Source organism: Lapidilactobacillus salsurivasis, from assembly GCF_054785215.1.
In genome coordinates this window covers 346,030-403,700 of the sequence record NZ_BAAABI010000001.1, presented here as the reverse complement: position 1 = coordinate 403,700, position 57,671 = coordinate 346,030, and the positions used below count along the sequence as shown (strand labels likewise).

General features: G+C 49.0%; 57 protein-coding genes, 1 tRNA gene and 1 other annotated feature (2 of these 59 only partly in view). Of the genes, 40 read left to right on the top strand and 18 right to left on the bottom strand.

Going from position 1 to position 57,671, the window contains the following annotated elements; translation table 11 throughout:
• Both ACYVSB_RS01900 and efp read left to right on the top strand, forming a co-directional pair.
• Positions 1-222, top strand: partial view of a hypothetical protein gene (locus ACYVSB_RS01900; RefSeq protein ID WP_461218205.1) — the 3' portion only. 150 nt of this gene lie to the left of the window's left edge; the window shows 222 of its 372 coding nt (coding positions 151-372); its start codon lies beyond the left edge, outside the window; it ends in the stop codon at positions 220-222.
• 136 nt (positions 223-358) lie between these two features.
• Complete coding sequence (efp, locus tag ACYVSB_RS01895) at positions 359-922, top strand: elongation factor P (protein ID WP_125601285.1); 564 nt, start codon at positions 359-361, stop codon at positions 920-922.
• Positions 923-1,083: 161 nt separating this feature from the next.
• Here efp and lepB read toward each other — a convergent pair whose 3' ends face one another.
• The gene (gene lepB, locus ACYVSB_RS01890) at positions 1,084-1,662 is read right to left on the bottom strand and encodes a signal peptidase I (RefSeq protein ID WP_125601288.1); all 579 of its coding nucleotides are present in this window, start codon (positions 1,660-1,662) and stop codon (positions 1,084-1,086) included.
• Positions 1,663-1,948: 286 nt separating this feature from the next.
• Here lepB and ACYVSB_RS01885 point away from each other — a divergent pair, with 286 nt between their 5' ends.
• Positions 1,949-2,923: a ribose-phosphate diphosphokinase gene (locus ACYVSB_RS01885; protein WP_125601291.1), complete on the top strand. Its 975-nt coding sequence runs from the start codon at positions 1,949-1,951 to the stop codon at positions 2,921-2,923.
• 219 nt (positions 2,924-3,142) lie between these two features.
• Here the strand turns inward: ACYVSB_RS01885 and ACYVSB_RS01880 are convergent, their stop codons facing one another.
• Complete coding sequence (locus ACYVSB_RS01880; RefSeq protein ID WP_125601294.1) at positions 3,143-3,775, bottom strand: NAD(P)-dependent oxidoreductase; 633 nt, start codon at positions 3,773-3,775, stop codon at positions 3,143-3,145.
• 209 nt (positions 3,776-3,984) lie between these two features.
• On the opposite strand from ACYVSB_RS01880, the gene ACYVSB_RS01875 reads away from it, so the two are divergent.
• Positions 3,985-4,527: a GNAT family N-acetyltransferase gene (locus ACYVSB_RS01875; protein ID WP_125601296.1), complete on the top strand. Its 543-nt coding sequence runs from the start codon at positions 3,985-3,987 to the stop codon at positions 4,525-4,527.
• Here ACYVSB_RS01875 and ACYVSB_RS01870 read toward each other — a convergent pair.
• Positions 4,508-4,804, bottom strand: coding sequence for a hypothetical protein (locus ACYVSB_RS01870; RefSeq protein WP_461218204.1), 297 nt, complete (start codon positions 4,802-4,804; stop codon positions 4,508-4,510). The two genes, ACYVSB_RS01875 and ACYVSB_RS01870, sit on opposite strands and share 20 nt — an antisense overlap.
• A gap of 159 nt (positions 4,805-4,963) precedes the next feature.
• Here ACYVSB_RS01870 and ACYVSB_RS01865 point away from each other — a divergent pair, with 159 nt between their 5' ends.
• The 7 genes from ACYVSB_RS01865 (at position 4,964) to ACYVSB_RS01835 (ending at position 10,861) form a co-directional block, all read left to right on the top strand.
• Positions 4,964-5,221, top strand: a complete 258-nt coding sequence (locus ACYVSB_RS01865) for a hypothetical protein (protein ID WP_125601302.1) — start codon at positions 4,964-4,966, stop codon at positions 5,219-5,221.
• A 199-nt stretch (positions 5,222-5,420) separates the two neighbouring features.
• On the top strand, positions 5,421-5,711 hold the full coding sequence (locus ACYVSB_RS01860; protein ID WP_125601305.1) for a hypothetical protein: 291 nt from the start codon (positions 5,421-5,423) through the stop codon (positions 5,709-5,711).
• Positions 5,712-5,728: 17 nt separating this feature from the next.
• Entirely contained in the window at positions 5,729-6,385 is a 657-nt protein-coding gene (locus tag ACYVSB_RS01855) for a GntR family transcriptional regulator (protein ID WP_125601308.1), read from the top strand.
• Between the two features lie 53 nt (positions 6,386-6,438).
• The gene (locus ACYVSB_RS01850; RefSeq protein ID WP_125601311.1) at positions 6,439-6,900 is read left to right on the top strand and encodes an 8-oxo-dGTP diphosphatase; all 462 of its coding nucleotides are present in this window, start codon (positions 6,439-6,441) and stop codon (positions 6,898-6,900) included.
• A gap of 370 nt (positions 6,901-7,270) precedes the next feature.
• Positions 7,271-8,494 (top strand): quaternary amine ABC transporter ATP-binding protein, encoded by a 1,224-nt coding sequence (locus tag ACYVSB_RS01845; protein WP_461218219.1) that lies wholly within the window; start codon positions 7,271-7,273, stop codon positions 8,492-8,494.
• A gap of 3 nt (positions 8,495-8,497) precedes the next feature.
• Positions 8,498-10,240 (top strand): ABC transporter permease/substrate binding protein, encoded by a 1,743-nt coding sequence (locus ACYVSB_RS01840; RefSeq protein ID WP_461218203.1) that lies wholly within the window; start codon positions 8,498-8,500, stop codon positions 10,238-10,240.
• Positions 10,241-10,456: 216 nt separating this feature from the next.
• On the top strand, positions 10,457-10,861 hold the full coding sequence (locus ACYVSB_RS01835) for a hypothetical protein (protein WP_125601316.1): 405 nt from the start codon (positions 10,457-10,459) through the stop codon (positions 10,859-10,861).
• Here ACYVSB_RS01835 and ACYVSB_RS01830 read toward each other — a convergent pair.
• Complete coding sequence (locus tag ACYVSB_RS01830) at positions 10,844-12,151, bottom strand: dihydrolipoyl dehydrogenase family protein (RefSeq protein WP_461218202.1); 1,308 nt, start codon at positions 12,149-12,151, stop codon at positions 10,844-10,846. The genes ACYVSB_RS01835 and ACYVSB_RS01830 overlap by 18 nt on opposite strands.
• A gap of 409 nt (positions 12,152-12,560) precedes the next feature.
• Between ACYVSB_RS01830 and ACYVSB_RS01825 the strand changes: the two genes are divergently transcribed.
• From ACYVSB_RS01825 to ACYVSB_RS01805, 5 genes are all read left to right on the top strand, one after another.
• Entirely contained in the window at positions 12,561-14,276 is a 1,716-nt protein-coding gene (locus tag ACYVSB_RS01825) for an ABC transporter ATP-binding protein (RefSeq protein WP_461218201.1), read from the top strand.
• 1 nt (position 14,277) lies between these two features.
• Positions 14,278-16,059 (top strand): ABC transporter ATP-binding protein, encoded by a 1,782-nt coding sequence (locus ACYVSB_RS01820; protein ID WP_461218200.1) that lies wholly within the window; start codon positions 14,278-14,280, stop codon positions 16,057-16,059.
• Between the two features lie 329 nt (positions 16,060-16,388).
• Positions 16,389-16,949, top strand: coding sequence for a TetR/AcrR family transcriptional regulator (locus tag ACYVSB_RS01815; RefSeq protein ID WP_461218199.1), 561 nt, complete (start codon positions 16,389-16,391; stop codon positions 16,947-16,949).
• 260 nt (positions 16,950-17,209) lie between these two features.
• On the top strand, positions 17,210-18,838 hold the full coding sequence (locus ACYVSB_RS01810) for an aryl-sulfate sulfotransferase (protein WP_461218198.1): 1,629 nt from the start codon (positions 17,210-17,212) through the stop codon (positions 18,836-18,838).
• A gap of 244 nt (positions 18,839-19,082) precedes the next feature.
• On the top strand, positions 19,083-20,210 hold the full coding sequence (locus ACYVSB_RS01805; RefSeq protein WP_461218197.1) for a hypothetical protein: 1,128 nt from the start codon (positions 19,083-19,085) through the stop codon (positions 20,208-20,210).
• 136 nt (positions 20,211-20,346) lie between these two features.
• Here the strand turns inward: ACYVSB_RS01805 and ACYVSB_RS01800 are convergent, their stop codons facing one another.
• The 3 genes from ACYVSB_RS01800 to ACYVSB_RS01790 are packed head-to-tail and all read right to left on the bottom strand — an operon-like array spanning position 20,347 to position 22,602.
• A complete protein-coding gene (locus ACYVSB_RS01800; protein WP_461218196.1) occupies positions 20,347-21,342 on the bottom strand; it encodes a hypothetical protein in 996 nt (331 codons plus the stop codon).
• Positions 21,339-22,235 carry an ATP-binding cassette domain-containing protein gene (locus tag ACYVSB_RS01795; protein WP_461218195.1) on the bottom strand — a complete coding sequence of 299 codons (897 nt, stop codon included), beginning with the start codon at positions 22,233-22,235 and terminating at the stop codon, positions 21,339-21,341. The genes ACYVSB_RS01800 and ACYVSB_RS01795 overlap by 4 nt, the downstream gene beginning before the upstream one ends.
• A complete protein-coding gene (locus tag ACYVSB_RS01790; RefSeq protein ID WP_125601340.1) occupies positions 22,225-22,602 on the bottom strand; it encodes a GntR family transcriptional regulator in 378 nt (125 codons plus the stop codon). Before ACYVSB_RS01790 ends, ACYVSB_RS01795 begins: the two co-directional genes overlap by 11 nt.
• Before the next feature lie 992 nt (positions 22,603-23,594).
• On the opposite strand from ACYVSB_RS01790, the gene ACYVSB_RS01785 reads away from it, so the two are divergent.
• Entirely contained in the window at positions 23,595-23,948 is a 354-nt protein-coding gene (locus ACYVSB_RS01785; protein WP_461218194.1) for a hypothetical protein, read from the top strand.
• Between the two features lie 105 nt (positions 23,949-24,053).
• Here the strand turns inward: ACYVSB_RS01785 and ACYVSB_RS01780 are convergent, their stop codons facing one another.
• Positions 24,054-25,304 (bottom strand): MFS transporter, encoded by a 1,251-nt coding sequence (locus tag ACYVSB_RS01780; RefSeq protein WP_461218193.1) that lies wholly within the window; start codon positions 25,302-25,304, stop codon positions 24,054-24,056.
• Between the two features lie 217 nt (positions 25,305-25,521).
• Between ACYVSB_RS01780 and ACYVSB_RS01775 the strand changes: the two genes are divergently transcribed.
• Positions 25,522-25,788: a hypothetical protein gene (locus tag ACYVSB_RS01775; protein ID WP_461218192.1), complete on the top strand. Its 267-nt coding sequence runs from the start codon at positions 25,522-25,524 to the stop codon at positions 25,786-25,788.
• A 23-nt stretch (positions 25,789-25,811) separates the two neighbouring features.
• Here ACYVSB_RS01775 and ACYVSB_RS01770 read toward each other — a convergent pair whose 3' ends face one another.
• The 3 genes from ACYVSB_RS01770 to ACYVSB_RS01760 all read right to left on the bottom strand — a co-directional run bounded on the left by ACYVSB_RS01770 (position 25,812) and on the right by ACYVSB_RS01760 (position 29,282).
• Positions 25,812-27,080, bottom strand: a complete 1,269-nt coding sequence (locus tag ACYVSB_RS01770) for an alkaline phosphatase family protein (protein WP_461218218.1) — start codon at positions 27,078-27,080, stop codon at positions 25,812-25,814.
• A 142-nt stretch (positions 27,081-27,222) separates the two neighbouring features.
• A complete protein-coding gene (locus ACYVSB_RS01765) occupies positions 27,223-27,990 on the bottom strand; it encodes a response regulator (protein WP_461218191.1) in 768 nt (255 codons plus the stop codon).
• Positions 27,987-29,282 (bottom strand): sensor histidine kinase, encoded by a 1,296-nt coding sequence (locus ACYVSB_RS01760; RefSeq protein ID WP_461218190.1) that lies wholly within the window; start codon positions 29,280-29,282, stop codon positions 27,987-27,989. The genes ACYVSB_RS01765 and ACYVSB_RS01760 overlap by 4 nt, the downstream gene beginning before the upstream one ends.
• Positions 29,283-29,589: 307 nt before the next feature.
• Between ACYVSB_RS01760 and ACYVSB_RS01755 the strand changes: the two genes are divergently transcribed.
• Positions 29,590-30,237, top strand: coding sequence for a hypothetical protein (locus ACYVSB_RS01755; RefSeq protein ID WP_461218189.1), 648 nt, complete (start codon positions 29,590-29,592; stop codon positions 30,235-30,237).
• 19 nt (positions 30,238-30,256) lie between these two features.
• A complete protein-coding gene (locus ACYVSB_RS01750) occupies positions 30,257-30,760 on the top strand; it encodes a hypothetical protein (protein WP_461218188.1) in 504 nt (167 codons plus the stop codon).
• A 165-nt stretch (positions 30,761-30,925) separates the two neighbouring features.
• Here ACYVSB_RS01750 and ACYVSB_RS01745 read toward each other — a convergent pair whose 3' ends face one another.
• Positions 30,926-31,387: a GtrA family protein gene (locus ACYVSB_RS01745; RefSeq protein WP_461218187.1), complete on the bottom strand. Its 462-nt coding sequence runs from the start codon at positions 31,385-31,387 to the stop codon at positions 30,926-30,928.
• A 351-nt stretch (positions 31,388-31,738) separates the two neighbouring features.
• On the opposite strand from ACYVSB_RS01745, the gene ACYVSB_RS01740 reads away from it, so the two are divergent.
• From ACYVSB_RS01740 to ACYVSB_RS01700, 9 genes are all read left to right on the top strand, one after another.
• Positions 31,739-32,509, top strand: a complete 771-nt coding sequence (locus ACYVSB_RS01740; protein ID WP_461218186.1) for an NUDIX hydrolase — start codon at positions 31,739-31,741, stop codon at positions 32,507-32,509.
• Between the two features lie 164 nt (positions 32,510-32,673).
• Positions 32,674-34,245 carry an L-aspartate oxidase gene (gene nadB / locus ACYVSB_RS01735; RefSeq protein WP_461218185.1) on the top strand — a complete coding sequence of 524 codons (1,572 nt, stop codon included), beginning with the start codon at positions 32,674-32,676 and terminating at the stop codon, positions 34,243-34,245.
• Complete coding sequence (gene nadC, locus ACYVSB_RS01730) at positions 34,226-35,068, top strand: carboxylating nicotinate-nucleotide diphosphorylase (protein WP_461218184.1); 843 nt, start codon at positions 34,226-34,228, stop codon at positions 35,066-35,068. The genes nadB and nadC overlap by 20 nt, the downstream gene beginning before the upstream one ends.
• Positions 35,065-36,162 carry a quinolinate synthase NadA gene (gene nadA / locus ACYVSB_RS01725; RefSeq protein ID WP_461218183.1) on the top strand — a complete coding sequence of 366 codons (1,098 nt, stop codon included), beginning with the start codon at positions 35,065-35,067 and terminating at the stop codon, positions 36,160-36,162. The genes nadC and nadA overlap by 4 nt, the downstream gene beginning before the upstream one ends.
• Positions 36,163-36,173: 11 nt before the next feature.
• Entirely contained in the window at positions 36,174-37,274 is a 1,101-nt protein-coding gene (locus ACYVSB_RS01720; RefSeq protein ID WP_461218182.1) for a cysteine desulfurase family protein, read from the top strand.
• A gap of 310 nt (positions 37,275-37,584) precedes the next feature.
• Positions 37,585-37,835: a binding site (T-box leader), on the top strand.
• A 120-nt stretch (positions 37,836-37,955) separates the two neighbouring features.
• On the top strand, positions 37,956-38,801 hold the full coding sequence (locus ACYVSB_RS01715) for an SAM hydrolase/SAM-dependent halogenase family protein (protein WP_461218181.1): 846 nt from the start codon (positions 37,956-37,958) through the stop codon (positions 38,799-38,801).
• Between the two features lie 82 nt (positions 38,802-38,883).
• The gene (locus ACYVSB_RS01710; protein ID WP_461218180.1) at positions 38,884-39,435 is read left to right on the top strand and encodes an ECF-type riboflavin transporter substrate-binding protein; all 552 of its coding nucleotides are present in this window, start codon (positions 38,884-38,886) and stop codon (positions 39,433-39,435) included.
• 15 nt (positions 39,436-39,450) lie between these two features.
• Complete coding sequence (locus ACYVSB_RS01705; RefSeq protein ID WP_461218217.1) at positions 39,451-41,148, top strand: ABC transporter ATP-binding protein; 1,698 nt, start codon at positions 39,451-39,453, stop codon at positions 41,146-41,148.
• On the top strand, positions 41,135-41,968 hold the full coding sequence (locus ACYVSB_RS01700) for an energy-coupling factor transporter transmembrane component T family protein (RefSeq protein WP_461218179.1): 834 nt from the start codon (positions 41,135-41,137) through the stop codon (positions 41,966-41,968). The genes ACYVSB_RS01705 and ACYVSB_RS01700 overlap by 14 nt, the downstream gene beginning before the upstream one ends.
• Before the next feature lie 61 nt (positions 41,969-42,029).
• Here the strand turns inward: ACYVSB_RS01700 and ACYVSB_RS01695 are convergent.
• Together ACYVSB_RS01695 and ACYVSB_RS01690 are read right to left on the bottom strand one after the other, a co-directional pair.
• Positions 42,030-42,102 (bottom strand) — tRNA-Ala (locus ACYVSB_RS01695).
• Between the two features lie 173 nt (positions 42,103-42,275).
• Positions 42,276-42,491: a hypothetical protein gene (locus ACYVSB_RS01690; RefSeq protein WP_461218178.1), complete on the bottom strand. Its 216-nt coding sequence runs from the start codon at positions 42,489-42,491 to the stop codon at positions 42,276-42,278.
• Positions 42,492-42,789: 298 nt separating this feature from the next.
• Here ACYVSB_RS01690 and ACYVSB_RS01685 point away from each other — a divergent pair, with 298 nt between their 5' ends.
• Complete coding sequence (locus ACYVSB_RS01685; protein WP_461218177.1) at positions 42,790-42,957, top strand: hypothetical protein; 168 nt, start codon at positions 42,790-42,792, stop codon at positions 42,955-42,957.
• Positions 42,958-43,116: 159 nt separating this feature from the next.
• Positions 43,117-43,746: a TMEM175 family protein gene (locus ACYVSB_RS01680; protein ID WP_461218176.1), complete on the top strand. Its 630-nt coding sequence runs from the start codon at positions 43,117-43,119 to the stop codon at positions 43,744-43,746.
• Here ACYVSB_RS01680 and ACYVSB_RS01675 read toward each other — a convergent pair.
• Entirely contained in the window at positions 43,743-45,152 is a 1,410-nt protein-coding gene (locus ACYVSB_RS01675; RefSeq protein WP_461218175.1) for a hemolysin family protein, read from the bottom strand. The genes ACYVSB_RS01680 and ACYVSB_RS01675 overlap by 4 nt on opposite strands.
• A gap of 336 nt (positions 45,153-45,488) precedes the next feature.
• Between ACYVSB_RS01675 and ACYVSB_RS01670 the strand changes: the two genes are divergently transcribed.
• The 3 genes from ACYVSB_RS01670 (at position 45,489) to ACYVSB_RS01660 (ending at position 48,045) form a co-directional block, all read left to right on the top strand.
• The gene (locus ACYVSB_RS01670) at positions 45,489-46,349 is read left to right on the top strand and encodes a MerR family transcriptional regulator (protein ID WP_461218174.1); all 861 of its coding nucleotides are present in this window, start codon (positions 45,489-45,491) and stop codon (positions 46,347-46,349) included.
• Between the two features lie 103 nt (positions 46,350-46,452).
• The gene (locus ACYVSB_RS01665; RefSeq protein WP_461218173.1) at positions 46,453-47,214 is read left to right on the top strand and encodes a type I 3-dehydroquinate dehydratase; all 762 of its coding nucleotides are present in this window, start codon (positions 46,453-46,455) and stop codon (positions 47,212-47,214) included.
• 3 nt (positions 47,215-47,217) lie between these two features.
• Complete coding sequence (locus tag ACYVSB_RS01660) at positions 47,218-48,045, top strand: hypothetical protein (protein WP_461218172.1); 828 nt, start codon at positions 47,218-47,220, stop codon at positions 48,043-48,045.
• Positions 48,046-48,081: 36 nt separating this feature from the next.
• Here the strand turns inward: ACYVSB_RS01660 and queG are convergent, their stop codons facing one another.
• From queG to ACYVSB_RS01645, 3 genes are all read right to left on the bottom strand, one after another.
• The gene (gene queG, locus ACYVSB_RS01655) at positions 48,082-49,260 is read right to left on the bottom strand and encodes a tRNA epoxyqueuosine(34) reductase QueG (protein ID WP_125602318.1); all 1,179 of its coding nucleotides are present in this window, start codon (positions 49,258-49,260) and stop codon (positions 48,082-48,084) included.
• Positions 49,261-49,276: 16 nt separating this feature from the next.
• On the bottom strand, positions 49,277-49,810 hold the full coding sequence (locus ACYVSB_RS01650; protein WP_125602321.1) for a hypothetical protein: 534 nt from the start codon (positions 49,808-49,810) through the stop codon (positions 49,277-49,279).
• Positions 49,811-50,640: 830 nt separating this feature from the next.
• Positions 50,641-51,435, bottom strand: coding sequence for a tyrosine-protein phosphatase (locus tag ACYVSB_RS01645; protein ID WP_461218171.1), 795 nt, complete (start codon positions 51,433-51,435; stop codon positions 50,641-50,643).
• A 127-nt stretch (positions 51,436-51,562) separates the two neighbouring features.
• On the opposite strand from ACYVSB_RS01645, the gene ACYVSB_RS01640 reads away from it, so the two are divergent.
• The 6 genes from ACYVSB_RS01640 to ACYVSB_RS01615 all read left to right on the top strand — a co-directional run.
• Complete coding sequence (locus ACYVSB_RS01640; RefSeq protein ID WP_461218170.1) at positions 51,563-52,717, top strand: glycerate kinase; 1,155 nt, start codon at positions 51,563-51,565, stop codon at positions 52,715-52,717.
• A 101-nt stretch (positions 52,718-52,818) separates the two neighbouring features.
• Positions 52,819-53,307 carry a universal stress protein gene (locus ACYVSB_RS01635; RefSeq protein WP_125599708.1) on the top strand — a complete coding sequence of 163 codons (489 nt, stop codon included), beginning with the start codon at positions 52,819-52,821 and terminating at the stop codon, positions 53,305-53,307.
• A gap of 106 nt (positions 53,308-53,413) precedes the next feature.
• Complete coding sequence (locus ACYVSB_RS01630; protein ID WP_461218169.1) at positions 53,414-53,977, top strand: DNA-3-methyladenine glycosylase I; 564 nt, start codon at positions 53,414-53,416, stop codon at positions 53,975-53,977.
• A 369-nt stretch (positions 53,978-54,346) separates the two neighbouring features.
• Positions 54,347-55,510 (top strand): GGDEF domain-containing protein, encoded by a 1,164-nt coding sequence (locus ACYVSB_RS01625; RefSeq protein ID WP_461218168.1) that lies wholly within the window; start codon positions 54,347-54,349, stop codon positions 55,508-55,510.
• 37 nt (positions 55,511-55,547) lie between these two features.
• The gene (locus ACYVSB_RS01620) at positions 55,548-56,822 is read left to right on the top strand and encodes a GGDEF domain-containing protein (RefSeq protein WP_125599716.1); all 1,275 of its coding nucleotides are present in this window, start codon (positions 55,548-55,550) and stop codon (positions 56,820-56,822) included.
• Positions 56,823-57,054: 232 nt separating this feature from the next.
• Positions 57,055-57,671, top strand: the 5' portion of a protein-coding gene (locus ACYVSB_RS01615) for a cation diffusion facilitator family transporter (protein ID WP_125599719.1). 571 nt of this gene lie beyond the right edge of the window; the window shows 617 of its 1,188 coding nt (coding positions 1-617); its start codon is at positions 57,055-57,057; its stop codon lies beyond the right edge, outside the window.

The window sequence follows — 57,671 nt, the reverse complement described above, 5'->3', positions numbered from 1 at the left end:
ATTGGCGTGAGCGCTCAAACGGCTGTTAAAACGTTGAGCGGCTGGAGCGGAGAAATTCGGGGTGAGATCGCCGTGAAATTGTCCTTGGCGGCTTCGCCGCTTAGGACAAGGCCTGATTTTGAGACAAGCCGCGCACTTTGCGGATTGGCTCAAAACAGCGCCCACAGCGAGCTCACCCCGAATTTCGCAGCGCAAGCTGCGGCCAACCTACTTTTTGCTTAACGGGCTAACCCAGGGTACAAATCTGCGCATCGCCCATTGCGACCTTCTATGGTATAATAAAACTTGCTATGTGCTTTTAGAGGGTGCATGGGTTCAGCCCAGGCTGATAATTCGCGAAAAGGACGAGGACGAAAAGATGACAGAAGCAATCGATTTACGCGCGGGAATGACCTTTGTCAAAGATGGCAAATTGATCAAAGTAATTGAAAGCAACCACCACAAGCCTGGTAAAGGGAACACGGTGATGCAAGTCAAATTATATGATGTTCGTGGCGGTGGGACTGTTCAAACGACCATGCGCCCCAACGAAAAGATCGAACTGGCCATGATGGAGAACAAAGAAGCTCAATATTTGTATACCCAAGATACCGTGGCGTATTTCATGGATATGACGACTTATGAACAATATGAAATTCCAACTGCTTCAATCGAGCATGAATTGAGCTACTTGTTGGAAAATGCCACCGTTCAGATCGAATTCTACGGTAGTGAAATCATTGGGATCACCTTACCAGGTACGGTTGATTTGAAAGTGACCGAGACCCAACCTTCAATCAAGGGTGGCTCTGTGACTGGTAGTGGGAAACCTGCAACTTTGGAGACGGGATTGATCGTCAATGTGCCTGATTTCATTTCTGCAGGCGATGTGATCACCGTTAACACAGATACAAGTACGTATAAAGGCCGGGCCGCTAAATAGTTGGTTGGGCTACAGGCAACTAAAAAACTCGTGCGACATTAATTTGTCGGACGAGTTTTTGTTTGCGATTTATTGGTGTTGGGGCCGCGCTACCACGTGGCTGCCTACGTGTTGGCAGCTGGGAGCGGTCATGATTTGGGCGGTGGGAGCTAGCGTTAGCCTCAGAAGAACTTAAGCCGGCTCAGTGGCCAGTACCTAAGTTTAACGACACCGTTGATCGCCGATTTCTTGATGAAACCGATCCGGCGACTGTCTTTGGAAATCGGCCGATTATCCCCCATCACAAAGTAGCTATTCGCTGGCACCGTTTTCCGCCCGAGCTTTTGTTGTAGGGTGAAATCTTCTTGGAAGGGCAAGCCGTTGCCGGGATCGTATTCTTTCAGGTAAGGCTCGCTCAGTCGCTTCCCGTTGACATAAACGTGGCCACCTTTGGCCGTTACTGTATCCCCAGGTAGGCCGATCACGCGCTTGATATAGAGACTGCCCGGTTCATCTGGTGCCTCTAACACGACGACATCGCCACGTTTGATTTTGCTCAGACGTGAGGTGATCAAGCGGTCGCCATCATAGAAAGTTGGTTGCATCGAGGGTCCGGAAACGACATCCTTGGCCAAGACATGAGTGAACAATAATTGGACCCCAGTAAAAATCACCGCGGCCAGTATAATGACCTCTAATAACCATTTCCAAAAGCTTTCTTGCTTTTCTTCGGGTTGTTGCCGTTTTGCCTGTTCACCCATGAGTTTCCGCCCCTAAATAGTTTTTCCACCAAATTGCTATTACTTACTATACACTCTATTGTCTAATTTTAAGCGACTAAATGCAAATATTTAGACAAAACTTAGTGGTTTATCTGTAACGACGGATAAACGTGCCCTGTTAAGTGAGTGGGCCCTCCCATTGCCGCCGCTTTTCTAGGAAAAATCCCAGTGAATTTAGGATATTTCTAGTCATTACGGCCGGTTTCAACTATAATAGGAGTGTTGAAACCATTTTGGAATTTAAAAAGTTAAATTGGAGGAACAAATGGTAGCTAGAGCAAATAATCGTCATGCCATGAGATTGATCGCCTTAAACGGCAACTTTGACTTAGCGGAGGCGGTGGCCGAATCAGTCGGTACCCCATTATTGAGTACTTCGGTTAAGCATTTCGCGGATGGCGAGATCCAAATCAATATTAATGAAACTGTTCGTGGTGATGATATTTTCGTGATCCAGTCCGTTAATGATCCCGTCAATGAGAATTTCATGGAATTAATGATCATGTTGGATGCCTTGCGTCGGGCCAGCGCCCACACGATCAATGTGGTTCTGCCTTACTTTGCTTATTCACGTGCGGATCGTAAAACCCGGTCGCGGGAACCGATCACAGCGAAATTGGTCTCGAATTTGATTGAAATCGGTGGCGCCGATCGCGTGGTCGCTTTGGATCTGCACGCGGATCAGATTCAAGGGTTCTTTGATATTCCGGTTGACCATTTGCAAGGCCTGCCCCTGATCGCGGATTATTTTATCAGCAAGCGCTTAGGCGGACCTGATGACCTAGTCGTAGTCGCGCCGGACCACAATTCAACTAAGCGGGCGCGGGCTCTAGCGGAAACGTTCAATTGCCCGATCGCCATTGTTGACAAGCGCGACAGTGACCCTAGCGTCGATCCCTTGGATATTATTGGTGACGTGGACGATCGAATTTGTATCATCGCCGATGATCTGATCGATACCGCCAATCGGATGGTTTGGTCAGCGAACTCCCTGAAGGCCGCTGGCGCCAAAGAAGTTTATGGCTGCGCGACCCACGCGATCTTCTCGAAAGGCGCGACCGAGAAATTGCAGGAATCAATCATTAAAGAAGTGGTTGTGACTGATTCGATTCGCATCCCAGAAGATAAACACTTCCCTAAACTGGTCAGCCTCTCAGTCGCGGATCTCTTTGCCCGTGCCATCGAGAAAATCTACAACAATCAATCGATCCATTCACTATTTGTCCCCAATGAAAAGTAAAGAGTGCGGAGCGCAACGGTTTGGCTTTGAGCATTAACCTAGCTAGGCTTTTGGAGGCTGAACTTTGCATCTAGAAGCCTAGCGTAGTTAAGTGGAAGAAGCTAGGTCAGCGAGCACGTTTCAAAAAAACAGCAACCTTCAATTGGAGGTTGCTGTTTTTTACGGGCAACTATGCTTCTCAGCTGTTGCCTGATTCGTTTAAAAGTTGATCGGGCAGAATCAGTCCGCGCAAACAGTGAAGCGTTGTTGCTGATGTTCGGGCTCTTCGATCTCGTCCAACATTGCGATGGCGTAATCGGCCATACTGATCTCGCTCTTACCATATTTGCCGATCAGCAGTTGTTCCTGCCCAACCTTGTAGCGACCAGTCCGCGCGCCATTGACCAAGAAGTCTTTAGACGGGCTGAGATAAGTCCAACGCACATTCTTAGCGTTCCGAAGGTAATCCAGGGCGGCGCTCATATTAGCGGCTGTGGCTTTGAAATCTGCAGGGAAGTCATCCGTCTCGTATAATTTGGTTTGCAGTTTATTATCCACATACAAGCTACCAGCGCCACCAACGACCAAAAGCCGTGTGTCCGCATCCTGTAAGATCCCAACCAAGTGTTTCATGGTGGCCACGTGCAGATTTTCTTCGTTTTCAGGGGCGTTGTAGGAGTCGACGAGTACGTCGAAATCCGCAATGTCCGCGCTGGTCAGATTGAAGAGATCTTTTTGTAGATAAGTGAGGCCCGGGGTCGTTTCTTCAGGGACATTACGCACAATCCCAACAACTTCGTGCTTTCGTCGCAATGCTTCATTGGTGATGAAGCGGCCGACGTGACCGGTTGCACCAATAATTCCTATTTTCATAATAATTGACTTCCTATTCGTTTGATTTTTGATAGCGGTTACATTCCATCTATAATGATAGGCGAATTTCTATCGATTTACAAGAGTAAGTTTGCACTTATTCTGAAAGAAATCTAGGTAGCATTGAACAAAAAAATTAACCGAAGCGCGCCTAATAGTCAGCAATTGTGCTAAGCTAAAATCATGTCAAAATTCGAGGTGCATTGGAAATGACCATTGAGATCAGACGGATCACGGCCCTAGAAGAAACAGCGTTACAAATGCCCAACCAACCATTCCCCCTGCTGGGCCAATTATTGGTTACCCGCGATGAAAACGGCTGGCAGCATCATGAGCAACTCGCCAAAAAAACAACATGGCAAACCTTTCCTGAAGAACACTATCAATTAGCGCCAATCGACCAGGCGGGTTTTGCCCTGGGAGCTTTCAACCAGAACGAGTGCGTCGGCCTCGCCATTTTTGAATGGCGCTGGAACCACGATCTTTACTTGGCGGATCTGAAAGTGGCCACAACATGGCGCCAACAAGGAATCGGCCGACAATTACTTCGCGCCGGTGCTCGTCTTGGTCAAGAGCGGGGCGTCCGGGGACTGACAACCATCGCCCAAGATGACAATTTAAACGCCAACCGGTTTTACCTTGCCTTAGGGTTCACGATTGGCGGCTTTAATGATCATGACTACCGCTTTACGACTCAGGCGGGTAAAGGCGATGTCTATTATTACTTGGATCTTACTGCTGGGTTGCTGTGAGCGGATTGGACGTGTTGGGCATCGGTTTGAATTGATTTTTTCTATTCTGAACCTGTGCTTGATTGCAGGTGTGGTAGGGTGTTGCGCGTGAGCGCAACCGGCTGGGACTGCTGTTGCGGACTGGAACGTGGTGGGCGTCGTTTGGAGCCAATCCGCAAAGTGCGCGGCTTGTCTTCAAATCGAGCCTTGTCCTAAGCGGCAAAGCCGCCAAGGACAATTTCACCACTGAGCCGCGCAGTCCCAGCCGGTTGCTGAACAGAATTGAGCCTATCTGCAATCGAAGCGAAGGATTAGACGAAGTGGTTTTGCGAGCTAGCGGTCAAACAATTGCCCACCTTTTTGGGTGGTACGGCAATGCCAACGGATTCCAGCAGTCTGTGCTTGATTGTGGGTGTGCTGGGTTTGGTGGTGGCGCAACCGCCTCAGGACGTTTATCGTGGCTGGAACGCGGTGGGCATCGTTTGAAGCCAATCCGCAAAATCAGCGGCTTGTCTTCAAATCGAGCCTTGTCCTAAGCGGCAAAGCCGCCAAGGACAATTTCACCACTGAGCCGCGCAGTCCCAGCCGGTTGCTAGGCAGAATTGAGCCTATCTGCAATCGAAGCGAAGGATTAGACGAAGTGCTTTTGCGAGCTAGCGGTCAAACAATCGCCCTCTTTTGGGGTGGTACGGCAATGCCAACGGATTTGGATTAATTGGTTGGAACAGATTATATCGGTTGGACCTTTTTCCTGCTTCCTAGACAATCCTCGGTGAAACCGACCGGACTCAACTGATTCATCAAGAACTGGCTTGAGTTTATCAAGCAGACTGTGATGGTGTCACCAATTTAAAACTTGTAACCCCTAACCATGGTCGTTAATTGCGTGGTTCCCCCCATCAATTGGCGATAGCTTGCCAATTGGCGGGAGTGCTCAAACGGCTGTTATAACGTTGAGCGGCTGGAGCGGAGAAATTCGGGGTGAGATCGCCGTGAAATTGTCTTTGGCGGCTCTGCCGCTTAGGACAAGGCCTGATTTTGAGACAAGCCGCGCACTTTGCGGATTGGCTCAAAACAGTGCCCACAGCGAGCTCACCCCGAATTTCGCAGCGCAAGCCGCGGCCAACCTACTTTATTCTAGTAGAGCGGCCAGGTGGCGGTTGGCTAAACCGCCGATTTTAGCAACAATGAACGCAAGAATCTAAGACAAGGAGAGAGCAATGTGACAACCAAGAAACAATTCAGCTCACGCTATCAGCAAATCGCCGCTGACCTGGCTCAACAGATCTGGGAGCACCAATACCCTGTAGGCGCCAAGTTACACGCCCGGTCCGCGGTCGCCGCGACCTATGGCGTTTCCCCAGAGACCGCGCGTAAAGCCATTAGTATCTTAGCCGATCTGGGCATCGTTGAGGCCAAACATGGCAGTGGCTTCTTCGTGGCTTCGATCGAGCGCGCCGGCGAATTTGTGACACAGTACCAGGAAGTCGCGTCTTTACGTGATCTGAAAGGGGAAGTTCTGGCCAGTGTTACGCGGCAGAAGGAAGAACTGACTCAGTTCTCCCAGCTGTTGGATCAATTGGTGGCCCAAACCAATCGCGTTCAGCAGGCCAATCCGCTAGCGCCTTTTGAGTTGGTTTTAACGGCGGAGGCCCAGCATTTGGACGAAACAATTGGGACCTTGAAGATCTGGCAAAACACTGGCGCCACCATCGTTGCTTTGCGCCATGGCACGACGTTACAAGTTTCGCCAGGCCCCTACGCTAAACTGAGCGTTGATGATTGTTTGTTTTTCGTGGGGAATGACTTGGTGTTTCAACGAATGACGCACTTTTTCTATCCGCCGCAACGCTGGGAATCCGGGGATAGCGTTGATTAGCCGAATATCGTGGTGCGCCTTGAACAAAATATCAAACGAAATGAGTGATTCTAATGAAACACGAACCAGAACCAGCCCTGTTTTTGAACTTAGTGATGATCACCAAGGGCGACCAAGTGTTAGTTGAGAACCGGGTAAAAAAAGATTGGCCCGGATTGACGTTTCCTGGGGGTCATGTGGAAGCTCACGAACCTTTCTATGATGCGGCGGTTCGTGAGATGCGCGAGGAGACTGGCTTGGTTGTGCGCGATTTGAAGTTAGTGGGGTTGTGTCAATATCCGGATCACACCGCGGCTGGCGCGCCTTTTCGTCGGGTGATTTACTTCTATCGCACGGATCAGTTTAGTGGGACTTTGAAATCTAGTCGCGAAGGGGCGGTGACCTGGTTGGATCAAGCCGAGTTGAAGCGGCGGCCGTTGGCAGGATCGCTGGCCGATTTCCTCCATGTCTTTGAGCGACCGGAATTGTCGGAAGTTGTTTACATGGATGACGCCAGTGCGGCTTTGTTTCGGTAGGCTGAGAATTTTCAGGAGAAGTCAGCCTATTTTCACCCAAGGCAATTTGTTTTCAGGTGGATGAAAAGACCTGAAATTTGTCAGGGCCGATCAAATCGGCTCTTGAAAACTAGCGACGATTTTTCTGAAAATAGAAATGATTTTCAAATTTTTTCCCCGCGTGCCCATGGCTGATGAGACCAGTAATGGGGGCGCTTTTATGTTTTTATATGGAACAAACCTTGAAACAACAATCTTTTACAAAAGTGACCACACTATGATACGATAGTATGGTCACTTTTTTGATGACTAGAAAAAAAGGGGGAATTTGGTGCCAATCGTTACCGTAAAAAATTTAAGTAAAGTCTTTGGCAAGAAAACGAAAGCTGCCATGAAAATGATGGCAGCTGGCCGTTCCAAAACAGAAATTTTAAAGAAAACTGGTTCGACCGTTGGGGTTTATCAGGCTGATTTTTCTGTAGAAGCTGGGGAGATCTTTGTGATCATGGGACTTTCAGGCTCAGGCAAATCAACTTTGATCCGTTTACTGAATCGCTTGATCGAGCCTACCAGTGGTCATATCTACTTAGAAGGCGTCGATATCAACGCGATGGACAAGAAACAATTACGCGCAGTCCGACGTCATAAAATGGATATGGTCTTTCAGAATTTTGGATTATTACCCAACCGAACGGTTCAACAAAATGTTGAGTTTGGTTTAGAGATCCGTGGGGTCATACCAGCCGAGCGTGCGCAAGCCGCAAACAAAGCTTTGGCCGAAATGTCATTGACACCGTTCAAGGATCAATATCCGGAACAATTATCGGGTGGGATGCAACAGCGGGTCGGGTTGGCGCGGGCTTTGGCCAATGATCCTGATATTCTTTTGATGGATGAGGCCTTTTCCGCATTGGATCCCTTGATTCGCCGAGAAATGCAAGATGAATTGATCGATCTACAAGCCAATTTACAGAAAACGATTATTTTTATCACTCACGATTTAAACGAAGCCTTACGGATCGGTGATCGGATCGCGGTCATGCGTGATGGCCAGATCCAACAGATCGGCACGGGTGAGGAGATCCTGACGCATCCAGCCAACGATTATGTGCGAACTTTTACGCAGGATGTGGACTACACCAAGGTTTTGACGGCACGGAATATCATGATTCCGGCAGTGACGATCAATTTAGCGATCGACGGGCCAAAAATGGCATTGCGGCGCATGCGTCATGAAGAAACTTCAATGTTGATCGCCATTGATAAACAACGTCGTTTGCAAGGTGTGATCACCGCAGATGGGGCATTGTCCGCTTTAAAAAGTGGACAGCCATTAATTGATTATTTGCGTCAGGATATCCCTAAGATCAGTCCGGATACTATCGCTAACGAGATTTTCAATGTGATCTATGCCGCGGATACACCAGTGGCCGTGGTTGATGAACAAAATAAATTGCTCGGAGTCGTGATCCGGGGTAGTGTGCTGGAAGCCTTGGCAGATACTGAGTCCACAGCCGAGGCAACTGCGGATCCAGTAGCGCTCACCAGCGGATCAGCAACCGTAAAAACAGTTGCGCGCAACAATACGACGGCAACGCCAGAGAAGGGAGTCTAGTCAATGGATCAACTCACAATTACAGCAATCTCAAAATTACCAGTCGCCAATTGGGTCGAAAGTTTCACCGATTGGTTGACCAAAGCCGGCAGTGGTTTCTTTGATCAGATCCAAACGGGTGGTCAAGGGATGATGAATGCCTTGACGCAAGGCTTGCTGGCGATACCGATCCCAGTTTTTATTGGATTATTGACCATCGCGGCTTTTTTTGTTAGTGGGCGTCGCTGGAGTTTGCCGACATTTACCTTAGTGGGAACACTGTTTATTTGGAATCAAGGCTTGTGGTCGAATCTGATGAATACGGTCACACTAGTCCTGTTTGCCAGCTTGGTCTCAATCCTGATCGGGGTACCGTTGGGTATCTGGATGGCCAAAAGTGAGACCATGCAAACGATTCAGAAACCCTTATTAGATTTCATGCAAACCATGCCAGGGTTCGTTTATTTGATCCCGGCGGTGGCCTTCTTCGGTATCGGCGTCGTACCCGGTGTGGTCGCTTCAGTGATTTTCGCCTTACCGCCAACGGTACGCATGACCAATCTGGGTATTCGCCAAGTTGACGGTGAATTAGTCGAAGCGGCCGATTCATTCGGCAGTACTGGCTGGCAGAAGCTTTTCAAAGTGGAACTGCCATTGGCTAAAAGTACGATCATGGCCGGAATCAACCAAACCACCATGTTGGCCTTATCAATGGTCGTGATCGCGTCAATGATCGGCGCGCCGGGCTTAGGTCGCGGCGTTTTATCAGCATTGCAGCGTGCGCAGGTCGGCAACGGCTTCGTTTATGGCGTTGCTTTGGTGATCCTGGCGATCATCGTGGACCGCTTCACTCAAAGTCTTAATCGGCCACGCAAGCGCAGTGAAGACCGACAAACGAAGAAAAAACGTCGTCGTTTCAACTTGAGTTTAGTCACTGCCATGTTAGTGATCGCAGTGGGTTCCGCAATCACGACTCAGCGATCCGCCGCCAGCAGCAGTCGCGGCACCGTGAAGTTAAGTTATGTCCAATGGGATACAGAGGTCGCTTCCACCAATGTGATTGGAGAAGTCTTGCGGCAAATGGGCTATCAAGTCGAGCTGACACCATTAGACAACGCAATCATGTGGCAATCTGTGGCGAAAGGCGAGTCTGACGGGATGGTGTCCGCCTGGCTACCCAACACTCACGGCGCTCAATATCAGAAATATCGAACGCAAGTGGACAATCTAGGCGCCAATTTGACCGGCGCGAAAATCGGGCTAGTCGTTCCCAGCTACATGAAAGTCAATAGCATCAGTGAGCTGACTGATCAGGCAGGTCAGACGATCACAGGCATCGAACCTGGCGCAGGTGTCGTCACCGCCACCGATCGCGCCTTGAAAAAATATCCCAATCTGGCCAATTGGTCTGTGGCTACCTCTTCCACCGGCGCGATGACCGTCGCGCTGCAAAAGGCGATCAAAGCCAAACAACCCATCGTGATCACCGGCTGGTCCCCGCATTGGTTATTCGCAAAGTACGACCTGAAGTATCTGGCCGACCCGCAAAAGGTAATGGGTCAAGGCGAAACCATCAACACGATCGTGCGTAAGGACTTAAAACAAGATCAACCTGAAGTTTATCGGGTCCTAGATAACTTCCACTGGTCCGTTAAAGATATGCAAAGCGTGATGCTAGCAATCAATCGGGGCATGAGCCCAGAAAAAGCCGCGCGAGAATGGGTCAAGGCACATCCCAAACAAGTCAAGGCTTGGCAAGCCAAGTAGCTTTTTTGCGAAATAATCCCCCTACCCGATTTTGGGTAAGGGGATTATTTCGTTGCTGCTAAAGTGGTTTTGCAAGCTAGAGGTCAAACAATTACCCACTTTTGAGGTGGTACAGCAACACCAACGGATTCGGATTAGAAGGTCGGGACACTTTGCGTAGGCTGAACATCTCTATTCGTTTTCTTAACAATCCACGGTGGAAATCAACCGATTCAGTTGATTCAACAAGAGCTTGCCTTAGTTCATCAGACAGACAGTGCTGGTGTCACCAATTTAAAGCTGGTGACCGCTAACCACGGTTGTCAACTGCGTGGTTCCTCATCAATTGACCATAGCCTGCCAGTTGGCGTGAGTGCTCAAGCGACTATTAAAACGTTGAGCGGCTGGAGCGGAGGAATTCGGGGTGAGATCGCCGTGAAATTGTCCTTGGCGGCTGTGCCGCTTAGGACAAGGCCTGATTTTGAGACAAGCCGCGCACTTTGCGGATTGGCTCAAAACAGCGCCCACAGCGAGCTCACCCCGAATTTCGCAGCGCAAGCTGCGGCCAACCTGCTTTCGCGGTGCAAGCTGTGCCCAATCTGTCTAAGAACAAACAATATCGGGTTAATTCAAGTAGGCTAGATCACTAGCAGTGGTTGGATACAAATACAGTGGCGCGTGACCTTGAGCCAGCCGATCCGCGAAATGATTGATCAGTTCGTCGGCCAATGCGGACAGCACACTGACGCCGACCACTTGCCCCACCATATCTTTGACCAACAATACCTTGGCGTTTTTATCTTGGATTCGATTATAAGTGTACCAGCTGCCCACATCCATCTCCGTCACTTGGAAATGGCGGGTGTCTTTTTGCGCCTCGTTAACTGAAACGCCGATCTGGGCCAGCTTTTCCGTGCCGAAAACAATGGTCGGGATCAGCGGATAATCAATGGCGTCGTCCCGCAAGCCTAAGAGTTGGTCAGCCAAATAGTCACCTTCGAAACTGGCGACAGGTGTCAATTTCGGCAAAGTTCGTTTGACCACATCACCGATCGCATAAACTTCAGGAAGATTGGTTTGCAAATGGTCATTGACGGCGACACCATGAACATCGGCGTTGATGCCGACTTGGTCCAGTCCCAAGGCATCGATATTGGGTTGGCGACCAGTAGCGTTGATGATCAGGTCAGCATCGAAGTCACCGGCACTGGTTTGCAGTTGCAAGCCGGTGGCGGTTTTTTGGACGGCTTGGGGTTCGGCGCCTAACTGGACCTGGATACCTGCAGCGGTCATTTGTTGGATCAGGCTAGCGACCAGCATTTGTGGGAACTGTTTCAGCGGCCGCTGATTGTGGTGGATCAGCGTGACCTGTGCGCCTACTGTGGCGGCGATATTGGCCAATTCGAAACTGATATAACCGCCACCAATAAAAATAATCCGCTGCGGCAATTGGTCGAGGTCGAGAAAGTCCCGACTTGTTTTAAGCAATTCGGCGCCGGGGATCTGGAGTTGATGCGGCCGCTGACCGGTGGCAATCACGATATGGTTGCCGTGGTATTGATGATGGTCGACTTCCAGAATATCGGCGGCGATAAATTTAGCGGTGCCATGAACCGTAGTCACGCCAACGTTTCTCAACTCGGCTTCCGTGGCTGTTGGGACTTGTTCGGTGTAACTGCGCTTGAACGCCATTAAGTCAGGCCAGTTGATCTTTGGCGCGGAGGCTAGGCCGTGACCTTGGAGCCGCTGCGCTTGCTGATGCACTTCGATCCCGCTATACAACATCTTTTTCGCGTCACAACCTTGATTGGGACAGGTGCCGCCAAAGAGATCGTTTTCAACGACCAAGACTTTCTGGGTGCTGGCCAAGCGATAAGCCAAGGCGTTACCGGCAGGGCCGGCACCAATAATAATTGTTTGATAATCTGTCATCAGAATCTTCCTTTCAGCAAAAAAAACAGGGCGGAATCCCCAATATTCCCAATAATCAATGAAACTTACAGGTCAATGATAGCACCATGGCGCAACGAACCGAAATAATCGAACCGCGGAGCGCCGCCACCTGTGATCTGCGGGGAAAACAATTTCACGGCAAGTCATTTGGTCAGTCAAACGGGCTACCGGATCTAGTTTCTACTATATAAAGCTGTCGTTTAGCCGGCTATTTTGGAGATTCAGCGGATTTCAGTGAGTGAGCTTGCGCTAGAAGCGAAATACCAATAACTCTTGCATAATCACGATCACAAAAAACTTACGAAAGTAAGTCTACAGACCTATTGCGATTATTTTTTCTTTAGGGTAAAATCATATTCTATTGTCAAAAACGATTGGGGGTAAATGAATGAAAACATTTATGCGATATTTGAAACGTTATCGCAGTGATGCGTTATGGGCAACACTGGCGGTGGCGGTGATCGCGTTCGTCACTTTGTGGCAACCGCATCTTTTGCAAGATATGCTGGCGGCGATCTTGAAGAAAGATAATCAGACGATCAATCAGTTGGGGATCCAATTGATTGGTTTGACGATCTTGGGCATCATTGCCAGTGTTTTTAACACGATCTTCTCGGCGCGGGCGGCTCAAGGCGTTGCCGCGGATATGCGTGAAGATGGCTATCGCCAGATTCAGAAATTCTCGTTTGAAGATATCGAGAAATTCTCGGCGGCGAATTTGGTCGTGCGCTTGACCAATGATGTTAACCACGTGCAGTACGTGGTGATGTCCGTGTTACAACAGATCACACGGATTCCGATTCTCTTCATTGGTTCGCTGATCCTGGCGATCATCACGTTGCCCAAGCTGTGGTGGGTCATTGTTTTAATGATGGTCCTGATCGGCTTGGTCAGTGTCTTCGCCTTTGCGCGCATGGGCAAGTATTTCATGAAAATGCAGACGATCCTTGATCGGAACAATATGTTGGCGCGGGAAAACCTAATGGGGATCCGCGTGGTCAAGTCCTTCGTTCAGGAGAAGAGTCAAATTGCTAAATTCTCAGAATCTTCAGATGAGATGACTGACACCACGATCCATATCGGTAATCTGTTTTCTATTCTGATGCCCGCTTTCTTCTTAGTGGGGAATCTGGCGGTGGCCGGTTCGATCATGCTGGTTGGGCAAATGGTCACCTCTGATCCTGGCGCGTTAACGGCCGTGACCGCGTTTGTCAGTTATTTGATGCAGATTCTTTTCGCGATCGTTAATGCGGGGTTCATGATGACTGGGGTCTCTCAGGCGCTTGTTTCCTTGAACCGGTTGCAAGAGATCTATGATACCCAGCCAAGCCTCACATTCCCAGAAGTGCCTGATGAAAACTTGTCAGGCGCGATCGAGTTCAATGATGTGACTTTCACTTATCCGGGTGATGAGAAACCGACTTTGCAAGATATTAGTTTTTCCGTGAAACCGGGTGAAATGATTGGGATCGTCGGCGCGACTGGTTCGGGTAAATCGACGCTGGTGCAATTGATCCCACGGTTATTCGATCCGGAAAAGGGTTCGATCGAGGTCGGCGGTAAGGACGTGCGCACAGTCAATGAACATTCATTGCGGCAAGCAGTTTCCTTTGTGTTACAGCGGTCAACTTTATTCTCCGGAACGATTGCTCAAAATTTGCGCCAAGGGAAGCCGGAAGCGACGACGACAGATATGAGCTGGGCAGCGAATATCGCTCAATCTTCCGAATTTATCGAACGATTGGATAAACGTTATGATGCACCAGTTGAAGAACGTTCGGCGAACTTTTCTGGTGGACAGAAGCAGCGGTTATCGATCACCCGCGGCGTGATCAGTCAACCTGATATTTTGATCATGGATGATTCGACCAGCGCTCTGGACGCTCGTTCAGAGAAGCTGGTCCAAGAGGCGTTGGCGAAGGAATTAAGCCACACCACCACCGTGATCATTGCTGAAAAAATCGCTTCGATCATCAAGGCCGACCGGATCCTTGTGTTGGATCATGGTCAATTGGTCGGCATGGGGACCCATCACGAATTAGTGCGCAACAACCCAACTTATCAGGAAATCTATCGGACGCAAAAGGCGTTAGAGGAGGCGTAAGATGAGTGATTTAAAAGGTGCGGGTAAGTTCTTTGCCCATTATCTCCGCAAATATTGGCTCGGGTTGTTGGTCGTTTTAGGTTTAACGATCGTCGCAACCTATTTACAGGTCAAAGCGCCTGTGTTCATGGGTGACGCGATCAGTGATCTGGCCAAATATCTCCAAGTTTGGTCCAATCCGGCGACCCGCGCGCAGGCTTCAAAGGCGGCGTTCAACAGCGCCTTGATCAAATTGATGTGGTTTTACATTTTCAACGCGGTGGCGATGTTGATCAGTTCTTTGATCATTTCGCAGATCGCCGGGCGTTCTACGGGTACGATGCGGATCGGTCTGTTTCGTAAAATGCAACGGATGCGGGTCAGCTACTTTGACACTCACTCGGACGGGGATATTTTGGCCCGTTATACGTCAGACCTAGATAATATTTTCAACGCGATGAACCAGGCGCTCTTTGAAATCTTCTCCAGTGTCACTTTGTTTATCGGGATGATCATTATGATGTTCCGACAAAATGTGACTTTGGCCTGGGTCACCGTGGCGTCAACGCCGGTGGCCGTGATTTTGGCGGCGATCATTATCGTCAAGGCTCAGAAATATGTCAACGCGCAACAAGACGATATTGGTAAGTTGAATGGCTATATCAACGAACAGATCACTGGGCAAAAAGTGATCATCACCAATGGCCTGCAAAAGGACTCGATCGCTGGATTTATGAAACACAACGCCAAGGTCAAGAAATCGACCTTGCGCGGTCAGATCTGGTCAGGAATCTTGTTCCCGCTGATGCAAGGAATGTCGCTGTTCAATACGGCGTTGGTGATTTTTGTCGGTTCAAGTTTAGTGATGAATCAGCAAATGTCAGTCGCGGCTGGATTGGGCCTTGTGGTGATCTTCGTTCAGTACGCACAACAATATTATCAACCGATCATTTCCCTGACCTCACTGTACACCATGATCCAATTGGCGATCACGGGCGCGCGCCGGATCAATGAAGTGCGGGAACAACCTGATGAAGTCAACCCCGCCCACGGTCAGGAATTAACGACGATCGACCAGGGGATCCAGTTAAAAGATGTCCATTTCAGTTATCAACCTGGCAAAGAGATCCTCCATGGGGTCGATATCAATGTGGATCCGGGCCAGATGGTCGCGTTAGTCGGTCCGACTGGCTCAGGCAAGACCACGGTAATGAACCTGCTGAACCGGTTCTATGATCTTGATTCAGGGGAGATCACCTTTGATGGTACGGAAATCAAGGAAATGGATCTGTTCTCCTTACGGGAAAATGTCGGGATCGTTCTGCAAGATCCGCAACTTTTCTCCGGGACGATTGGCGAGAACATTAAATTCGGGAAGCCGGAAGCCAGTGATGATGAGATGATCGCCGCGGCGCAACAGGCGCGGATCCATGATTTCATCATGACTTTGGATGATGGCTATGACACCATGATCAGCGATGAGAATACGATTTTCTCCGCGGGTCAAAAGCAATTGATGTCGATCGCGCGAACGATCATGACCAATCCGAAGTTGTTGATTCTGGACGAGGCCACCTCCAATGTGGATACGGTGACCGAAGCGCAGATCCAAGCCGCCATGGACAATGTGATCGCCGGCCGGACCAGCTTCGTGATCGCCCACCGGTTGAAGACCATCCTCAACGCCGACAAAATCGTCGTGCTCCGCGATGGCCAAGTGATCGAAGAAGGCAACCACCAAGCCCTCTTGAAAGAAAACGGCTTCTACGCCGAACTCTACCACAACCAAATGGTCTTTGAATAAGAGCGCGAACTACCCCGGTTAGCGCCTGAGCATTAGCCTAGCAAAGATTTTGGAGGCGGGTCCATGCCTCCAGAATCCTTGCGTAGCTAAGCGGAAGAAGCTAGGTCGGTAAGCGCGTTTCAAATCAAAGCGCGAACCGACCTGGCCAGTTCCCGAGCGTTAGCCTAGCCAGTGTTTTGACAGCGCATCTTGTTTTTTCATGCTAGCCTTAATTAGGATAAGTGATTTCATTACCAGCGTTTCGCCGGCGATGAAATCACTTTTTTGTTTTGAAGTGGGTGTGAGGAACACGTATAATAAGAAGTGAGCATTTAGAAATGGGCGATAACATGGTAAGAAAAAGAGATTTGACACGGGCGAAAGTTCTGGCGGTCACAGAACACTTGATTGAAGAAAAAGGGTTGACCGAGCTGACTTTACGGGATGTGGCGGACGCGTTGGATATTCGGCCGCAATCCGTTTATAATTACGTCACCAGTTTGGCGGATTTGTTGGATCTAGTGGGCGCTGAATTTGTTAACGAAGTGACGCAAACCGTCGTTCAAGAATTGGTGGGTGTATCTGGGACCGAGGCGCTCATGACCTTCGCCCACGAATTTCGATGCGCGACGCGGGATCACGCTGAATTGGCGCCGGTACTGTTGGATTTGAATACCCGCCAAAGTCCTCAGACCCACGCGGCTTTGACCAAGCTCTATCACAGTGTTTTCAAACCATTACAATTGGAAAATGACGATGTTTGCGCCGGAACGACACTGTATCGCTCGGCCTTGTTTGGTTTTGTCGTGCAAGAAACAGGCGGTTTTTTCGCTAGTTTGACGCCAGCGGAGATCGATCAGCGTTTCGCCCAAGTGATTGCTCTGGCCATCGCGACGATCGGCCTCGCCTGATCTGATCCACATCTAGAGACTAGCCAGCGCGATGGTGCGGGCTAGTTTTTCCGTGTTCGCTTGTTTCATCCGTCAGCGTCGCACCAGACTAATCTTACAAAATCGTCACATAAATCTTACAAAATGTTCATATCTCAATCATCTTTTTCATTAAGCTTTCAAAACTTTACCTTATTATGAATAAATAAGTTTTTTTGAAGGAGCTGGATGAAAAAGTGAAAAGACATCGAACATTAATGAGAATAGCAGGTGTGATAGTCATGGCCAGTGTTTTAGTGGTTTTAAGTGGCTGCCAAACACAAGCAATCGCCGATGAGGATGTCGAAACGCCTTTGACCAAGGAACAAATCATTGAAAACCTGGGGTCAAAATTTGTTACGACCCGAGCGGACGATCAAACTGAGGCGAATAAAACCTATCAGGCAGCCTTGGCCAACGCTGATTACACATTGGCGCAACCTTACATCAAGGTCAATCCTTATGAAACCTCACCGCTCACCGCGTTGGTGATTTTCACAACGGCTGAAAAGGCCAAGGTGACTTACACAGTCGTGGGAAAATCAACCGGAACTTCGATTACCAATACGGTCAATGGCGGTTATCAGACCCAGCATCAAGTCCCGGTGGTCGGGCTTTATGCGGGAAATAATACAGTTAAGGTCACCGTCGAAACGGCCAGCGGAACGACGACCACGCAGAAGTTGACCATCACCACTAACACGACCCTGCCGAAATATATCAAGTCGACCAAGATCACCGTCACGAAGAATGATAAGAAGAAAATGTCAATTGGTGATAATCAATTAACTTTCTTGGTTCGGACGACGAAAGAATCCTTCGCCGTTGACGCGGATGGTGCGGTGCGGTGGTATTCCACGTATTATGTCCAACATATGTTGCAGCCAATCAGCAACGGACATCTCTTGATGTTGACTAAGGAAGATCAAGATGGGGATACGTACAATGATTTGCTGGAAACAGATTATTTAGGTCGGATCTATCAGGAATATACGTTTGATACCAAGACCGGGAATAGCGAGCAGGCTGGCGATGACAAAACGGTGATCCACCACGACATTATTGAATTGCCGAACCATGATTTGCTGGCCACCGTCAGTGATGGCTCAAAGTATGTTGAAGATACCATGGCAGTGATTTCACACACAACGGGTAAAGTTAAGCAAATCATTGATCTAAAGCGAATCTTGCCGGAAACGATGTACCAAGAATATCAAGAATCCGACGCGGGTACGGTGGACTGGTTCCATCAAAACGCGGTTTGGTATGACAAAAATGATCAGAGTATTTTGATCTCCGGTCGGAACCAAGATATGATTTTGAAAATGGACCTGAAAACGACTAAGCTGAAATGGATCTACTCAGGCAAGCAGAAATCGACCTGGCCGACTAAATATCAACAATTCTTGCTAACTCCAACCAAGGGGACCACCGTGCTTGGCGGTCAACACGGCATCAATCTACTTGAAGATGAGCAGGGTGATCCAAGTAGTGAAGATATTTTGCTCTATAACAACAATATCAACGTGACCAACGGCGACAAAGACACCAGCGGTAAATATTCCGAAGGGGTTCAATACCATATTGATACGGATAAGATGACCATCACGGAAACTTGGTCTTACGGCAAATCCTTAGGCAAGGCCAACTTTACCCCGGCGATCGGTTACACACAGAAATTGAGCAATGGCAACTACTTGATTGACTTCGGCTGGAAGAATGACGCCACGGAAAGCAATATCATCGAGGTCGATGGTCAGAAGCAGGTGTATAATTTGACTGTGTCAAACCCTTCAGCCAAGGCTTATGTGTATCGGGCGTATCGTTTGGCCACCTATGATGAGAATTATCTGTTTGATGTCACCCAATAGAGAATTAGCTGGTGATTGGTTTTTGCCCAGCACGCTGATTTGAATCGCGAAACCGCCGCTCCGACTTGAAGCTGGCGGTTTTTATTATGACTGCTTCGGATTGACCTACAGGCGCTCAAGGCAATTCCAACCAATAAATCAGGATTGGGACTTTAGGCGGATTGGCAATTAATGAGAAATAGATTACAATTACTTCATAATATGAGATTGAAATTGAGCTGCTTTTAAGAAGGGTGGAGTTAACATGGCGATTTTGTTCTATGGAAGTTCAGGCAAAAAAAAGAATTTGAGCGCAGTTGACGAGGAGGTTTGGGATGATCAGGAAACTGCCCACAAATTTGGCAGAGAATTTGCTCGAGAAAAACGTGAAGCTGAGGGTGACCTCGATGAGGCTGCGGCAGAATTAGCGCAACTGCGGGCTGAAACCGCGGCTGAGACCGCGGAAGTAAAACGTGAAGCCGCCGCCATTAAAGCCGCGGAAAGGGAGATTGAGCAAGCTAGCGCCTGCGTTGAGAAAGCTCAAAGCAAGGCTGCGGCGGACTTACAGGAGGCTGAGGCCGACGTGCGCCAAGCCGAAGTTAATCTGGCGCAAGCTCAAGAAAATCTTCACTTGGCCCAAGAACACGCCACCGCGGCCCGCGAATACGCTGAAAAAGTTGGAACGGATGCGGCGCAAGATGTCCTAAGTGATGCCCAGGATGCTGTGTTTGACGCACAAGATGAAGTTGGTGATGCGCAAGATGACTTGGAAGAAGCGCATGCTGATGTTGATGAAGCCCGCGCAGATGGTCAAGAAGAAATCGCCGATGCCCAGGAAGACTTGCAAGAAGCTCAAGATGAGCTGAAAGAGGTCAAAGCAGAAGCGGCGGCGGACATTAAAGACGCCGAAGCTGAGGAAACAGCTGCGCAAGCTCGCCAGCTTGGAGACACGCAAGATTTTGACAGTCCTGGCGAAGCACGTCTAGCCATAAAAATCTTGCGCTTCACCCAACGAATGATTGATGTGCGGTCCTTATTTAACAGCAAAAAACGCGCGCAAGGCGAAATTGATAAAGCCGACGTTGAGCAGGAAATTCAGCGGGCGCAGCAAGCGTTAGCCGAATTGGAACAACAGAAGGACCAAGCAGAGGCTGATCAAGACCAGCCTCAAAGCAAGGCTGAACAGGGCGATGTCGAACAAGGCAATACCCAAGCCGAAGCGAGACCTCAAAACAATCAGGACAATTCCGCACAGAACACCAACCAGGCTGACCACGAACCAACACAGGCACAAGCGCCAGTTGAGCACCCTGACGTCACGGTCACTGCCGCGGAGAAACCAAATTGGTATTCAGGCCCGCAGCAGGATGACGATAACTGGAACGACTTTTAATTGCGGCGGGCTACGTTTGAAGAGTCCCTGCAACCAAAATAAAAATACCACGATCATGATTGAGCCAGATCGGCCTTAGCGGCTGGGTCAGGCGGGCAATGATCGCGGTATTTTTTTGATTTGCGTGGTTGTGGTGTTATTGATTCACTGACTGCTTTTTCTGCTGGAAGGTTTGCGAGGTGAACAGGCGGGTGACTAAAGGCCAGAAATACCAAATGATGATCGGACTGGCGACTAACACGGCCGAGGTCAGTTCCCCAACGGTCAGACTATTAAAATCAAGGATGATCCAGAGGGTGAAGAATGGGACGACGGCGATGAGCAGCAAAGGTAAGCGAAACTGGTCCAGACTTAGCGAGCGTTGGCGTTGTTCGGCTGACCAATGTTTGTAGCAGTAATTAAGGAGCCAGGAGTAAACGCTGATCACGATCAAGTAAAGCAAGAGATGCTGGCCGATGAGCGACAGTGGTTGGGAAATTTCATGTTGACTCGAATTACTGTAGCTACCATAGCCAGTTACGATGAGACTGAGGATTGGAAACCTTTTGGCCGTGTTAGCAATGATGGTAGTGAAGATATAGATTAGGTCGGCCAGCACGATCAGACCACCAATTCCGGAGAAAAGGCTACCAAACAACGTTGCTGTTAGATCCAAGACGGTCGTTGCTAAGATGACCCGGAGCCAAGACCAGGCGATTCCCAATAATAGTTGCGGTTCGTTCAGACCGATCGTGAAGAGAAAATTACCAGTCAGAAAGAGGACAGCGACAGTTGCGGCACTTAAAGTGATCACCAAATTTTGACGTAACAAAGCCCAGCCGATTTCTTGACGGCGATGTCCCGTGGTCATGAGAAAGTCAGTAAAACCAGTCTGACGATCAATGAATGACGTGATCAGAACGAAAAAGAAACTGAGATAACTGATCGCAGTCGGTGAGGTAAGCAGAATCGAACCGAAAGGATCAAGAACAAGCATTGCGTCGGAGTGTCGCAGTGTTCGCAAATAATTAACTTTAATGTCGACATCACGCAGATCAATCCCCAATTTGACCAAAAGAAGCGCCAAGGCTCCGAAAAATAGAAAAATTAGCCAACGATGTCGTCTCCAAATCATTTTCTGCAGATTGGTCATGCTAGGACCTTCTTTCTTGTTGAAGTTGACTGATATTCTGCCTTAAAAAGATCGGTCAGTTCCAAGGGCAGTTCCTCGCATAAAACCGGTTCTAGTGCGGCGAGATCAGCGGCTAGACCGTCATCGTAATTTGTGAAGACTACCTCCAACACACGGCCGCGCACCGTTAAGATCTTACCCCGCTCATAAACCAAGGCGGGAATTTGTTGCTGGCGAAAGACCAATTGGAATTTTCTGCTCTGCGTTCGCGTCGCTTCCAAAGCGTAATCCTGCGTGATCCTCCCGTTATTCAGGAAAAGCGCACGGTCACAAAGCCCGTCCAACTCGTTCAGATTATGGGAAGCAATCAAGAAACCGCAGTGGTATTTCGTACTGTTGGCGATGATTAGACGCACGATCTTATCACGCACGATCAGATCCAGACCATCAAATGGTTCATCCAAAATCACGAATTCAGCGCGACAACAAATCGCCAAGGTGATGCAGATATAGGCTTGTTGTCCCTTGGAGAACTCGCGATACTGTTTATTTCGCTCGATTTGATTACCGAGCCAATATTTCTGTAATTGTTGCCCATCAAAGTTGGGATAAGCCAGTTGGTAATAGTCACTGATCGCCGTCAAGCGCTCGGATTGAAAGAACGGGTGTTGTGGATCGACCGCGACTAGATGCTGGCGTAATTCGGGTTTCTCCATCAACCCGACCTCGTCCAGGAAAATTCCCCCTTGGTCCGGTTGGTAGTCATTGGTTAAACAGTTAAGTAGGGTAGTTTTCCCAGCGCCATTACGGCCAACTAGTCCGATGATCTCCTGATTCGTCCAAGAGAAATCGATCTGTTTCAGAATTGGTTGTTGTCTAAAAGACTTAGCCAGATTAGTTACATCAAGCTTCATGATTCTCCTCCTCAAATTGTTCAGCTAACCATTGCTCCAACTGCACCTGTTGGATACCTTGAGCGCGAGCGGCAATGATCAAATGACGAAATTGTGCTTTAAATTTAGTGCTGGTACGTTCATCAGCGGTAGTCTGCATCTGACTCACAAAAGAGCCCTTGCCCGGTTCGACGTAGATTACCTGTTGTTCTTCTAATAGTTTGTAAGTCTTGGCGACAGTATTAGGATTAAGCTGTTCCTGTAAAGCCATTTCACGGACAGAAGGAAGTTTGTCACTTGGTTGAAGCACACCTTGTAAGACCTGTGTTTTGATCTTGAGCGCTAAACGCTCATAAATTGCCAAGCCAGAATAATTTGGCGCGACCATGCTCATCATCTCCTTGTCTACGTGTACTATTATGCACAGTACACCACGAAAAAGCAAGGCTTCATCTGACTTTTTTTAAAAAATACCGTTTTTGTATTTACTACTTCGCTTGCTTGCAGGTATGCTGGATTTGGGTGTGAACGCAACCGCCTCAGGGCGTTTTGGGTGGCTGGAACGCAGTGGACGCTGTTTTGAGCCAATCCGCAAAGGGCGCGGCTTGTCTCAAAATCAGGTCTTTGTCTAAGTGGCAAAGCCACAAAGACAAATTTCACTGCTGAGCCACACGCCCTGAGGCGGTTGCTAGGCAGAATTACGCCTATCTGCAATCAAGGCGGAGTAGGTTACGAAGTGCTTTTGCTAGTGTGGTGGTCAAACAATTTCCTATTTTTGATGGTACGGCAACGCCGGCGGATTCGGCTTAGCCAGTCGGTATAGTTTACTTGGTTGAGCATCTTTATCTGTTCCTTAGACAACCCTTGGTGAAACTGCCCGATTCAGCTGATTCATCAAGAACTTGCCTCAGTTCATCTGACAGACTACGCTGGTGTCACCAATGAAAAGTTTGTAACCACTAACCACGGTCGTCAATTGCGTGGTCCCACATCAATTGGCGATAGCTGGCTAATTGGCGTGAGTGCTTAAACGGCTGTTAAAACGTTGAGCGGCTGGAGCGGAGAAATTCGGGGTAAGAGATCAACCTGTCGTTATTCTTAGCGGCTTTGCCGCTTAGAATAAGGCTCAGCTTTGAGATTCGCGGTTTTTGCGAAGCTCAAAGTGACGCCCACAGCGAGCTCACCCCGAATTTCGCAGCGCAAGCTGCGGGCATCATCCTTTTTGCTAGCATCGCGTTCCACCATCCCCGGCCTGACCTGGAGCCTCACCACAGCTGCAATCCCCGACACCGGACGCGGCCAATTTCCAGAACCATTGCATTTCCCAGCCCAGTTCGCTAAAATTGGAATTATTGAATCACTAAATCTGGAGGATAAGCGATGAAATGGCTGAAAAAAGTACCGAATGGTTGGCAAACATTCGTTTTAGTAATCATTGAGTTTCTGTTAGGACTATTGATATTTTTAGAACTCAACAAGATTTTTGGCTATATTTTCTTCATCGTGCTATTCCTGGCCACGATTGCTTATTTGACGCTGATCACGAGTCGAGTCCACAAACAACGGATCACCGATACGCTTAATTTCATTTTGGCGCAGGCGATTTGGGTGATTGGGTTTGGTCAAGAATTCCTGAGCACTCACTTTGTTTTCTCCTTGGCGCTGATTCTTGGCGGGATCATTGTTATTTATACGTTGATCGTCCGCACCCATTACTATGCAGACGCGGATTGATCACCGCATTGGCGCGCCTGACGGATACAAAAAGACACCTTGCGTTTAAGTGCGAAGGTGTCTTTTTTGCGTGCTAGATCATTGGAAATCAAAGTAAACAGAAAATCAATTGGCCTTCTCCCGCGTCAGTTTCGGCAGATAAAGGAAAATCACCAGCCCGATTAGGAAGAGAATGCTTAAAGAAGCGGCGCCGATCGTTGATTTGCCGGTCCATTGGGTCACAACCCCTACGATAACGGGTCCCAGGACGGCGGAGAACTTACCTAGGATATTATAAAAGCCGAAGAATTCACTGCCGGACTCTTTGGGAATCAGTTTACCGAAATAAGACCGACTTAGTGCCTGGATGCCGCCTTGGCTGGTACCAATCAAAACAGCTAAGAACCAGAAATCGCCAACAGAGTTCAAGAAGAAGGCGTAGATGCAAATGAAGAAGTAGATGACGATACCCGTCAGGATCCCGACCCGTGTTGAAGTTTTATTAGCCAACCAACCAAATAATAGTGAGAACGGAAAGGCAATCAATTGCACGACGAGCAGGACCATCATCAGCATGGTGGTATCAACGCCAATATCCATCCCAATCGAAGTGGCCATGGTGAAAATCGTGTCAACGCCATCGATATAGAAGAAATAAGCGACGAGGAACCAAGCGGCTGCTTTATATTGGCGGATATGTTTCAAAGTCTCCAAGACCCGTTTGAAGCTATCCACAATCGGATTTTTGTCGGGCTCAATGGCGTAGACTTGTTGTACATCTCGCAGAATCGGGATATAGAAGATAACCCACCAGATTGCGGCGAGCACGAAACTCCAACGGGCGACCCCGTAACTGGATAATTGCCCGAACCCTTTGGTCAGTTGTAAGACCAAGAACAAAATAAAAGCGAGCACACCGCCCAAATAGCCAAAACCATAGCCATAAGAAGAAAGTTTGTCCATCTCGTCATCTGGTGCGACATCGGTCAAGAAGCTGTCGTAAAACAGATTTCCACCAGAATAGCCGATGATCGAGAGAATGTAGACAAACAGGAGCCATTTCCATTGATTAGTTGGGACGAAACTTAGGGCGGTGGTCATGATGATACCCAGCCAGGCAAAGCCGTTGAGCATCTTCTTTTTGAAGCCCCGGTAGTCTGCTAACGCGCCTAAAACGGGCGCCAGTAAGGACACTAATAACGTGCCAATACTATTGGCGTAACCCCAGTAGGCCGTCGAATTGGCTGCGCTGACCCCATTGTCTTGGGCGACTGCCTTGAAATAGACGGGGAGCACCGCCGTGGTGACGATGATGCCATACCCTGAGTTGGCCCAGTCATAGAAAACCCAACTCCATTGTTTTTTATTTAACCTCATGTTCTTCTCCTTTTGAAACGTGTTCGCCAGCCCAGCTTCTTCCGCTTAACTACGCCAGGCTTCCGGAGGCATAGTGCGCCTCCAAAATCCTGGCTAGGTTAATGCTCAGAAGCTACCCGGGGTGGCTCGCACTCTGTTTTGAAACGTGTTCGCTGACCTAGCTTTTCTGGGGTCATCAATATCCAATTGATGATCACTAGCCCTGGTCGTCAATTGCGTGGCTTCCCCATCAATTTACCATAGCTTGTCAGTCGGCGTGAGTGCTCAAACGGCTGTTATAACGTTGAGCGGCTGGAGCGGAGAAATTCGGGGTGAGATCGCCGTGAAATTGTCCTTGGCGGCTTTGCCGCTTAGGACAAGGCCTGATTTTGAGACAAGCCGCGCACTTTGCGGGTTGGCTCAAAACAGCGCCCACAGCGAGCTCACCCCGAATTTCGCAGCGCAAGCTGCGGGCATGATAACCGCCCTAGCTGCTTGCGTTTAGCTACTCGGGCTGACTCTGCACTCTTATTTGATTACATCGTCTAAGCAGTGCCCTGCCAGTGGTTCGGGGAATTCAACGCCTAATAATTTGGCGAATGTCGGGGCCTCGTCAACTAAATTCGCGTGTTCAAGTGTGACGCCCTTAGCGACTGCGGGACCGTTGAACAAAATGGTTGTTTGATAATCAGGTTTATCAGGATCATAGCCATGGACGCCATGATAGCGGTCTGGTGTTCCTAATGACGCAGGATCAACTGTTTCAACGATCATTGGTCGTTCACTTTCATCGGTGAAATAATAGCCCTCTTTAGCTTCGACCATTAAAGTGCAAGCTGGATCCGCACCGCGTTGGAGCGCGGCTTTACGGCGATAGATCTTTTCGACACCTTCGACTTGCCCAATCACTTGTTGTAATTGAGCCAGATCGTTGAAGTTTTTCGTGTAGATATAAGTACTGCCGTCACAAGTTTTGGCCATAACCGACCATTCTTTGAAGGTCTGATCGGCTTCTGGTTTGAGCCAGCCCTTCTGCGAGAAAAGCGTGTTTAGATGGATCATTTTATTAACGTTGATTTGGTAGTGGTCGCCGAGAACGACAAAATTAGTATCTTCATAATAACCACCATCTTTAGTCGCTTGAATCAGCTGGGCCACTTGCTCATCTAATTTATGCAATGCGGCCATGGCCTCTGGTGAACGAACGCCATAGCGATGGCGCATACTATCCATAGCGACCAAGTGGATCAAGGTCAGATTTGGTTTTTTATTTTTTAAAGTATCCACTGCGCAAGCTGTCAGAAAAGCATCTAATTGCGGCTGTTTGATGCCCTGACGCATTTTGCCATATTTATGATTCAGTTCCAAAATAAATAGTGGTGAACTGGCTTTGAGCGAAACCAAGACTTGATTGGTCCAAATTCGATTCGGGAAAATCTCCGCTAAATTATAGGTGATCTTACTGCCGGCCGTTACTGGCCAGAGAAATGCGGCCGTGGTCAAGCCTTGTTGACGGGCCAAATCATACAAGGTTGTCGATTTAACGTCTTTTTGATACCAAAACCAGTCAGGCGAGCGTCGTTCTGGCTGGATCTTGGTATTATTGACGATACCGTGGACATTAGGGTATTGGCCGGTAATGATCGTCGTGTGGGACGGATAGGTCAAAGTGGGATAGACCCCTGTGACTGACTTGGCCCAAGCGCCGGTTTGGATCAGCTGCTTCAATGTCGGCAGTTCATCCATGTGTTCGCGTAAATCGCGATAACCCAGTGAGTCCAGTGAAATAATGACCATATGCTTATTTGCCAAGCTCAAAACTCCCTTACTTTTAATTATTCATGGGTCAATTATACGCTTATTGACCCTTAGATGTAAGGTGGTAAGTCCTAGCGCTTGGCGAATCCTCGTGAATAATGGCGCGCCTCTCAGGAGTGGCTCACCTTTTTGGAGATTGTGGCCCATGAACGTCAAAGCAGCGTTTGACCGCAGCGACGCGTCCGTGGGCGATTTGACGTTCTAGTGAACCTGTCAGCCAAAGACGTCGCCGTGCTAGGTCCACTTGTTTAACATGGTCGGGATTGACCAAAAGGCTGCGATTGACTTGGAGTAGTTGGGGATAGGCAAAGGCAAAATCGTTGATTTTACCACAAAAATCGGTTTGACCATGATTGAAAATCAACGCTAAATGGTGAGGAATCATTGAGGTTTCCAATAAAATAACATCGGTCAAATTCAAATTGAATATTTGACTGCCAATCGAAAAACTGAAATTAGTCTGTTGGGCCTGTTGTTCGGCAGCGATGCGCGTCACAGCAAGGTCGATCGCGGCCATCACTTTGGATTGAAAATCTTCGAAGGGGAGATCCTTGGCAATATAGGCCAAGGGTTCGATTTGGCGGGCTAGAATTGCTGGCGCCAACTCCTGATAGCTGGTGACAAAAATGATTTTGGCCAAAGCGTCTTGTTGACGAATCCAACCGGCCAAATCAAGCCCATCCAGGCGATCATGCAAATTGAAATCAAGTAAATAGATCCCCGCGTGAGGTTGTTGACTTTGACAGCAGGCCATCAATTCAGCTGGCGTTGTCGTGAGTTCGATTTCCGCCTGACCGAGACCGTGGAAAAGGAAAAAGTTTCGAGCGATTTGCTGCAAGTTCACCGCTTGAGCGCGCTCATCTTCGCAAATAAACAGACACTGACTCATTGGGCTACCTCCGCAGGATCGATTTTGAGATTGACAGTAAAGGTGGTCTCGCTTTGTTGGCAATAAATACTAACGTTGGGATATTGCTGACTGATTTGGAACGCGTTAGTCAGACCCAAGCCCGCGTGGTTCGATTTAGTCGAGAAACCCAGTTGACTCATCTCACCGAAGGAGGCTTGACTGGGCTGACAAGTATTAGTAATGATCCATTCGCAATAGGTGCTGGTTTGGTTGACTTCGATTTGAACTTTAGGTTGCGACGTTGTTTGGGCCGCCTCACTGGCATTATCGATAAAGATCCCCAAAAGGCGTAGAAAATCAAAAATTTTTAGTGGCAATTCCGTTAGTTGATGACGACATTCAAACTGACTGGCAATTTTATTCTGACGCATTTGATAAAGTTTGTTGAGGAGCAAGTTTTTTAAATAAGGATTTTTGACATTGACCAAGTCATTTTGTAGGTCAGTATGGGAGTCGATCTGTTGGGCGGAATACGTCATCAGCTGCGCCAAATAGGCCTGTAGCTCGGCGTTCTCGCTACGATCGGTCAAGCCTTGCAAGCTGAGTAAGATGTTCTGATAATCGTGTTTGAATTGGCGCAATTGTTGTTCAGACGTTTCTAGCTCTGTGATGTAGAGTTGCGTTGTGGCCAACTGTTGCTGTAGCAGCTGATTCTCATATTGCTGGCGCTGTTGTTTGCTGATGTGAAGCAGCAAGAAGACCATCAAAATGAATTGCCCGATCATGAAAATCAATAGCCCGGTCAATAGCTGTTCATAAGCATGGAATAGTTCGCTACAAATCAATAAAAGTAGAAAACTAAAGCAGAAATAGCCTATCAAAAGAGTGGTATCCACTGAAATGTGTTGCAACAGCTTTTGCTGGAATTTGAAATGGTTCAGGATCACTAGCGCGGCTCCTAGCAAAATGACGAACAGGATCACTTGGAGCCAGTCAAACAGACCACGACTATCATTGGGAGCAATGAACGGGAGTGCCAACTCGTGGGCAATCAATGTACAGGTAGTGACTAACATGAAGCTGAGCAGCAAACAATCAATGACGAGCAAACGTTGTTGGCGCGTTCCGTGCAAACAAAGAAGAACACCGATACCCCAGACAATCGTTGCGTAATTGCCAAATAACCCGATCAAAATTAGGGTAGGCAACAGCAATAGGGTCAGGGACAACTTTTGTCGCCGAGTGGTTTGTGGGTAGAACACTAGAAAAGTTCCTTGATAGCAAAGTAAAATCAACAAGGAACGCCATAAGTAGAACCAAGAAAATGTCATCGAGATCACCTTGATATTATCATTATTTCACTGAGATAATTATGCCACAAAAAGCCGATCAAGAGTGAAAGCATCCTCAAGTTTCAAAAGGTCGTCTTCAAATGGTTGTGGCTGATCCATTGGGCTAAGGCCGCCGCAACTTGATTGCTGAGTCTTGACTTGTAGTTTGTGATTCGTGTGAAAAAAGTGGATTCAAGTCGTTTATTGGTGGATTCGTGCTTGTTTGGCACGCAAACCGCCGGCCCGCTCTATGCTAGAGATGTTCTCGAAGGTAGCGAAATTCTTAAGGTAAAGGAGGTGAATCATAATGGTTGATTGTGGTGAACAGAAACGGGGATGGGCGTTTGCTAGTTATTTGCTTTATTTTCCAATCACTTTTTTAGGGTTACAGCTCAGTTCAGGGCAGGCAAGCAACTGGCTACTCCTAGTGACCGGGTTGACGCTGATTCTAACGGTGCTACTAGTTCTGGTTACCGAAAAGGTCCTACGGCAGCAACTAAAACGCATTGCGCGATCACATCTGGTTGGTTTTATTTTCGCGGCGTTCTTGGTGGCAATTTTGCTATTTGGCCTATTAAAGGTGATCAATGAGCGTTATCCCTTTGTGGCTGGGCGTCAGCTGAATGTGCCGGTTGGTGTGGGTTGGCAATTGCTGATCATCGTTGATAACTTGTTGTGGCCATTGGCGACGATCATCGCGGTTTTTGTCATACCAGCGCTTTGGCTAGCGCAGAAGCAATGGTCACACCGGTGGAGTGTACTTGTTCCGCTGTTGATCTGTCTGGCGACTACGCCGATCCAGCAGTTCGGTCAGCAATTCCTGATCGGGCTACTATTCTGGTGGGGGCTTTGGCTGGCGTATCACCTGAGCCAAAACTGGTTGTTTACGCTTGTAGTTTGGTATGGCTGCTGGTTTTTGTCGCTGTTGTTACCGTTATTCGAAATTGGTGGGTAATTAATATTGGAGGATAATAATGAAGAATATTAAAATGAGTTTGATGATTGCAATTACTTTATTATTCGGTTTGTTAGCCAGTGGTCAGACAAGAAATAATCCGGTTCGGGTAAATGCAATGACTGCTATAGAAGCCAATGATTTGGAGATCGGATCCGTAGATAATTCTGAAAGCGGTCAAGTCTTTGAGGTCGATGAGGCAGTAGTTTTTCAAAATAGGATCAAGCGTGATGCAACGGCATGGCACCTCGAAAAAGTGCATTCGTCAATTACAAAGGGAAAGCGCGTTTATAAAGGAACAATTACCAAAAAAGCTGGCACGACAATCGCTCTATCTTATTCGGCTTTTGGATTCAAGTTCAGTGTAGGAGCCAGTCATAGCGTTAGTGGCAAATTTAAGCACTATTATCAATACGCAACGGCTCATATAACTGGTCAAAAAATTGAAAATGGATCCGGCCATAATTTGGGAGCATTTTCAAGTACTGCCAACATTGGTTATGATGTTTACGTGGCCATTTGACTGTTTGACTTTCAAGATTTGCGATTTCTGCTCAGCAGATAGACCTGATCATTGCCACGGAAAAGGACGCATTCCACCGATGAATGCGTCCTTTTTGTGACGACGATGTGGCAACGCTGGAAATAAAAAAATCGCCACGTTTGGGGGCAAGCGTGGCGACAAGTGTCAGTTTTTTGGTTGCTGCGATTTCTGAGCGGTGTCTGCGGCAACGGTGGTTTTTTTACTAGGGAAGACCCAGAGGCGCATAAAGACAAAGTTGAATGGAATCGTGATCAATAGCGAAATTAGCGGGGCGATGCGCGCGTCCAACCCCCAAACGTTGACCCAAAGGTGGGGCACATACATGCTGATCAGCATGGAAACGCCATAGGTCGCATAGTATTTGAACAAGGTCCAGGCGCTGAAATGTTCAGCCTTGAAAACAAACTTAAAGTTCAGGTAGATGCCGAGGATCGAAGTTAATAGGAAGCCTAACCCGTTAGCCAATGACGGCCCGATTTGGCGGTAAGTTAGATAGTAGATTGCCAGGGTCAAAAGCGTGTTTAAGGCGCCCACTAAGCCAAATTTGATGAACTGTTGGACGATTTTGATTTTTAAGAGGCGGGTAAGCAGATTATCTTTTTTCATGACGGAATCACTGTCCTTGTTGATGTTGATGAAACGATATTTGCTGCGGTCGGACTAAGTTAGCAACCAATTCATTGACTAGCGGCCGCTTTGAACGCGTTGCATTGATCACATTACTCTGAGCGCATCGCTTTCACTACATCGAAGAGCGATGACGCAATTACGCTAGTAGCTCTTCGGTGGTCGCGCAATTATCAGTCGTAACATTGCTAAGTATAACATTGACAACTTGCTTTTGCAGTATCACCAGGGGAAGATTCTGTGAACACCATGACCTTGCTGTGACGTCGGTGGGAAAATTTTGTGCTTTAGCGGCAATCTGCTAAAATGGATGCATGGAGTGTGAAGCTGATGGTGGATACAGCAATGATTTTGGAACAGCCGCTGATTACGATCACCAATATTATTTGGAGTTTCGATCGGGCGACCGGACAGTTGCAATTACTGCTGGTGCAACGGGCCAGTGAGCCGGACGCGGGTCGCTGGGCTTTACCGGAAACATTTATGCGGGCTAATGAAAGCGCGGATGAAGCGGCCCTGCGTTTGATCAAAGAGAAAATCGGCCTGAACTTGGCGGCTTTTCATACGGAGCAATTGGCGACCTTTACGGATCAGCGGCGGTCAGAAGGCGCGCGGGCTCTGTCGTTGGCTTACATGACCTTTTTGCCGGAGATGCCGCCGTTACGAGCGGGTTATGGGGCGTTGGCGGCGCAATGGTTTACGTTTTCGGTGCAACAGGCGCAGTTTCAGCTACGTTATGGTGATTTAAACTTTATCACGGCCGCCGCAGCCAGCGCGGAGCGTTATTATCAACAGCTACATTTACCTGAGCCGGCGACACATTTGGCTTTTGACCACGAATGGATCTTGGCAGTCGCTTGCGCGCGAATCAAGAATAAATTGGATTATCAGCCGAATATTTTGTTAGTCTTGGGCGAGAGCTTTACGCTGAAGGCGGCGCGCACCGTTTATGCCGCCTTCCTGGGCGTGCCGGTGGCAGCAATCGATAACTCCAATTTCAAGAAGACCCATCAGCACTTGTTTGTGGAAGTGGGCACCGTCAGCAACCGGTCGATCGGACGGCCAGCCAAGTTATTTCGCTTGGCCAGCGTTCAAGATTGAATTTTCAGCGCAAGTGGTGTATGGTAGCTTTAGTCTAATAAAAGTATTAAGTACTTTTTTATTAACGAAATAAAAGTAAAAAATACTTTATTGTTTGAATGGTTTTATCTTAATCATTGGAAACCGAAGTAGGGACGAAAATCGGTAAAGGAAATGAGTTAGAAATGAGTCAAGTAAAGCAATCTAATCAGATTGGTTCACCCGCATCCCTGGTCAAACCACGGGTCATTGTCGTGGGGGCCGGGTTGGCGGGCTGCTATTTAGCGGCGCAGTTACAAAGCAGGTGTCAGGTGATCATGGTGACCAAGGGCACGCGGGCGCAAAGCAATTCGATGTTGGCCCAAGGGGGGATCGCGGTGGCGTTGGATCCGGGAGATTCGCCGCAACAACACGAGCAAGATACCTTAGCCGCTGGGGATTACCATAACCGCAAAGCCGCGGTGGCCCAGTTGGTCAGTGATGGTCCGGTTGAAGTGCGACAATTGATCAAAAGCGGTATGCAATTTGACCACACCGCGACCGGGGCGCTGGCTTTTGGCTTGGAAGGGGCCCATCAGCGGGCGCGAGTTGTTCACGCAGATGGTGATCAAACTGGGGCGGCGGTTACCAGCTTTGTCCAGGGACAGCTAACAACCGCGATCCAATGGCGGGAGGAGACCGCGGTGGTACGGCTTTGCCAGCGTGAAGGCCGCTGTATTGGTGTGCTGGCGCGTGATCAGACCGGTGCCTTGAGCCAAATCAACGGTGACGCGGTGGTTTTGGCGACGGGCGGGTTAGGCAATTTATACGACTTTACCACCAATGACGCCACTGTTACTGGAGATGGAATGGCCTTGGCGTTACGCGCGGGCGTGACGTTAACGGATATGGCCTTTGTGCAATTTCATCCGACACTATTGTCGTTGCAAGGGAAATGTTACGGCCTGATCACCGAGGCGATTCGCGGCGCTGGAGCGGTTTTGGTTGATGAGGCGGGAACGCGGATCATGGCCCAAGTGCCCCAACAGGATCTGGCGCCTCGTGATGTGGTCGCCCGACAGTTAACGGTTTGGCGGGCGCGCGGTCATCAAACCTTCCTTGATATCAGTGCGGTCGCGGATTTCGAGCAGCATTTTATCGGGGTGACGGCTAATTTAGACGCGCATCAAGTCCCGTTTCGGCAAACAAAATTGATCCCGATCCAGCCCGGCGCGCACTTTATGATGGGTGGCATTCAGGCGGATTTGACCGGGCGCACATCAATGCCTGGGTTGTGGGCCATTGGCGAGGTTGCCTGTAACGGCGTGCACGGCGCCAATCGCTTGGCCAGCAATTCTTTATTGGATTGTTTGGTTAGTGGGGCCAAAGCGGCGCAGGATATTGAACGGACTTGCCGAGAAGCGGACTGGGGTGAATGGTCAGATGTCAACGCGCCAATTGCTACTGACGCAACAGCAGCCGGGACGCCCAATCAGCAGCCGACCATCAAGTTACCTTCCTTGGGTCAGTTACAAGAGCAAGCTTGGAGCAACTTAGGCATCGAGCGGACCCACCACCAATTGCATGGTTTCTTGCGTTGGTTGGACCAGTTCAACGCCGAGACCGTCGCGCCGGAAGACTTGAGCCCAGCGCAAAATACCATCGCTAATCTATGTTTGTGCGCTCGAGCAATCGCCCAGGCGGCCTTGGCGCAACGACAAAGTTTAGGGGCCCATCATTGGAAGGAGGCACGGAAAGATGAATCCTGTGCAAGTTGAGCAACGGTTACGCGAATTTCTGGATGAAGACTTGGGCTTTGGCGATGTCAGCGGCCAGTTTTGGGGTTCGCGGCAAGTTAGTGGTTATTTGGTCGCGAAACAAGCGGGGGTGATTTGTGGACAAGACCTGCCCCAACGGATTTTCGATTTATTAGGGCGGGAGACGGCCGCCTACCAACAATTGGTTCCTGAAGGCGCTGCCGTGATCCCGGGTACCAAGATTGGGGAAGTCCACGGCTCCGCGGCGACGATTTTGGCCGGCGAGCGGGTCAGCTTGAACTTGTTGCAGCGAATGAGTGGGATTGCCACGGCAACCCAGGCGGCGGTCAGCGCGCTAGGCGATGATCGGATTCGCATCGCCGATACTCGCAAAACCATGCCGGGGCTACGAATCTTCGACAAATACGCGGTGACCGTTGGTGGCGGGGTGAATCATCGCCTAGGCCTCGATCAGGGTGTGATGCTCAAGGACAATCACTTGGCGGCGGCCGGTGGGGTCGCGGCGGCGATCGCTCAAGCCCAAGCTGTGGCAGGTCCCTTACTGCGGGTGGAAGTCGAGGTCGAAACGCTAGCGGAGTTACAAGCGGCCATTGCCGCCGGCGCCGATGTGATCATGTTCGATAATCAAACCCCAGTGACAGCGCGGAAGTGGGCCCAGTTGGTGCCAGCGGGCATTTTGACCGAGGTTTCTGGCGGCGTTACACTGGCGAATTTAGCGGATTATCGCGGCGCAGGCGTTGATTTCATTTCCCTGGGTTATTTGACCAATGACGTTCGGCCGGTGGACATCAGTTGTGTGTTTACAGAGGCGGTGAAATCATGATTTTGACCAGTTTAGCCGATAAGGTGGCTTTTAACCAGTACTATGATGAAGATCCGGCTGACCAGATCCAGCGGATCCGCCAAATCAAGGCCGAATTTGGCAAGGATCTGTTTCTAGTCGCCCACCATTATCAGAAGGATGAGGTTGTTCAATTCGCTGACGCCCGAGGTGATTCGTTGAAATTAGCCCAAATCGCCGCTGAAAATCATGACGCGAAGAAAATTGTTTTCTGTGGCGTTCATTTTATGGCGGAAACGGCGGATATTTTGACCGGGGCGGATCAAGACGTGCTGTTGCCTGATCCGATGGCGGGCTGTTCCATGGCTGACATGGCCAATTCGTACCAGTTGGCGCATTGCTGGCAAGCCTTGACCGCTAGCTACGGTGAAGAAATCTTACCGATCACCTACGTGAATTCCACCGCGGCGATCAAAGCCTTTGTGGGCCAACATGGCGGTGTCGTGGTCACGTCCAGCAACGCGCCGAAAATCGTCGCCTGGGCTTTGCGGCAGGCGAAGCGTTTATTGTTCTTGCCAGATCAGCATTTGGGGCGCAATACCGCCTTGCAATTAGGCTTAGCGCCCACCGAGCTGGGGTTGTGGCTGGCCCAAGAGAATCGCTTGCAGGCCGCGGCGCCGCAACAAGTCCGGGTGATTCTTTGGGATGGCTACTGTTCGGTGCACCAACAGTTCAAGGTTAGCCAGATCACAGCGTTGCGGGCGCAATATCCGGAAATCAAAGTGATCGTTCATCCGGAGTGCGCCCACCAAGTGGTCGCGGCGGCGGATGAATTTGGCTCAACTGCGGCCATCATCAAGTATATTGAAGCGGCGCCCCGCGGGTCCCGGATCGCCGTCGGTACCGACAATAACTTGGTTGGCCGGCTGATCAAACAATATCCCGAGAAGAAAATTATGTTTTTAAATCCGTTCTCCTGCTCGTGTATTTTAATGAACCGGATCGATCTACCGCACTTGGCCTGGGCGCTGGATCAGGTTGCCGCTGGTCACGAGGGCAACGTGATCAAGGTTGACGCGCAGACCGCTTTTTGGGCGAAGCAAGCGCTGGACCGGATGTTGACCTTAAGTGTTTAGGAGGGAAAACGATGATTTACTTCGATCACGCCGCGACCACGGCGATGAGTTCGGCCGCGTTGACAGTTTACCAACGGGTCGCGCAAGATTTCTACGCCAATAGTGAAAGCTTGCACCAGGCGGGCACGGCGGCTGGGCAACTCATTCAAGAAGCGCAACAACAGCTGGGGCAATTATTAAGCGTTAGTGGTGAGGGTTTGATTTTCACCAGTGGGGGCACTCAGGCCAATCACTTGGGCATTACCAGCCTGGCCCATGGCACCAAGAAAAAGCAAATTCTGGTCAGTCCCCTGGAGCACGCTTCGGTTTATCAGATCCTAGACTATTTAAGCGCTCATGAGGCTTACCAAATCCAGCGACTGCCTGTGGATGCTGCCGGTCATGTTACGCCGGCCAGTTTGACCGCGGCCTTAACGCCAGAGACAGGTTTGATCGTGATCCAGGCGACCAACCCAATCACAGGGATCTGTCAGCCGCTACCAGCCTTGGCCGCGGTGGCACAAGCGGCCGGCGTTCCCTTGTTTGTTGACGCGGTGCAAGCGGTGGGTAAATTACCGCTGGAGCTAACGCAGGTGGCCGGCTTCAGTGCCAGCGCGCATAAATTTAATGGACCTAAAGGCTGTGGGCTCTTGTATTTGGCCCCGACTGCTTTAGCGAGCGGACCATTCCATCCGGTCTTCCAGCAACATGGATTCTTACCAGGGACGTTAGACACGCCCGCCATCGTCAGTATGGTGGCCGCATTAGCCATCAATTGCCAAGACCAGCCCGCGGCGTACCGCCAACTGACACGGTTGAAGGAATATTTTCTGACGCATTTGCCCGCTGCGTTTACCCCGGTTGCCCCGACAGCGGAATTCCCAGGCATTTGCGGTTTCTTATTACCTCATCATCCTGGCCAAGAAGTCGCCACGATTCTGGGCCAGCAGGGCATTTATTTGTCCACCGTTAGCGCCTGTAGTTTGAAAGACCCGCGCCCGGATCCGACCTTGCGCGCCTTAGGTTATTCAGCAGCGGAGGCGGATAGGTTCTTAAGAGTTTCTTTCGGCCCGGAAAACTCCACGGCCGAGATCGATCAGCTGGTGGCCGCCTTGGCGACCCTAGCATGTTAAGAGGCTGTTCAGCTAGCCGGACTAATCCGTTGAAGTTAGCGTTCACCAGCAAGCTTCGACATGAGTGGTGGTTGTTCAATGAAGGGAAAAGCCGAATGAGGTTTAACTGATAACCCGAACTTTATCGGTTACATTGCCAAAAAAGTCTGTTTCTTACTTGCTGACTTACCGGTGAAACTGACCACTGAAAGTAGACGATCCTATCATAGCCAACTTTCTTTGCTAAATTCACAGCAAAAAAAGTTGGCTATTTATTTCGACAAATAATTGACTTTGTCCCGTTATTATGCTATTTTAGATATCAATCATCATAAACGCGTTGAGAAAAGAAGTAGCTTCATGGCCTTCAGCACAGAGAGTCCAGAGCCGGTGAAACTGGATCTGAGGTTGTGATTTGAAAATGGTTTTTGAGCGGATTTTCCGAACAATCAGGGAGATACGGTAGCCCACCGTTAACAGGGCACAGTCTCCAAGGCGCAAGAAGTTTTTGGGTACTGAACGAGGTGAGGTTCGTGAGAATCTCATAAGTAAAGGTGGTAACGCAGGTTGGATGCCCTTGGCAATTTTTTTGCTGAGGGCATTTTTCTTGCCCGCGCGGCGCTAGACACTTGGGGAGATGTCGCGTGAACAATTAACGGTAAGCGTTGAACGCTTAAACAAAGAAATAGGGGTGGACCAGCAGTGGCAAATTTTTTAGTGATTCAAACAGATTTCGGTTTACAGGATGGCGCGGTCAGTGCGATGTACGGGGTAGCTTATCAGGTCGAGCCTTCTTTGGTCATTAATGATCTGACGCATGAGATCGAACCTTATAATATTCACGACGCGAGCTACCGATTATGGCAAACAGCTAGTTATTGGCCGGCAGGCACGGTTTTCGTCTCAGTGGTGGATCCAGGTGTGGGGTCAACGCGCCGTTCCGTGGTCGCTGAGCTGGCTGATGGTCAGTACATCATCACACCTGATAATGGAACGTTGACTTATTTGGCCAAGTATGTGGGGATCAAGGCGGTTCGTCAAATCGACCAGGCGACGCAGCGCTTGGCTGGTTCTTCGGCCAGTCATACCTTCCACGGCCGTGATGTTTATGTTTATAACGGGGCGCGCTTAGCTTGTGGTAAGGTTGATTTCGCCGAATTAGGGCCGGAACTACCAGTGGCGGAATTGGTGACCTTTCCCTTGGAGGCGCCGCAGCAAACGGAGACCACGATTCGGGGCACCATCGACATTACCGACGTTCGTTTCGGGTCGTTATGGACCAATATTCCCGCAGATTTTTTCAAAAAATGGGCTGTCGCGTATGGCGAAAGTTTATCCGTGAGTATTTACTATCAAGGCGTGGTGCGCTATCACGATCAAGTCATCTTTGGCCGCTCATTTGCCCAAGTTCCCGCGGAAAAGGCGGTGTTGTATATCAACTCGCTGTTGAATGTGGGGTTGGGGATCAATCTTGGTTCCTTCGCGACCACCTATCAAATCGGCACGGGCAATGATTGGACCATCGAGCTTACCCGTTCGGTGAACTAGTCAACCTGGTGGCGCCTGTGGCAAAAATGGCATATCGGTGGTAGGAATGACCTACTGGGGACAAGACTTTGGAGGTAGACCAATGAGTAAGAAATTTACAGTGAAACATATTGTGGCAATTGGGATCGGGGCGGCGGTTTTCTTCATTCTGAAACGCTTTGTGACGATTCCGACGGGGATTCCCAATACGGATATCGCCACTGCCTATCCGTTTTTGGCATTGCTAGGAGTTGTTTATGGCCCAATCGTCGCCGGACTGGCGGGATTCATCGGGCACGCGCTAGGCGACTTGACGACCTATGGTGCCTGGTGGTCTTGGATCTTGGCTTCAGGAATTCTCGGGGTCCTCTTTGGACTGTTGGCCAAGCGGATTCCCATTGACCAAGGTGTTTTTGGTAAAAAAGAATTGATTGTCTTCTTGGTCGGCGAAACCATCGCTAACTTGGTGACTTGGATAGTGCTCGCGCCGGTAGGGGATATTCTGATATACGCCGAGGCGCCGAACAAAGCCTTCACCCAAGGGGTTGTCGCCGGGCTGACCAACGCGATCGTGACCGGGGTGATCGGGGCGATTCTGTTGAAGGCTTATGCGCAGACGAAAACGCGCAAAGGCAGTTTGAATAAAGAAGTGTAGGAATAGATGACGAAAATGATCGAGTTTCACGATTTCAGTTTCAAATATGATAGTCAGGCCGAGCCCACCTTACGCCATTTGAACTTGAGCATTCAGCAAGGTGAGAAGGTCCTGATCATGGGCGCCAGCGGTTCAGGCAAGTCAACCTTGGGCAAGTGCCTCAATGGCTTGATTCCCCAAGATGAACCGGGCACCGCCACCGGCAGTCTGACTGTTAATGGTCAGGTTTTTGGCCAGGCGTCGATCTACGACCTTTCGCTGGATGCGGGCACCGTTTTACAAGATACTGATAGTCAGTTTGTCGGTTTGACCGTCGCTGAGGATATTGCTTTTTCCTTGGAAAATGAAATGATCGCTCAACCGGAGATGCGCCAAGCTGTGGATTATTGGGCGCAACGGACGGAGCTGACCCGTCATTTGCAGCACCATCCGCAAGAACTGTCTGGCGGACAAAAGCAACGCGTGACCATGGCCGGAGTCCTGATCGACGAAACGCCGATTTTACTTTTTGACGAACCCTTGGCCAATTTGGATCCGCAAACAGGTTACGACGCCATCCAAATGATCGATCAATTGTATCGCTCACAAAAGTTTACCACCATTATTATTGAACACCGCTTGGAGGAAGTGCTGGCGGCGCCGATCGATCGCGTGATCTTGTTGGATGAAGGTCAGATCGTCGCTGATTTGACGCCGACCGCATTGTTGCGTAGCGATTTGTTGACCCGCTATGGGATTCGGGAACCTTTGTATATCACCGCGCTGAAGCGGGCCGGGATCGATCTGGATCAGTTTCCCGATTTAACCCAGGTGGATCAGCTGGTAGCGCCAGAAATCACCCAGGCCTTAGCACCATTGCAAGGTCAATTCCAGGCGGCGGCGCAACACCCAACGCCCTTGTTGACCCTGCGCCAGGTGACGTTTGGCTTTGACCCCGACGAACCCGTGATCAAACAAATCGATTTGACTGTTAACCAAGGCGAAATGGTCAGTCTGGTAGGTCAAAACGGCGCTGGCAAATCAACCCTGTCTAATTTGATCACCGGTTTTTATCAGCCGCAAAGTGGCGATATTTTGTGGCGGGGCGAGTCGCTCTTGGGCGATAGTATTAAGGAACGCGCCGACAAAATCGGCTACGTGTTGCAGAACAGCAATCAAATGTTGTCTAAAAATATGATTTTTGACGAAGTGGCGCTAGGCCTGCAGAACCGCGGAGTGGCGCCGGATCAAATCGAGCCGCGAGTCTGGGCGACCTTGCGGATCTGTGGCCTCTATGAGTTTCGTAATTGGCCCATTTCCGCGTTGAGTTACGGGCAAAAACGGCGGGTGGCGATCGCCGCGATCTTGGTCTTAGAACCAGAGTTGTTGATTCTGGATGAACCGACCGCCGGCCAGGATTATCGCCATTACAGTGAGATGATGGCCTTCTTACGCCAATTGAATCAGCAAGGAATCACGATTTTGATGATCACGCACGATATGCATTTAATGTTGGAGAATACGCAGCGGACCTTGGTGTTGACGGACGGCCGTTTATTGGCGGACGAGGCGCCCGCGGCGGTCCTGTCCTCAGCCAGCCTGGTCAAGTCGGCCAGTTTGCGGGAAACAAGTCTTTATCGCTTGGCGGAAAACAATCGGATCAGTGACGCCAGCGGTTTTGTGGCCGCGTTTATTCAACAGGAACAAGCGGAGGTGACCCATGGAAGCGAATAGTCTGCTTGGCTATCAAGCGAAAAAGACCCCGATCCATCGCCTTAGTGGTCTAACCAAACTCTTAAGTTTTCTGTTGCTATCAGTCATTGGGATGATTTCCTATGATACGCGTTTTCTGCTCACGATGGCGTTGTTCTCATTGCTTATTTTCCGGGTGGCGCGGATCCGTTATCGTGAGATCGTCGTCGTGCTCAAATTCATCGCCTTCTTTTCCGCGTTGAACTTGTTGGCCGTTTATCTGTTCGCTCCGGAATATGGGGTGACCATATACGGCACTCGTCATGTGATCTTCAATGGAATTGGTCGCTATACTTTGACCCAGGAGCAGTTGTTTTATGAGGCCAACTTGCTGATCAAGTATTTCGTAACGATTCCGCCGGGGTTGATTTTCTTATTGACCACCAACCCTAGTGAGTTGGCTTCCAGTATCAACCGCATTGGGGTTTCCTACAAGTTCGCCTACGCGATCTCGTTGGCCTTGCGCTATATCCCAGATATTCAAGGGGATTTTAGAACGATTGCCAAGGCGCAACAGGCGCGCGGCAACGAATTGTCAGGCAAGGCGCCCTTGTTTCAGCGCGTCCGCGGTAATTTGACCATTGCGATTCCTTTGATTTTTGCCAGTCTTGATCGCATTGAAACAATTTCGGCGGCCATGGAATTGCGCCGTTTCGGCAAGAAAAAAGGCCGGACCTGGTTGATTGCCAAGCCCCTCCGAACCGCTGATTACATCGCCTTAGCCGTGGTTGTTGTGCTTTGTCTTGGCGGGGTTGTGCTTTTGGTTTTAGACCACGGCCGCTTTTATAATCCTTTTCAATGATCCACATTATAAAAAAACAGGAGCTGCCGCGGCAGCTCCTGTTTTAACGTTTTCGATTCAATGGATCTTGGCGGACTCGAACCGCTGACCTCCTACATGCGAAGCAGGCGCTCTCCCAGCTGAGCTAAAGACCCAATAGCTGATACTTGTTTCAGAACAATTTCTATTCTACCGCAAAATAGCCCCCTTGACTAGCCCCAAAATTTCAGAGTGCGAACCGACCCGGGTAGCTCCTGAGCAATAGCCTGGCAAAAGGAGGTTGGCCGCAGCTTGCGCTGCGAAATTCGGGGTGAGCTCGCTGTGGGCGTCACTTTGAGCTTTTCGGAAGGGCGCCGAAAATCTCAAAGCTGAGCCTTGGTCTAAGTGGCAGAGCCACTAAGACCAATTTCACGGCGATCTCACCCCGAATTTCTCCGCTCCAGCCGCTCAACGTTTTAACAGCCGTTTGAGCACTCACGCCAATTAGCCAGCTATCGCCAATTGATGTGGGACCACGCAATTGACGACCGTGGTTAGTGGTCACAAGCTTTAAATTGGTGACACCAGTAAAGTGTGCCTGATGAACTTAGGCAAGTTCTTGATGAATCAGCTGAATCGGTCGGTATCCTACCAAGGATTGTAGAGGGAACTGGTAAAGATTTCTGGCTTACGCAAACTGTACCAACCAGCTATAATCCGCATCAGTCGATGTCGCCGTACCACCAAAAAAGGGGCGATTGTTTTGACCTCTTGCTTGCAAAAGCACTTCGTCAGATACCCATCTTCAATTGCAGATAGGCTCAATGCTGCCTAGCAACCGACTCAGGACGTGTGGCTCAGCGGTGAAATTGTCCTTGGCGGCTTTGCCGCTTAGGACAAGGCTCGATTTGAAGACAAGCCGCGCACTTTGCGGATTGGCTTCAAACGACGCCCACCGCGTTCCAGCCACGACAAACGTCCTGAGGCGGTTGCGTCCCCACCAACACCCACCAAAACCTGCAATTAAGTGAAAGATCAAGAATAGAAACCAGTCATTCCTAATCAGTTTCAAAACGTAACTCATCGCAACCAAAGGACTTGCGTCAAATCCGGAGAACAAGTATAATCTTTTTAGTTACTTTTAGTAAGTAAGGTTCTGGCTTTGTTTTCACAGGATCAGGGGGGTCAAAATGAAAGTTAGTCGATTTCAAGCGTTTAGTGATGGTGTTTTTGCTATTCTGATTACGATTCTGGTGTTGGAATTTCGCCTGCCGGATTATCAGAACGGCCATTTACTGTCCACGTTATTACATCAATGGCCATTGCTGCTGTCATATAGTTTTTCTTTTTTCTATGTGGGCACTTTGTGGTTATTTCATCATGATTATTTCAGTTTACTGCGGCGCCTTGATCGCGGGATCAACTTGCTGAATTTATTATTGTTGTTCAGTGTTAGCCTGATCGATTATCCGACAAGTCTGGTCGCGACTACTCTAACCAGTGGAAATTCAGCGGATCTGCGAACGGCCTTTATTGTTTACGATCTGGTCGCATTGTTTATTTCCGCTACTTTCTCGGTGTTGTATCGCTATTTGCAAGATCACCCGTCGTTGCAACAAAAAGGGATCAAACCAGAATTATTTCGAGGTATCCGGTTTGATCCATTGCGGAGTGTTAGCATCTATTTATTGGCGATCGGCGCCACATTCTGGTCCCTTTGGCTGGGCGCCGTCTTGCTGGCTGCAGGAATTATTTTCCACTTTATTGCTTACTTGCATCTTAGTCGGCAAATGGGCCAATTGGAATCGCTTGGGGATTAGTCAGTGTCATCAGCCCGGTTGTTGTCGAGATCGTTGCCTGAATCAGTGTCTAAATCATTACCCGAATCAGCGCTTGTCGTTGTTGGCGTGGCGCGGGTCACACTGAACCAATTCATAAAGCCGTGATCGATTTCCAGAAGTTTGAAATCAAAGGGGCCGATCGTTGTGACTGAACCCACGGTAATATTGGGATAGTTTTCCATGAAGAAACCACCGACTGTGATAATGTCCGATTCTTGAAAAATGGCTAATTTATTGCGGAAGTAGCGCTCGAAATCATAAAGGGTGGTTTTGCCACTGACTTTAACGGTACCGTCGGGCTGTTTGATGATGTATTCATCGGAGACGTCGTCGATCTCATCGTGGACCGAACCGAAAAGCTCTTCATAAATATCTTTATCGGTCACGATGCCGCTGGTGCCGCCGTATTCATCGACAACCACCACGATCGGTGTTTGCTTCTTGATCATTAGGTCGAGGATTTCGTGGATCGGCATGCTTTCAGGCACGGTGATCAGCGCGCGTAAGATCCGGCTGATGCCCAGACTGCCATCGTTCTGGTCTTGTTGCACGATATCGTGGGCGTAGACATAACCGACTAAATTATCCTTGTCATTGTCGCGAGTGACCAACAGCCGGCTATACCCTTCGGATAAGTAAACGTTCAGGGCTTCGTGTACCGTTTGTCCCACGTCAAGAACGGTCAGTTGGGTGCGGTCGGTCATGATGTCTTTAGCGACCCGGTCATTCAGTTCGAAAGCTCGTTCCATGTAAAGCAAGTCATTTTTGTCCAGACTGCCACCGGAAACAGCGATCTTGGACAGGTTAAGGATCTCCGCTTGGGAGAAGACTTCATTTTCTTCTGAAGCGACTTTCATCCCGAAGAGTCGAACGATGCCACTGGCTGAAGTATTCAACAACCAGACAAACGGGTAGAAAATCAGGTGGAACCAGTAAAGCGGCGTTACAACCACCATCAAAACGCGTAACGGCATATCGATGCTAATGTTCTTTGGCACGATCTCGGTGAGCACGACTTCTAAATAGGTCAGTAAAACGACCCCAATAACGGCGCCTAAGATATTCAAGGTCTTACCGGTGGCGAAATGGGTCCAGCCAAGGAAATCGATCAACAGCTGCTCAATAGTGGTTTCGCCGATCCAACCTAAAATGATCCCTGTCAGGCTAGTTCCGACCTGCGTTGTTGATAAGTACTCGTTGAGGCGCTGGACCATATGTAACGCGCGAGTCAATTTACGCTGATTGCCTTCGTGTTTCGCCAAAAGTTCCTCGACCTGGCTGGGCCTAGTCTGAACCAGAGCAAACTCGGCCGCCACGAAGAACGCTGCGACAAGAAACGTGATTAAAATGATCAATAGATTCGTTGAAATTGTATTTGTGTTCAAAATCAAGCCTCGCTAGTATGAAATCATGATGTTGTTTGCCGGTGATGCCGTCGCATAGCCAGTTGCTTTTTTGCCGAACGGACTACTGGCAGCAATCACGTTTTTGTTATCTTTACCTCTATTCTAGCATTTTTTGCGGCGCTGTCATGGGTCAGGCCATCAGAAACTGAATCCGCCTCCGGGAAAAAAGGACATCCTGGGTCGGTCGTGCCGGCGTTATGGCGCTATAAGCATGATTTTTGCCCGCCGGCATCGTGTTTTGGTTGCCTGGCGTTATAACGGAGGCTATAATAGAAGCAGACGATCTATTGATAAGTTTGTGATGGGGTGAATGAAATGCAAGAAGAGGCACAACAACCATATACACCGGCAGAGTTGGCCGCGTTACTTCATATCAGTGTACCAACCTTACGGAAGTATTCTTTGCTGATCGAAAAGGTGACGGGTAATAGCCATTATTTTACGCGGAATCAACAGAATGTTCGGGCATATTCTGAAAAAGATCTCGCGTCACTAAAGGAACTAGCAGAACTTAGTAAGCAGCCGAACATGACCTTGCAGTCAGCGGCAGAACAAATCTATCGCCCGGCTCAATCGCAAATCATTACCGGGCTGAAGAAGAAACCGACGCCGGTGGTCAACACCGAACAAAATCCCGCGGGGACAGGAACGCTGATTCGCCAGCTGGTCGATGAACTACGCTCAACTCAGCAACTGGTCACTAAGCTGGAACAGCGAGTTGCCAAACTTGAGGCTCAGCGCGCGCCGGCAGTTACGGCAGCTAAAGTAGCCCGGGTCAGCGCTACTCTTGATTCGGCGGTAGACTCACGGCGCACCAGGCAGGAACCGGCACCGCGAGTGGCACCATCACCGCAAGCTACAATCAAGCCAACTACTACGGTCATTCCGCCGGCTGCAACGAAACCGGGCTCAGCGTCATCCCCGGAAAAGCCAGCCCCAACAACGGGTCCGGGTACCGTTGCATCAAGTGCGAGTCAGTTGAAGTTCACGGAACCTTTGCCAAGTGATGATCCCACGGCCGCTTCTGATGCGACCCATCATTTGGTTTATCAAGATGAGCCCCAGCCGGCTGATCCGGGTGTCAAAGTCTATGACAAGCCCCATGATTTGGCGGCGATGCAGATACCAGCAGAGAAGAAACAATCTTGGTGGCAGAAGATTCGTAGCAACAAGTAGGCACGCCACCAGCCAAGATGACAAAAAGATAACAAAAACAACAACGTGACGGCAATTTGGTCACGTTGTTTTTACAAGTGGGGATTTACTTGGGAAATATGATATGATGACGACTCAACCGAATTTGAATCAACCTGGAACAATCGCGGTGGCTCTAATGGCTACCACAATCGCGGAATTGACCCAGCAATTACGACAGCTACAAACCCTCACGGTCCGGCAACCCCTAGTGATTGAGTGGCGACTGGATGCGTGGCATGATTTGTCAGCTTGGTCGGAATTGACCCAAGCCAATCACCAAATCAAACAAGCCTGTCCTGACTTGCCATTATTGCTGACATGGCGGACGGAACAACCGGGGCAGCCTGAGGTCAGTAGTGACCGATACCAGGACCAAATGACGGGTCTGATCGAGCATTTACATGGGGATCTTTGGGATCTGGAGGTCGCGCAAACAGCGGCCTTGGCACCGCTGCGTCATTTGCTAGGTCCCACAATGCCAATTGTGTGGAGTCAACATTTCTGGCAGCCACAATCTCGTCAACAACTGCAACTAGCCTTGGACCACGCTCAGACTTGGGCCGCGCCAGCGGATTACCTTAAGGTCGCCACTTGGGCTGCAAGTCCAGCGGATTGTCTGGCCTTGTTGGAGGCGACTTGGTGGGCACACCAACGACTGGCACCCGCGTTGATTACCATGGCCATGGGTCCAGCGGGTCAAATCACCCGTATCTTAGGACCGCTTTTCGGCTCTGCTTGGAGCTTTGGCGCCCTGACTGCAGTAGGATCTGCGCCGGGTCAGTTACCCTTACGCCGTTTAGACCAACAGTTGACCACGTTGACTGCCGCAATGAAAGGAAAATAACCAATGAAATCCACGAAATATCTGTTGTTCCTGCTTGTCCCCATCTTACTGTTGACTGGTTGTCAGCCGCGATCCAATTCTACAACCAAGGATTCCAGCAGTCAGTCCAGCACAGCCAAGCAAACCAAGACCAGTTCTAAGCAGGCCACAGGTAAAACAAACGCCAACGCTACGGCGCCAACTGCTCTGGCCCAGGTCCCCCTAGCCGGGATCTGGCACAATGATGACGGGGTGACGTTTACTTTCGACAATCAGGGTAAGTGGTCCTATGAGACTGGAACGGATGCTAAAATCAGCGGGACTTATCAATTGGCTGGTGCGGTTGGACGTGATGTCTTATTGAAGTTGCATGGATTAGACCAAGACATTGGCTCGATCGGCAACTATCTCTGGCTGACTTTTGCTAAGGATAAACAGACGATCGATCTCGCTGGTTTTGGCAAGTTCCAACTGAAGGACAGTGCACTTGATCTTTCCGCGGAGATTCGGATGCCCCACGCGTTCACCGCGAAACCGCAGGCGCTCAAAGAACTGTTAGTTGGGACTTGGATGAATACCGACGAGAATGCAGTCAATGCCATCACCATGAATTTTGATCCTAACGGTAGTTATCAGCGCTATCTGAGTGCGAACGGTCAAGTCGAGCAAGGGACTTATCGCGTTTCCCAGAGCCACAACGCCACCAACCAGGTGCAGATCAAGTTACTGACCAGTGCCGGGCAGGAGAAGATCCTGAAATTCACGAAGAATGGGGACCTGTCACAGTTGACCAGCGTTGATGATCCAGCAACAACCTACGTCAAGAATCTTGTGCCCCAATCAGCCAATTGATTCTTTGGTCTTGCAATTTAGTAAACCGTCAGGCGATCAGCTGGCAGAAGGATGTTTCGGACGGTCCTTCAGCTTGGTGATCGCTTTTTGATATTCTTGATCGATCTCAACGTCGGCGGGGGCCTCGCGTTGCCGAGCGGCCGTTAAGAAAGCGACTAATTCGGGATTACGGTACTCTGTTAATTCCACAACGGCCCAAGCGGCGGTGGCCCGCATAACTGGACGGACATCGTGCTCGATCACGGCCAACAAATGAGGGATCGCACTACGATCACGCAGATTGACCAAGGCAATCACCGCATTTCGTTGCAGTGGTTTCTTCCCGCGCCAGGAACCAGCCAAGGGACCAAACTTGGTCTTGAAGGTCTTGTTGGTCATGGTCAACAGAGGCACCAATTCCGGCATGGTTGCCTCAGGATCTGGTTCCATTTCAGGATGGAAGTGGAAATTCTTTCCTTGATTGAAGGGACAAACAATTTGGCAAATATCGCAACCATAGATCACATTACGAATCATGGGACGAAACTCGGTGGGCATCAACCCCTTCGTTTGCGTTTGGTAGGAGAGACAACGTTGCCCATTTAGGCGGCCATCACCTAGCAAAGCTTGCGGCGGACAGGCGGCGATGCAACGCTGGCACGTGCCACATTGACTGGCTTGCGGTTGATCTGGCGTAAACGGAATATTGGTGATGATCTCACCTAAATAGACATAGGAACCAAATTCCTCGGTGATCAGGAGACCATTACGGCCGATGAATCCCAATCCGGCTCGTTGGGCCACGGCTACGTCAATCAGCTCACCGGTGTCGACCATCGGTTTGAAATGCCAGTCTGGGTCAGCCACAGCCAACGTTTTGATCGCGGTGATCAACTGGTTCATTTTGTCCCGGAGAATTTCATGATAGTCGTTGCCCCAAGACGCCCGCGCGAACTGGCCCCGCTTATATGTCGTTCGAGGTGGACGGGTCGCCATTTTGGTCGGATAGGCGAGCGCAATAGCAATGATCGAGCGCGGCTGGTCAAAAATCAAAGCGGGATCCAGCCGCTCATCTAAGTTCTGATGTTCAAAACCAGTCGTGTGACCGGCCGCCTTTTGGGCCAGCAAACTTGGCCGCAAATGCTCGAAATCCGCGGCAGTGGTGAAGCCGATCTTGTCGATCCCGATGGCCTTGCTGGCAGTGATAATCGCTTGTTTCAAGGTGTTTGTTTCCATTTTGTTCAGCCCTCTCTTAATCTTGACCACGATGGCGGCGGGCCAACTCGGGCACACGCCGTTGTAGTAAAGGCAACAAATAACGATTCATTAACCAATAGCCAATGGCGGTTGCCAGACATAAAGCACCATCAAAGGCCAGCCCCTGGGCATAATATACCCAGAAATGGGGTAAGTGGTAGAAAGGCACGTTCAAAAGCGCATTCCAGAACCCGAAGCTGAACGCTAATAAAGCGGCAACAAAAGTTTGCGCCCAGCGTTTGTCTAACCAATCAAGATGGAGCGCGCCCCACCACAACAGAAAAATCAAGGTATAGGCCAGTAGCTGAAACAACGTCCAGGGACCGACACCAGTACGCAAGTTGCTGGCCAATACTGCAACCAGCATCACCAACCAGCCAGAGGAGAAGCCGGCGAAATCAATCAGGAGCAGATAGAACGCCACCGTGAAAGAGAAGTTGGGCAAGGGACTGGTGATTAAGCCGAGAATGACAGCCAAGGCTGCCATCATGGCGAGAAATGCAATTCTTTTTGCAGGAAGATTGACCATGGGACCATACTCCAATCGAAGACAAATTAATTTGGTAAAAGTGGGGACAAAATTTGAAGTTTTCCGGTTTTTAAGGTACAATAAGAAATGTAAGTAGAGCGAACAAACGTATCTGAACAAAAACGCCAAAGGGAAATCTGCTTACCAGCCCACACTTCACACTTTGTTCACACAATCTTCACAATTTATTCATACATAGTTTCGATCAGCGGCGCGCTTGCGGCGCTTTTTTTGTGCGCCGATTCGTCACGAGTCGCGGCCAAGTAACCCTGATCTGACTGAATTATAGCATATTTGTTAAGATGGGAAAATCCGGTCAACCTTTGGTCACCCCAGGCTCACCCGCCGATCTCGAGGCGCAAGGGACGTGGTTACGGTTTTAAATCATTGGGGTTGGCCGATGATCCTTCCCCAAGAGTTCTAGACCGTCTTGTTAACACAAAAAGGTATCGATGCCTCCAAGTGCGCTACTTTAAGTGACTGATCCGAAGACCGGCGAGTTGGGGATCGCTGTCCCGATTTGCTTATACCCTTAATTTGCTGGGATTTGAGACCCGGAATTACCGAATTACCGATCCAAGCGAGTCATCTTCAAGATGCGCGGCCGGAAGTTCGCAAAAAAAGAGCACAAAAAAAGACAGGCGCCTATGGCCTGTCTTTTCCATTCTTATCGAATGTTATCTTTTTCAAGTATTGGGGGGAGATGAAAAAGAAATTTGTGCTTCAAAATTATTGGGGGGGAAGTCATTTATTGACTACGCTTATTATAGTAAAGGAAAGCTATGAAGCAATTGTGCCCAATTGATTTCGATTTTTCGAAGCTTGGCCCGCTACTCAGCGGTCAAGTAAATGCGGCGGAGATCACGTAAGTCGTTTTCACTTAAATCCAAGATATTTGTTAAGAAATTGTGAACATTTCCAGAAGTTTCTGTGATATCGTGCTCGGCTTGATCTAAATAACCAGGTTCGACGACCCAGAAAGAGCGGGTATTCTGGATTGAGATCTCGCTCTCGCCTTTATTTCGTAAACTGGTCAAGAATTCATCCAAGTATGTTTTCGTGACGGTGTTGGTCAAGAGATAATCCTCGCGAATCGTCCGTTGATCAACGCCCAAAGCATTCAAGAACAAGTAAGCGCCAATGCCAGTACGGTCCTTGCCCCCAGTACAATGGAACAGTAAGGCTTCATTATCTTTGTCATTGGCCAAAAGTAAGGCAAAGAATTGGCGAAAGGCTTTCTGTGCGTGCGGGTCCGTGATAAGATTATGGTAGACCTTGATCATCTGTTGGTAGCCGGCGTTTGGATCCGCTTTTAGCGTCGCGGCGATTTGGGCGGCGCTTTCGGTACTGCGGGTCTCATCAACGGCAAAGATCGGATTGAAAATATAATCAGCTTGTTGGGGCACCCGATCAGGGCCCTTGTCGACCTCATCGCGCGACCGGAAATCGACATCTTGGCGAACGCCATAAGCAGTTAGTTTCTGTTGGTCGGTCGTGGAAAGATCGCAGAGATGGCCGGCCCGGATCACTTTATGATATTTCAGATGGCGTCCATCTTGAGTGGCATAGCCGCCCAATTCGCGAAAATTGTGCCCGCTTTCAATTTTTAGAAGACGTGTTGTCATTTAATAAACCTCACAATCACTTTATTGGGAACGTCTTAATCATAACAGAGAATCAGTGTCATGCAATTGTTTGTTATTTTTTCGTTGGGATCATCTTTTTGATTATTTTGAGAATGGTAGGTGCACTATGCGAATTTTGATTGCAAATCAGGCTTTGGCCGCGAACGTTTCAGGTGCGGACTGTGGCCAAGTTCTGCAGGAAGTTTTACAACAAGATCATCGGGATCATGAGGTGACCTCATTGCCATTTAATGGGGAGTTGAATCAGGTCATTGCTGGGATGCATGAATGGAATGATGGTGAGCTGGTTGATTTTACCTTCTATGGTCCGACCTGGGGTAGCGCGCAGACCACATATTTATTGACGGTTTTGCAAGATGAGACCACCGCCTTGATCGATACAACGAGTTTCAGTAACCCTGTTTTGAGTCAAACTTATCAGAATCATGATTTGTTCCACGCGACGAGCTATGGCCTAGGCCAGCTGATCCTTGATGCGGTCACTAATGAGGCTAAGGAGATCGTTTTGATCCTGGGCGAGACGGGGATGATCGATGGTGGTTTGGGAATGTTGCAGGCGTTGGGCGCCGTGATTTCTGACGAGAGCGGGGATCCGATCCCCGTTGGTGAGAATCCGTTGATCAATTTTGGCTCGATCAATTTGGCCAAGACTTCAGAATTATTGGCGAAGGTCCATCTCACCGTTTTGACCAAGGAAACCACGAATTATAGTGGTCATGATGGTGGCATCGTTAAGGCCGGTAAGCAGTTGGGCTTACTGTCGGAACAAGTGGTTCGTCTAGATGTCCGTGCTGGTGCGGTCAATCGCACCTTGCGGACGTTATTCAGTGTTGATTTGAACGAAACGGTGGGGACCGGTGCGGCCGGTGGCGTGGCTGGCGCCTTGTCTTGCTTAGGGGCGAAGATCGAGACAGATCCATTCGCGTGGCTGATCCGCGTTTTGGATCTGGACAGAATAATGAGCGGCTTTGATGCTGCTTTGTTAACGGCTGGCGCGGTCAATGATGACTTTGTTGATTCCTTGATCTATCATCTTGCGGAACAATGCGCGTTGGTGCAATTGCCGACGGTACTCATGACATTGAGCCGGAGCTTGCCGGCAGCGCGGACACCGTGGCCAACAGTCAGCTTGCTGGTTTTGCCGACCTTGATCGGGATGCAGGTGCCACAGTCCTTTACGGAGGCTGATCCGGGACAAGTTGAAGTTCGCCAAAGTCTATCGTTTACGACTCAAGAAGTGCTGAAGTTACTGCATGATTAGTTTTGACTATGCTGGGTGGCGAAGATGATATGTCTTGATTCTTGTATTTATCAACGTTTAAGTTTATGATTTTAGTATAGAAGAGAAAGCGGGTGCTAGAAATGTTAGAGCAAGAATATCGTAATATCTTGGTTCCAGTCGATGGTTCGCCTGAAGCAGAGTTAGCCTTTAACAAGGCCAAGCGAGTCGCTCAAGCAAACGGCGCACATTTGGATCTACTGACCGTGCTGGATACAAAACAGTTTGTTGGCAATTATGGTGGCGGCTTAACTGGCGATGCGATCTACCAGATTTCTGAGGACGCGCAAAGCTATCTTGAGAATCTTCGGGCGGCCACGATCGAGCGTGATGGGCTGAAAGATATTGGCATCCATGTCCGTTTTGGAAATCCTAAAGTCGTGATTGCCAAAGATTTCCCCCGGGATCATCATACTGATTTGATCATGATCGGTGCAACTGGTTTAAATGCGGTGGAACGGGTTCTGGTGGGTTCGGTCACTGAATATGTTAATCGTCAGGCACCGTGCGATGTGTTGATTGTTCGGACCGATTTGGAAAACAAGTATCAAGGCCGGCGCCGTAAGAAATAAGCTCTGAAGCGCCGCTAATTATTAGTATCTGAATACTTCCACTAATGGCCCCCATTTCCGTTGACCTCTGTTAAAATAAGGTGAACGGTGAATGGAGGCTTTTTTGATGGCTAATTGTTCTTGGGCGCAGGGGTCACCAGCGCTACAACAGTACCATGATCAGATTTGGGGGAGACCAGAACATTCCGAGCGGTTGCTCTTTGAATGGTTGTGTTTGGAAACCTATCAGGCAGGATTGAGTTGGCAAACGGTGCTAAACAAGCAAGCGGCTTTCGAAGCAGCTTTTGCCGATTTTGAATTGACCAAAGTCGCGGCGATGACGGACAACGATTTGGAACGCCTGTTGCAAGATCCGACCATTATTCGCAATCGGCTGAAGCTTAGTGCCACGATCAATAACGCGCAGGCGATCTTGAAATTGGACGCAAGCGGCGAGTATGACTCCTTGGCTACTTACTTGTGGCATTTCGTTGATGGTCGACCGATCATCAATCGGCCGCGCCAAGATGCTGATGTGCCTAGCACCTCACCTTTGGCCAAAACGATTGCCAAAGATATGAAACAGCGGGGTTTCAAATTTGTCGGTCCCACTGTGATTTACTCGTGGTTACAGGCAGTTGGGGTGGTGGACGATCATCTCGTCGGCTGTCGCGCCAAAACCGCGAATTAAGGAACCGGCCACGGCTGCCGGTCGTCTAAGGCTGGTTGACTGGCTTCGACGCCGCAGCAACAAGGTCTGACCATTTGTGGAGCGTTTAATGGCTGATCCAAACTGGTCACAGTAGTTACAGATATTTTTATCAAAGTAGCCTATTTTTGGTTGTTCACCTGATAATCATAGTTGATAATTATATATAAAAGACGTATTATTTACTTAGGTTGTATATTTCTTATTACACAATAAATCGGTGGAGGCCTGGCCTCCATTTTTCATATCATCATGCTAATCGTTGATGATGATGCTCGCTGAAATGTTGGGCAAGTACGGTTGCTCAACCCAATCGTGCCGTTGGTTTAAACATTTCGTAAGGAAGGAAAAATGATTGAAATCAGTGGCGTGACGTTGATCGTCATGGAATTGCTTGTTATTTTTGGAACTTTGTTTGTTTTTCAGTTTGTTGGGAATTCGTATTCACGGCGGCATTCAAATGATGCGGTTTGGGTCGGGAAAATGGATTGGCAGTTACGCTTGATTACCACGATTCTTTTCTGTCTCGTTGGGATTATTTTGGTTACCTTTCAGAAATTAACTGCCAGTGATTCACGCATCGCGGTCAATCTAGTGATTGCTTCAATGATTATGGTAATGACCTTTGTCAGCCAGGATGTGATCGTGGCTGTCTTTGATGTGACGGCGTTATATTATTTCGCGCTTCATGGCATTGATCCTAGCACCTTGGCCTATGTGGTCTTTTATGCGGTTTTATTCGGCTTTCTGCTAGGAGTGACGCGCAACACCAAAGTCGGCCCTTGGTGGCGGCTACTGCTCTTTAATCTTTTGGGCGCGCTGTATTGGCTGGCGACCTACGCATTTTACGTCCAAATCATGCATGTGTTGGACATGTCGGTGCGCCAGTTATTCTATTATCTGTTACAAATGATTGTGTTGATTTCGGTACCTTATACGGTTGCGTATTCAATGCAGCTGGATCAATTGACGGTTTTCAAACGGACTCAGGAAGTTTATCTTGATGGCTTGACCCATGTTTATAATTATCACGCCTTTAACTTGAACTTGGAACATGCCTTTCAATTTAGTCAGGAGAATCAGACACCCTTATCAATGATGGTATTGGATTTGGATCATTTCAAGCACATCAATGATACCTATGGTCACTTGGCGGGGAATTATGTCTTGGTTCATTTCTGTGAAGTGGTGCTTGAGCAACTCCCTGTTAGTAGTGAGTATAAACTTTATCGCATTGGCGGCGAAGAATTCGCTCTGATTTTTTCTGAGACAGAGTCTGCTCAGGCGCTCGCTTTGGCTAAACAAATCGAGCAGCGTGTACGGGATGCCGAATTTATATATCGCGGTACGGCGATTAGACTGACTTTTTCCGGAGGATTGGCCCAAACCGGAGCGGATGACCTGACCTCACGGCAATTTTATGATCGGGTCGATGGTCTGACTTATCTATCGAAACAAAAAGGCCGTGATCAAATCACTGTGGGACCGCGGTTGATGAACGGGCTTAACGATTGACTGTTGATCGTATGAATTTCTTTTTGGAGCTGTTGAGATGATTCGAATTAATAGTAATGGGTTCGCGTTTATTGAACTCATGGTCATTTTAGGGATTTTTTTCTTATTTCAATTCGTTAGCAATAGTTACACTTCGCGTCATGCTAATGAGGCGATCTGGGTTGGGAAAATGGATTGGCGTTTGCGGATTTTGGCAACCGCCTTTTTCTCCTCGGTTGGTCTGATCATGTTTATTTTTCAGAAGTATAATGATGCGTCGCCTATGCTGCTGGTTAATCTGAAACTGGTCACCTTGATTCTGGTGATGATGTTCGTGAGTACTGATGTGGTCATCGCGTCGTTCGACATTATTTGTTTGGGTTATTTGATTTTTCGGGGAATCACGGTTAACTCACTCTTCTATATTATGATGTATGCGGCGATTTTTTTTGTGATTTTATTTATCGGAAATACGCCGCACATCAAGCATTGGGTTGTTCGTCTGATTCTGTTCAACTTGGCCGGTCTGCTTTTTTGGGTGGGCTATTATAGCTATAACGTTCTCTACGCTAAAACGTATACGGCAAGCTTATCGACAGTCGTTACCTATATGATTCAAATGGTGGTGTTGATTTCGATTCCTTACATGTTGTCGTATTCAATGCAGCTGAACCAAGAAATGATTTTTAAACGGACCCAGGCAGCGTATATTGATGGTTTGACGCACACCTATAATTACCATGCTTTTAACCTGAATATGGAGCATACTTTCCAGAGAAGTCAAGAGAAGGGCTTGCCACTGGCCATGATGATCATGGATTTGGATCACTTTAAGTGCATTAACGATACTTATGGCCATTTGGCGGGTAACTATGTCCTGATTAATTTCTGTCTCGCGGTGAAACGAGCTTTAAAGTCGAAGCAGGACGCGTCTTTTTATCGAATCGGGGGCGAGGAATTCGCGCTGGTTTTCTCGCAGGTCTCAACCACGGATGCGGAGGCTGCGAGTCAAGCTGTTCTGATGGAAGTTCGTGATACGGTCTTTCAATATAAAGGCAATATTATCGATTTGACCTTTTCAGGTGGGCTGAATTCGACCTTACCCACGGATGAAACTTCAAAGGAGTTTTTTGATCGGGTGGATTTATTAACTTATACTGCTAAACGCCATGGTGGCAATCAAATCGTTAGTGAGGCGACCGATTTGACCATCACCGCTGACGAGAATATGGCGGATAAGATTTCGGCGGCTGATCGCTTGGCTAGCGAGCGGGCTGATTTTCTCAGAGCAGGTTCACAGAACGCTGAAGAAACGAGCTCTAATAATAATTAGGGGTTCCACCACGAACTGGTCTTTCTGATCGTAGTAGATTGAGAGTTCTTGGTATTTAACGTAAGCTTTCATGGAAGGACGCAGAAGGACGCAGCCTCCGAATTCGGTGGTGCGTTTTTTTATTTGGCTTTTAGGTCGATCGGGGAGATTGTCTCTTAGGGCAATCGCTGTGGTTACGGTTGCTCCCGTGCTATACTGGTAGGTAAGTTAGGGGCATAAGGAGGCGTGAGCAATGCAACTGTTTTTAAATTGGTTAGCGAAGAAGAATCGCCATCGCTCAGCGCTTGAGCGGCGGGCCAATTACGGCTTCTTTGCTGGCTTGGTTGGTATTATTTCTAACTTGATTCTCTTTGGGTTGAAAATTGTGATTGGTGTGATTTCGGGTAGTATCGCGATCATCACCGACGCTGTGAACAACTTATCCGATATGTTGTCATCGGTGGTCACGGTGATCGGGTTTAAGATGGCGGAGAAGAAACCCGATCACGACCATCCCTATGGTCACGAACGTTCGGAAACGATCGCAGGGTTCCTGATTTCAATGGTGATTCTGTTTGTTGGCTTGCAGTTCACCACAACGTCGTTTAAGAAAATCTTGGATCCAGTCAGTGTAAGTTATGCGCCGGCGGTTTATGTGGTGCTCGCACTGTCGATCGGTTTGAAGATCTGGCAAGTGCTGTTTTACCGGCGAGTCGGGCAAATCATTGACTCGTTGACCTTAGTTGCCACTGCTAAAGATAGCTTGAATGATGTTTATGCCACCATCGCCGTCCTTGTGTCCGCCGTTATCCAGAATATGACTGGTTGGCAGTTGGATGGGTATGTCGGGTTAGCGGTGGCCATTTATAT

Coding starts and splice junctions, on each gene's coding strand:
- efp (WP_125601285.1), top strand. CDS start 359: ATGACAGAAGCAATCGATTTACGCGCGGGAATGACCTTTGTCAAAGAT.
- lepB (WP_125601288.1), bottom strand. CDS start 1,662: ATGGGTGAACAGGCAAAACGGCAACAACCCGAAGAAAAGCAAGAAAGC.
- ACYVSB_RS01885 (WP_125601291.1), top strand. CDS start 1,949: ATGGTAGCTAGAGCAAATAATCGTCATGCCATGAGATTGATCGCCTTA.
- ACYVSB_RS01880 (WP_125601294.1), bottom strand. CDS start 3,775: ATGAAAATAGGAATTATTGGTGCAACCGGTCACGTCGGCCGCTTCATC.
- ACYVSB_RS01875 (WP_125601296.1), top strand. CDS start 3,985: ATGACCATTGAGATCAGACGGATCACGGCCCTAGAAGAAACAGCGTTA.
- ACYVSB_RS01850 (WP_125601311.1), top strand. CDS start 6,439: ATGAAACACGAACCAGAACCAGCCCTGTTTTTGAACTTAGTGATGATC.
- ACYVSB_RS01845 (WP_461218219.1), top strand. CDS start 7,271: ATGAAAATGATGGCAGCTGGCCGTTCCAAAACAGAAATTTTAAAGAAA.
- ACYVSB_RS01840 (WP_461218203.1), top strand. CDS start 8,498: ATGGATCAACTCACAATTACAGCAATCTCAAAATTACCAGTCGCCAAT.
- ACYVSB_RS01830 (WP_461218202.1), bottom strand. CDS start 12,151: ATGACAGATTATCAAACAATTATTATTGGTGCCGGCCCTGCCGGTAAC.
- ACYVSB_RS01825 (WP_461218201.1), top strand. CDS start 12,561: ATGAAAACATTTATGCGATATTTGAAACGTTATCGCAGTGATGCGTTA.
- ACYVSB_RS01820 (WP_461218200.1), top strand. CDS start 14,278: ATGAGTGATTTAAAAGGTGCGGGTAAGTTCTTTGCCCATTATCTCCGC.
- ACYVSB_RS01815 (WP_461218199.1), top strand. CDS start 16,389: ATGGTAAGAAAAAGAGATTTGACACGGGCGAAAGTTCTGGCGGTCACA.
- ACYVSB_RS01810 (WP_461218198.1), top strand. CDS start 17,210: ATGGCCAGTGTTTTAGTGGTTTTAAGTGGCTGCCAAACACAAGCAATC.
- ACYVSB_RS01805 (WP_461218197.1), top strand. CDS start 19,083: ATGGCGATTTTGTTCTATGGAAGTTCAGGCAAAAAAAAGAATTTGAGC.
- ACYVSB_RS01800 (WP_461218196.1), bottom strand. CDS start 21,342: ATGACCAATCTGCAGAAAATGATTTGGAGACGACATCGTTGGCTAATT.
- ACYVSB_RS01795 (WP_461218195.1), bottom strand. CDS start 22,235: ATGAAGCTTGATGTAACTAATCTGGCTAAGTCTTTTAGACAACAACCA.
- ACYVSB_RS01790 (WP_125601340.1), bottom strand. CDS start 22,602: ATGGTCGCGCCAAATTATTCTGGCTTGGCAATTTATGAGCGTTTAGCG.
- ACYVSB_RS01785 (WP_461218194.1), top strand. CDS start 23,595: ATGAAATGGCTGAAAAAAGTACCGAATGGTTGGCAAACATTCGTTTTA.
- ACYVSB_RS01780 (WP_461218193.1), bottom strand. CDS start 25,304: ATGAGGTTAAATAAAAAACAATGGAGTTGGGTTTTCTATGACTGGGCC.
- ACYVSB_RS01770 (WP_461218218.1), bottom strand. CDS start 27,080: ATGGTCATTATTTCACTGGACTCACTGGGTTATCGCGATTTACGCGAA.
- ACYVSB_RS01765 (WP_461218191.1), bottom strand. CDS start 27,990: ATGAGTCAGTGTCTGTTTATTTGCGAAGATGAGCGCGCTCAAGCGGTG.
- ACYVSB_RS01760 (WP_461218190.1), bottom strand. CDS start 29,282: ATGACATTTTCTTGGTTCTACTTATGGCGTTCCTTGTTGATTTTACTT.
- ACYVSB_RS01755 (WP_461218189.1), top strand. CDS start 29,590: ATGGTTGATTGTGGTGAACAGAAACGGGGATGGGCGTTTGCTAGTTAT.
- ACYVSB_RS01750 (WP_461218188.1), top strand. CDS start 30,257: ATGAAGAATATTAAAATGAGTTTGATGATTGCAATTACTTTATTATTC.
- ACYVSB_RS01745 (WP_461218187.1), bottom strand. CDS start 31,387: ATGAAAAAAGATAATCTGCTTACCCGCCTCTTAAAAATCAAAATCGTC.
- ACYVSB_RS01740 (WP_461218186.1), top strand. CDS start 31,739: ATGGTGGATACAGCAATGATTTTGGAACAGCCGCTGATTACGATCACC.
- nadB (WP_461218185.1), top strand. CDS start 32,674: ATGAGTCAAGTAAAGCAATCTAATCAGATTGGTTCACCCGCATCCCTG.
- nadC (WP_461218184.1), top strand. CDS start 34,226: ATGAATCCTGTGCAAGTTGAGCAACGGTTACGCGAATTTCTGGATGAA.
- nadA (WP_461218183.1), top strand. CDS start 35,065: ATGATTTTGACCAGTTTAGCCGATAAGGTGGCTTTTAACCAGTACTAT.
- ACYVSB_RS01720 (WP_461218182.1), top strand. CDS start 36,174: ATGATTTACTTCGATCACGCCGCGACCACGGCGATGAGTTCGGCCGCG.
- ACYVSB_RS01710 (WP_461218180.1), top strand. CDS start 38,884: ATGAGTAAGAAATTTACAGTGAAACATATTGTGGCAATTGGGATCGGG.
- ACYVSB_RS01705 (WP_461218217.1), top strand. CDS start 39,451: ATGATCGAGTTTCACGATTTCAGTTTCAAATATGATAGTCAGGCCGAG.
- ACYVSB_RS01700 (WP_461218179.1), top strand. CDS start 41,135: ATGGAAGCGAATAGTCTGCTTGGCTATCAAGCGAAAAAGACCCCGATC.
- ACYVSB_RS01680 (WP_461218176.1), top strand. CDS start 43,117: ATGAAAGTTAGTCGATTTCAAGCGTTTAGTGATGGTGTTTTTGCTATT.
- ACYVSB_RS01670 (WP_461218174.1), top strand. CDS start 45,489: ATGCAAGAAGAGGCACAACAACCATATACACCGGCAGAGTTGGCCGCG.
- ACYVSB_RS01665 (WP_461218173.1), top strand. CDS start 46,453: ATGATGACGACTCAACCGAATTTGAATCAACCTGGAACAATCGCGGTG.
- ACYVSB_RS01660 (WP_461218172.1), top strand. CDS start 47,218: ATGAAATCCACGAAATATCTGTTGTTCCTGCTTGTCCCCATCTTACTG.
- queG (WP_125602318.1), bottom strand. CDS start 49,260: ATGGAAACAAACACCTTGAAACAAGCGATTATCACTGCCAGCAAGGCC.
- ACYVSB_RS01650 (WP_125602321.1), bottom strand. CDS start 49,810: ATGGTCAATCTTCCTGCAAAAAGAATTGCATTTCTCGCCATGATGGCA.
- ACYVSB_RS01645 (WP_461218171.1), bottom strand. CDS start 51,435: ATGACAACACGTCTTCTAAAAATTGAAAGCGGGCACAATTTTCGCGAA.
- ACYVSB_RS01640 (WP_461218170.1), top strand. CDS start 51,563: ATGCGAATTTTGATTGCAAATCAGGCTTTGGCCGCGAACGTTTCAGGT.
- ACYVSB_RS01635 (WP_125599708.1), top strand. CDS start 52,819: ATGTTAGAGCAAGAATATCGTAATATCTTGGTTCCAGTCGATGGTTCG.
- ACYVSB_RS01630 (WP_461218169.1), top strand. CDS start 53,414: ATGGCTAATTGTTCTTGGGCGCAGGGGTCACCAGCGCTACAACAGTAC.
- ACYVSB_RS01625 (WP_461218168.1), top strand. CDS start 54,347: ATGATTGAAATCAGTGGCGTGACGTTGATCGTCATGGAATTGCTTGTT.
- ACYVSB_RS01620 (WP_125599716.1), top strand. CDS start 55,548: ATGATTCGAATTAATAGTAATGGGTTCGCGTTTATTGAACTCATGGTC.